The organism is Nocardia camponoti, from assembly GCF_014646135.1.
In the GTDB taxonomy this organism is placed as follows: domain Bacteria; phylum Actinomycetota; class Actinomycetes; order Mycobacteriales; family Mycobacteriaceae; genus Nocardia; species Nocardia camponoti.
The window spans coordinates 114,479-170,367 of sequence record NZ_BMMW01000006.1 but is presented as its reverse complement, the minus strand read 5'-3'; the positions used below and the strand labels follow the sequence as shown (position 1 = coordinate 170,367).

Genomic DNA, 55,889 nt, shown 5'->3' with positions numbered 1-55,889 from the left:
GTCGTCGGGAAATAGTGGGCGCACGCCTGTTCAACCCGCGCTTCGGTCGCGGCCAAGACCGGCAGTAAATCGGTGGGCGCGTCGGCGACGGTTGCCGCTGTTGCCTTCGCCAGGTGCTCGCCGATGCGGGTGGCGTATGCGGTGAGGAACGCCTTGCGGTAGTCGCGGGAGCGCGCGTGGCCGGGGGTCGCGTCGCCGCTCGCGATCATCGCGCGGGTTGCCTGGACCAGCAGGGACGTGGTGAGCAATTCGACGGCGTCGAGGTCGGGGTCGTCGCCGACGATGGTCACGAAACCCCAATCCGCGAGGAACACCGCGCGCACGCGATTGGCGCTGGCAACTCGGTCGACGAGCAGGGCTTTCGCGTCCGTGTAGGGCGTGTCGAGCCAGATGCGGCGGGCCGCGGGGAGATGGAGTGGATGGGTTCCCGCTAGGAGCGCGCGGTCGATGGCGTACTTCGTCATCAACTCCTGCGCTTTCGCTGACAGGGTTTCTGCCTCGTCGGGGAATTCCGTCGACTCGGCTTTGGCGAGCAAACCGCGAACGCGCCCAAGGGTTTTCGCGTCGACGTGCTCGTGGGCGACGGTGCTCACCCGCGTGCCCGGGAGCGGAACGATCGGTTCCAGTCTTGGCAGCGAAATCAGCAGCGCGAGTGCCGACAGGATCGCGGTGAGCGCTTCGTCGCTGGTTAGCAGGTCGCGGGCGGCCCAGGCGACCGGATGCGAGCCGGTCCACCAGACCTCGGCTTCGAGGTCGTCAAGTTGGGCTTGCCAGCGTTCGTCGACGGTTTCGGCGGGGAAGTCCGCGCGATGTTCGGCCATGAGGTCGATGAGGTAGCCGACCGCGAAGTCATTGGTGCGTCGGCGCGCGGCTTCGGTGATGTCGGCAGGCAGCCAGCCAAAATCGAAGGCCCGGTTGATGATTCGCTGAGCGGCGAGCGTCACGCCGGCGCTGAGGTCGCCCAGGTCGACCTCGTCAACGAAGCGGTCAACGATCGTTTTGTCGCCCTGGGCGGCGGTGAACGCGACGGTGGCGACCGCGTCAGCGACCCGATTCGCGTCCCCCGAACGGGCGTCGTCGAGCGGCAGTTGCGCCCCGGTCGCTTTGCGCCCGGTGCGCTTGCGTCGATTCTGCTTGCCCATGTGCGCGGTGCCTCCGATCAGCGTGGACGCCCATTGTCGCCGATCCGGACGTGAGCCGAACCCGACGCCACCGCGCGAACCCTAACTGGCGGCATCGCGCACACGCGCGCCGCGAGGTGTCACTTGAGCATTGGCGAGTCAAGCTCGTCGACAAGCCAACGACCCCATTCGTTTTTCAGGAAGACATTGATCACCAGGTGCTGGTCGCTTGGGCCGCTGTGGTTCGTGCGGCGCTGCGTATACGTGACGAGGATTTCCGCGGAGAGGAAGTCGCCGCGCACGGAGCCGCAGGTGAGACCGTCGACCCACGACGTCGACTGCGCCGCGGTCATCGCGTCTTTCAACGCGGTGCTCGCATCGGCGAACTCCTGTCGGAACTTGCCGGTACTGCGGTCGAGCACGCGCTGAAAGTAGCCGTCGAGGTCGTCGCGGTAATCGTAGGTACCGACTTCGTGCCCGAAATCGCAGGCCGCGATGCGCGCCGCTTCGGGAGCGGCCGCAGCCGCGTGCGGGGCTGCGACGGTGACGGCCACCGCGACGGAGCCGAGCAGGCTGCTCAGCAGGACAGAACGAGACATTGTTTTCCCCTCGAATTCACGAAATCAGGCGTCAGTGCAAACCCTATCGACGCGACTCATCGGTCTGAAATCTGTTTCCGCTCAACGGGATTGCGGCACTGTCCGCCCAGGACGTAACTCAGCTAGATCGTCCTCTGCGAACGGTCCGCACTCGTGCTCGTCAGCGGTGACCAGACCTCACGGTTGCGCAGCGCGATGCCGTGGTTGCTCATGCGGTGAGCCTGTGTCGCGTGACACGGACCTCATCGCGCTCATGCGGTGACCGGGCGCGGCGAGCCGACCTACTAGTCTGGGCGGGTGAGTCTTGTGCTGCTGCCTGCCGTCGATGTCGTCAATGGGGAGGCTGTTCGCCTTGTTCAGGGCGAGGCCGGAAGTGAAACCGGGTACGGGTCGCCCCGCGACGCCGCGCTTTCCTGGCAGCACGCCGGGGCCGAATGGGTCCACCTTGTCGACCTCGACGCCGCCTTCGGGCGCGGCTCCAACCGCGAGCTGCTCGCTGGCGTGATCGGCGAACTTGACGTGAAGGTCGAACTGTCTGGCGGCATCCGCGACGACGAATCGCTCAAAGCCGCCCTCGCGACCGGCGCGGCGCGCGTGAACCTCGGCACCGCCGCGATCGAAAACCCGGAGTGGTGCGCGCGGGCGATCGGCGAATACGGCGACAAGATCGCCGTCGGCCTTGACGTGCGCAAGATCGACGGCGACTACCGACTGCGCGGGCGCGGCTGGGTCAGCGACGGCGGCGACCTGTGGGAGGTGCTTGAGCGCCTCGAACGCGACGGGTGTTCGCGCTACGTCGTCACCGACGTCAGCAAGGACGGCACCCTCACCGGTCCCAACCTTGAACTGCTCAGCGAAGTCGCCAACGCGACCGATTCGCCGGTCGTCGCCTCCGGCGGCATTTCCGCGCTGGATGACCTGATCGCGATCGCCGCGCTCGCCGAAGAAGGTGTCGAAGGCGCGATCATCGGCAAAGCGCTCTACGCGGGCCGCTTCACCTTGCCTGAAGCTTTGGCCGCGGTGCGCTGACCGTGAATAACGCGCCGACTTCCGCTGAACTCACCGATCTGCTCGCCATCGCGAGTGAAGTGCTCGACTCGGTTGTGCCCCGGTTCATCGCGGGAGTTGGCGCCCCAAGCGCGGTTGCCAAGGGCCGCAACGACTTCGCCACCGAACTCGATCTTGAGCTCGAACGCACCATCTCGGGGGAACTGCGTCAGCGCACCGGTATCCCCGTGCATGGCGAGGAATTCGGCGGCCCGGCGCTGACCACCGGCACCGCGTGGGTGCTCGACCCGATCGACGGCACCTTCAACTATTCCTCCGGTTCACCAATGGCGGGCATCCTGCTCGCGCTCGTGCACGACGGCGAACCGGTGATCGGGCTGACGTGGCTGCCCATGCTCGGGCTGCGGTATTCGGCGATCGTGAGCGGGCCCCTGCTCGTCGACGGCATCGCGGTGCCGCCGCTGCGTCCCGCCAAACTCGCCGACGCGCCGATCGGGTTCGGCGCGTTCAATGTCGATTCAACCGGCCGCATCCCCGGCCAGTTCCGCTTCGACCTGCTCGGTGCGCTGAGCCGCCTGTCGTCGCGGGTGCGCATGCATGGTGCGACCGGCATTGACCTGGGCTTTACCGCCGCTGGCGTGCTCGGCGGCGCTGTCGTTTTCGGGCATCATCCCTGGGACAACGCCGCTGGCGTCGCGCTTGTCCGCGCGGCAGGGGGAGTGGTGACCGACCTGGCTGGCCTGCCGTGGACCATCACGTCGGGGTCGGTGCTCGCCGCCGCCCCCGGCGTGCACGATGAATTGCTCGACATGATCAACGCGGTTAGTGATGAGGAACGAGGATGACCGAAATGTCTTCTGCGACAACGACCTTGGCTGTTCGCGTCATCCCGTGTCTCGACGTCGACGCCGGTCGTGTCGTGAAAGGCGTGAACTTCCAAAACCTGCGTGACGCGGGCGACCCGGTCGAACTCGCCGCGACCTACGACGCCCAAGGTGCCGACGAACTCACCTTCCTCGACGTGACCGCGTCGACCGGTGACCGAGGCACGATGCTCGACGTCGTCACGCGCACGGCCGAGCAGATTTTCATCCCGCTGACCGTGGGCGGCGGGGTGCGGACGGTCGAAGACGTCGACCGCCTGCTGCGTGCTGGCGCGGACAAGGTGTCGGTGAATACCGCCGCGATCGCACGGCCTGAGGTGCTGTCGGAGATGTCGCAGCGGTTCGGTTCGCAGTGCATCGTGTTGTCGGTCGACGCGCGGACCGTGCCGGAAGGGTCGCCCGCGACGCCGTCGGGCTGGGAGGTCACCACCCACGGCGGCAAGCGTGGCACCGGCATTGACGCGGTTGAGTGGGCCATTCGTGGCGCTGAACTGGGCGTAGGCGAGATTCTGTTGAATTCGATGGACGCTGACGGCACGAAAGCGGGCTTTGACTTGCGGATGATCGCGGCCGTGCGGGCAGCGGTCGGGGTTCCGGTCATCGCGAGCGGCGGCGCTGGCGCGGTCGAGCACTTCCCGCCCGCCGTGCAGGCCGGTGCTGACGCCGTGCTCGCGGCGAGTGTGTTCCACTTCGGCGATCTCACGATCGGCCAGGTCAAGGACGCGATGCGGGCTGACGGGATCACCGTCCGCTAAACACGACTAAAGCCGTGCGAGCGATTCGCACGGCTTTGTAGTCGGGGACTGCTGAGGTAGTCGGGTCAGTTGAGGCTTAGGCTGCCGTCAGTCGCAGGACAATCACGCCCGCGATGATCGCGCCGAACGACACCAGCTTGGCGACGGTGATGCGTTCGTGAAAGATCAACGCGCCCAAGATGACCGTGCCGATCGCGCCAAGGCCGGTCCAGATGGTGTAGCCAACCCCGACGTCGAGGGTGCGCAGGGCTAGCGAGAGCGTGAAGATGCCGCCCGCCGCGGCGAGCAAGGTGAACACTGACGGCCAAAGGCGAGTGAATCCGCGAGTGGCGTTGGTACCGAGGGCGAACGCGATTTCGAAGACGACGGCAATCGCGAGGTAGATCCATGCCATGACGAAACTCCTTGTGTGCGTATGGGTTTGAGCGGATGGGGTTTAAGCGGTCTGGGCCGCTGCGGTATGGGTATCCGGGGCGGAAACTTCGGCGGCGTGACCACTAACGGTGTCGGCCAGTTTCAGGCCAAGCACTCCGCCAATGATCAGCAGGAACGCGAGAACCTTTCCGGCGCTGAGGGACTCGCCGAAGAAGAGCGTTGCGAAAACGACGGTGCCAACCGAACCAATACCGGTCCACACCGTGTAACCGACGCCTACGTCGAGCGTGCGCAGCGCGAGGCTCAGGAAGAAAATGCCCGCGGCAGCTGCCGCCGCGGTGAGTAGCGACGGGCCGAGCACCGTGAAGCCTTCGCTGGCGTTAGTCGCGAGCGCGAAGACCACTTCGAAGACTGCGGCGATGAGGAGGTAAAGCCATGCCATGACGAACTCCTTTGAACTGCATGTAGTTAATTTGCATGTACCTGCAAGTATTTTGCGTGTTGAGAAGTATGCATGTACAACTAAGTGATGTCAACAAGTACCGCTGACCAGCAAATGTGGTCGCAACTAGCCGGACTCTACGGTCGGATCGAAGCGCGACTTGGCGTCGCAGTCCAGCGTGGTCACGGCATCGGGCTATCGGAATACCGTGCGCTAGAACAACTTTCGACCAACATGTATGGCGAGCTACGCATGCAGGAACTCGCCGATCGCATCGGGCTCAATCAGAGTTCGGTCACCCGCCTCGTCGGGCGACTCGCCTCGTCGGGCCTCGCGCTGCGCGACACCTGCCCCAACGACGGGCGCGGCGTCTACGCGGTGATTACCGCCGAAGGCCGCGCGAAGCTCAGAGCGGCTCGATCCGACTACGCCAAAGCGCTCGCCGAAGCGCTCGACGAGGCTGGCCCGCTCGCTGACGCCCTGCGAAGCGCCTTCGCCGCGACTGTTATAACGGACGAATGAGTCTCGATCCCGCCATCGCCACCCGCCTCAAGCGCAACGAAGCGGGCCTTGTCGCCGCGATCGCGCAGGAGAAGGCCACCGGCGACGTGCTGATGATGGCGTGGATGGACGACGAAGCGCTCGCCCGCACGCTGGAAACGCGCAAAGCCACGTACTATTCGCGCTCGCGCCAGCAGTACTGGGTGAAGGGTGAAACCTCGGGACACACGCAGTACGTGCACGAGGTGCGCCTGGACTGCGACGGCGACACGCTGCTGCTGATCGTCGATCAGGAAGGCGCGGCGTGCCATACGGGCACGCACACCTGCTTCGACACCGACGTCCTGCTCGCCGCGCCCGCGGACTCCGCCAGCGCCTAGCTCAACGTCTCATCCAGTCGCGCCGCCAGCGTCTCGCCTAATTCCGCAAGCATCTCCACCTGCGCCGGGGTAAGCCCGTCTAGCACCAGTGCCCGTGCCGCGGCGAGGTAGCCAGGAGTTGCCGCGACCACCTTCGCGTACCCGTCGTCGGTTAGCGTCGCGTACACCCCGCGCCGACCCGCGTTGGTTGTGCGGTGAACCCAACCGAGGCGTTCCAGCTTGGAAATCACATGCGAAAGACGTGATAGCGACGCGTTTGCCCTGGTCGCGAGGTCGCTGAGGACCAGCCGGTGACCAGCCTCTTCGGAAAGCAGGCTGAGCACGCGGTATTCGAAGTGCGTAAGCCCCGACTCGCGCTGGAGTCGGCTATCTAGCGCGCTTGGCACTCTGGTCATCAGGGCGACCATCGCCTGCCAAGCGCGCGCTTCGGCGGGATCGAGAGTCCGGTCGCGGGCCACGCACAAAGTTTGCCACGACGTCGCTGTGGCGTCCGCACGTTGTCGGGTGTCGTGAGGTCACTCACACGGTCGGTGGCGGCGTTTCGGCCGGTTGATCGGCCGATGTTGCTGCGGCTTTCGCGCGCTTTCGCCGGTTCAAATCGCGTTTGCCGACAAGTGCCGAGAGGGCGAGAAACACCAGCACACCGATGATCGCGCCGACCGCGCACGCACCTCGGAACGCGGGCGCGTCCACATTGAGCACCTGCTCGCCAGCGTGGGCCGCGCTGTTGCTGCCGAGCACAATCGTGAGCGTCATGAGGTTCGGCAGCGCGAGCACGATCGCGATAATCGCGGCAGCGCCAGCCATGAACCGACCACCCTTGCGTTTCCACACCCGCACCGCGAACACGATCAACAGCAGCGGCCCGAGCGTGAAAAGCAGCCCATAAACCAGTCCCCACCACACGCCCGCGGTGAAACTGCCATGCACGAGCGAACCGAGCCGTTGCGCCCACCAGCGCGGAATGAACGACGCGAGAATGAAGTAGGCGATCACCGCGCACACCGCGATCACGCCGCCGATGATCGCGCGATTACGCCAACTGATCGCGCGGGATGACTTCTGAGAATCCACTTCGCCGCTTGTCATCGTCCGAGCGTAGGGCCGGGCGACGTGGTCGCGCTTGGCGGCACGCTGGCGCGACCGGCGCTTCGCCTACTTGCTCGCGCGCTGACGCAGGAACGCGAGTGCCTCGTCAGCGTGCACATTCGCGCGGAGTTCGCCGGTGATCACTTTGCTGATCGTGCCGTCGGGCTCGATCACGTACGTGTGGCGCTTGACCGGGGCCAGCTTGCCGAGCAGTCCGCGTTTGACACCAAACGCGGCGGCAACCGCGCCATCGTTGTCGGAAAGCAGGGGATAGCCCAGGCGCTGTTTGGTCGCGAACCCCGCCTGCACGTCGACGCTGTCGGTGGAAATGCCAACGCAACTCGCGCCGAGCGCTTCGAACTCACTGCTCAGATCGCGGAAATGGCACGCTTCGGCCGTGCAAACCGGCGTGTTGGCACCGGGGTAGAAAAAGAGCACAAGCGGTCCCTTAGCGAGCAAGCCCGCGAGGGAGACGACGGTGCCGGACTGATCGGGAAGCTCAAACTGCGGAGCGTGCTGGCCTGCTTGCATGTCGCCGAGCCTAACGACGCGGTCAGCAACGCGGAAGGTCCCCGTTCGCGTATCGCGGAGCGGGGACCTTCGGCAAGCACGACGGTTCAGTGCGCGACAAGCGCGGCGATCTCTGGATTTCGAATCTCCATCACGTCGAGAATCCCGTGCGCGCGCAAACAGGGAACGAGCCCGCGAATGAGGTCGCTGTTGCGGGCGTATTCGGTGGGAAACGCCTTCTTATCGAGTCCTTCGATGGCTTTGGCGTAGGTGACGAACGAGCTGATCGCGCTCGATGGCGACAGGGGCTGAGAGGGGTACAACAATCGCTCCTTTCGAACAGGGAAAACCGCACACGACAGGGAACGTTGGGCGAGTGTAGTGACCTCGATCACCGGCGGATCGGGCGGCGGGGTCGGGTCAGCGTGGGGGCGTCGCGACCCGCCTGGGATGATGGGGCGATGCAGGGCGCGTCGACATCAACCACCACGACCCGCGACCAGTTCCGGCTGCTCGCCGCAGAGCACCGGGTGGTCCCGGTGACTCGAAAGGTCTTGGCGGACGCCGAAACTCCGCTTTCGGCGTACCGCAAGCTCGCCGACGATCGGCCGGGCACGTTCCTTTTCGAGTCGGCGGAGAACGGACAGTCGTGGTCGCGCTGGTCGTTCATCGGCGTCGGCAGCCCGTCGGCGCTCACCGTGATCGACGGGGAAGCGGCGTGGTTTGGCACCGTCCCCGCTGACGCGCCGTCGGGCGGCGATCCGCTGCGCGCGCTGCACGAGACGCTCGAACTGTTGCGCACCGAACGGCTGCCGGGCCTGCCGCCGCTCACTGGCGGCCTCGTCGGCTACCTCGGCTACGACGCCGTTCGCCGCATCGAACGCCTGCCCGAATTGGCGACCGACGACCTCAAGCTGCCCGAGCTGGTCTTGATGCTGGCCACCGACTTGGCCGCGTTCGACCATCACGAAGGCGCGATCACCCTCATTGCCAACGCGGTGAACTGGAACGGCACCGACGACGGTGTCGACGCCGCCTACGACGACGCCGTCGCCCGACTCGACGCGATGACCGCCGCGCTCGCCGCGTCCGCGCCGTCGACGGTCGCTGAATTCACAACGCCGGAGCCAGAATTCACGCGTCGCACGACGTCGGAAGAATTCGCCGCTGGCGTGCGACGGCTGATCAAGGAAATCGAAGTCGGCGAAGCGTTCCAGGTTGTGCTGTCGCAGCGCTTCGAAATGCCCTACACCGAATCGCCGCTCGCGGTGTATCGGATGCTGCGCAATTCGAACCCAAGCCCGTACATGTACTTGATGCACATCCCCGACGGCGACGGCGGCACCGCGTTTTCGATCGTCGGGTCGAGCCCGGAATCGCTGGTCACCGTCAAGGACGGACTCGCGACGACGCACCCGATCGCGGGCACGCGCTGGCGTGGACGCACCGACGAGGACGACACGCTGCTTGCCAAAGACCTGCTCGCTGACGAGAAGGAAAACGCCGAGCACCTGATGCTCGTCGACCTTGGTCGCAATGATCTTGGTCGGGTCTGTCGACCGGGCACCGTGCGCGTCACTCAGTACCGGCAGGTCGAGCGCTACAGCCACGTGATGCACCTCGTTTCGACGGTGTCCGGGCAGCTCGCCGACGGCAAAACCGCGCTCGACGCCGTGCAGGCGTGTTTCCCGGCAGGCACGCTTTCCGGCGCGCCGAAGGTCCGGGCGATGGAACTGATCGAAGAACTTGAGCCGACCCGTCGCGGGGTGTACGGCGGTGTTGTCGGCTACCTCGACTTCGCTGGCGACGCCGACACCGCGATCGCGATTCGCACCGCGCTCCTCAAAGACGGCACCGCGTATGTGCAGGCGGGCGCGGGCGTTGTCGCCGATTCGGATCCAACCTATGAAGACACCGAATCCAGGAACAAGGCGATGGCCGTGTTGAAGGCCGTCGCCGCCGCGCGGACGCTACGTGAGTTCGGCGAGCAAGCATGAGTTCGGAAGCACAGAAGTCGGCTAAGCCCGTCCTCGCCGTCGTTCTCCTCGCCCTCGCGGCAGCCGGGCTGTGGGCCTCATCGCGGATGACCTGGGTCACGGTGTCGTCGGAAGACGGCCTTACCGATGCCCGCGTTGACCAGGTCGACGGCAGCACCTGGTTCGGCGCGCTCACTCCGATCGCGCTGGTCCTGCTCGCGTCGATCGCCGCGGTTTTCGCGCTCAAAGGCGCGTTGCGACAACTGCTCGGTGTCGTGATCGCGGTACTTGCCGCTGTCGCGGCGGTGCCCGGTTTCGCGATCACGATCGGCGAGGGAAACCCGAGCGCCCGAGCCGGGCAACTCCTTGACCTGCGCGCGGGTGCCGTAATTACCAGCGCCGAAACGCACGTCTTCCCAGCCCTGCTGTCGCTGGTCGCGGCGGCATGCGCGCTCGCGGCCGGCATCGCGCTCACGCGCAGCGCGAAGAAGGCGACCGCCGACGAAGGGCTGTCGAGTAAATACGACAACCCGGCAGCACGCCGCGAAGAAGCGAAGGCGGCCGTCGAAGAAGGCGACGACACCGCGCCACTGTCGGACCGGGTGCTCTGGGACGCGCTCGACGCGGGCACCGACCCCACCGACCCGGACAACCACCAGCGTGGGTCTTGACAACGGCGTCGAACGTGACCCCCGCCGCACTCACGCACCTATCAGCCATTTATTCTTGACCAGCATCGGTGAGACAGCGCCTGGGGAGACTCTCGGGCGAGAAGTTCGTCTCCCCAGAAAGGATTCGAGCCAGATGACGGTACTCGACTCGATTCTCGACGGGGTCCGGGCGGACGTTGCCGCCCGCGAAGCCCTCCTCGATTTTCAAGCGATCAAGGCCGCGGCCGCCGCGACCAAAGCGCCGCTCGACGCGCGCGCCGCGCTGCACGAGGACGGGATCGCGGTGATCGCCGAAGTGAAGCGCGCGAGCCCGTCGAAGGGCGCGCTCGCCGACATTCCCGACCCGGCTGTCCTCGCGAGCGCCTACGAGGAAGGTGGCGCGCGCATCATCAGCGTGCTCACCGAGGAACGTCGCTTCGGTGGGTCGCTCGCCGATCTTGACGCGGTTCGCGCTGCCGTGAACATTCCGGTTTTGCGCAAGGATTTCGTCGTTGGTCCGTATCAGATTCATGAGGCCCGTGCCCACGGCGCCGACGTGATCCTGCTGATCGTCGCCGCGCTCGAACAAGACACCCTCGCCGCGCTCATTGATCGCACCGAGTCGCTTGGCATGACCGCGCTCGTCGAGGTGCACACCGAGGAAGAGGCCGATCGCGCGCTCGAAGCGGGCGCGTCGGTGATCGGTGTCAACGCGCGCAATCTCAAGACCCTTGAGGTCGACCCCGACGTGTTCGCGCGCATCGCGCCCGGTCTGCCGTCGGAAGTTATTCGCGTCGCCGAGTCTGGCATTCGCGGCACCGCCGACCTGCTCGCCTACGCGGGCGCTGGCGCCGACGCCGTTCTCGTTGGTGAATCGCTCGTGACCAGCGGCAACCCGCGTGCCGCTGTTTCGGAACTGGCGACGGCCGGTTCGCACCCGTCCTGCCCGAAGCCTGCCCGTCGGAGCGTGCGCTGACCATGACCCAGACTCCCAGCCTGCCGGAAGCCAGCATCGGCGTCGCGCAACGCAGCGACTACGAACCTGATGCGGGCGGCCACTTCGGCGTCTACGGCGGTCGGCATGTGCCGGAGGCGTTGATGGCCGTGATCGAGGAGGTCACCGCCGAATACGACAAGGTGCGCAGCGACCACACCTTCCTCGACGAGCTCGACCGCTTGCAGCGCGATTACACCGGCCGTCCGTCGCCGGTGTTCGAATGCGCGAATCTGGCTCAGCACGCGGGTGGCGCGCGGATCTTCCTCAAGCGCGAAGATCTCAACCACACCGGTTCGCACAAGATCAACAACGTGCTTGGTCAGGCGTTGCTTGCCAAGCGCATGGGCAAGACGCGCGTGATCGCCGAAACCGGCGCTGGCCAGCATGGCGTCGCCACCGCGACCGCGTGCGCGCTGCTTGGGCTCGATTGCGTGATCTACATGGGTGCCGTCGACACCGCGCGGCAGGCGTTGAACGTCGCGCGCATGCGTCTGCTTGGCGCTGAGGTTGTCTCGGTTACCACCGGTTCGCAGACGCTCAAAGACGCCATCAACGAGGCGCTGCGCGACTGGGTTTCCAACGCCGACGACACTTACTACTGCTTCGGCACCGCCGCTGGTCCGCACCCGTTCCCGCTGATGGTCCGCGATTTCCAGCGCATCATCGGCATCGAAGCGCGCGCGCAGATTCTTGACCGCGCTGGTCGCCTGCCCGACGCTGTGGTCGCGTGTGTTGGTGGTGGGTCGAACGCCATCGGCGCGTTCCACGCCTTCATCCCCGACGCCAACGTGCGCTTGATCGGCTACGAAGCCGCAGGTGACGGCGTCGAAACGGGCCGCCACGCCGCCACATTCACCGGTGGCACGCCCGGCGCGTTCCAGGGTGCGTACTCGTACCTGTTGCAGGACGAAGACGGCCAGACCATCGAATCGCATTCGATTTCGGCCGGTCTCGACTACCCCGGTGTCGGCCCCGAGCACGCGCACCTCAAGGACATCGGTCGCGCCGAGTACGCGCCGATCACCGACACCGAGGCCATGGACGCGCTGCTTCTGCTGTCGCGCACCGAGGGCATCATTCCGGCGATCGAGTCGGCACACGCGGTCGCGGGCGCGCTCAAGCTCGGCAAGGAACTGGGCGAGGGCGCGATCATCCTGTGCAACCTGTCCGGTCGTGGCGACAAAGACATGGACACGGCGGCTCGCTGGTTCGGGCTGTTCGACGCTTCCGAGGAGAACGAGCAGTGAGTCAGCAGTCCCGCCTGGCCAACACCTTCGCCACCGCGCGTGGCGAGAACCGGGCCGCGCTCATCGGCTACCTGCCCGCTGGCTACCCCGACCTCGCCGGGTCGATCGAAGTGTGTCGCACGATGGTCGAATCCGGTTGCGACATCATCGAAGTGGGCGTCGCCTACTCCGATCCGGTGATGGACGGCCCGACGATTCAGGCTGCCGCCGAGCAGGCGTTGCGTGGCGGCGTGCGGGTGCGCGACGTGTTCACCGTTGTTGAAGCCATCACCCAAGCCGGGGGTCAGGCCGTGGTCATGAGCTACTGGAACCCGGTGTTGCAGTACGGGATTGACTCGTTCTCCCGCGACCTCGCCGCGGCAGGCGGCGCGGGCATCATCACCCCGAACCTCATTCCCGACGAGGCCGACGACTGGTTCGTCGCGTCGTCGACGCACAACCTCGACCGCATCTTCCTCGTCGCGCCGTCGTCGACGGAAGAGCGGCTCGCGAAAACCCTTGAGGCGTCACGTGGATTCATCTACGCGGCGTCGACGATGGGTGTCACCGGCGCGCGCGACGCTGTCTCGTCGGCCGCGCCCGCGCTGTGCGCGCGGGTGCGCGCCCACAGCGACATCCCGATTGGCGTCGGTCTCGGCGTGCGTTCGGGTGCCCAGGCTGCGGAAATCGCGGCGTACGCCGACGGCGTGATCGTCGGTTCCGCGCTCGTTTCGGCCGCCGCTGAAGGTCTTGGCGCGGTCGCCGCGCTCACCGAAGAGCTCGCGCTTGGCGTGCGTTCGGCGACGGTCGCGTCCTAACTGTTTCCCAGGGTTTGGGTCGCGGCAACGTGGCCCTAACCGGGTCAACTAACGTGGGGACCGTGAACTCAGTCCTCGCCTATCTTCCAAGCCCGCCGCAGGGTGTCTGGCATGTCGGGCCGGTGCCGTTGCGCGCGTACGCGCTGTGCATCATCGTCGGCATCATCGTCGCCATTTGGTGGGGCGAGAAGCGGTGGGTCGCGCGTGGCGGCCAGCCCGGTGCGGTGCTTGATGTCGCGATGTTCGCGGTGCCCTTCGGTTTGGTTGGTGGTCGGCTTTACCACGTCGCGACCGACTGGCAGAAGTACTTCGGCGAGGGCAAGCACCCCATCGAGGCGCTCTACATTTGGCAAGGCGGACTTGGCATTTGGGGCGCGGTGCTGCTCGGCGGCATCGGCGCGTGGATCGGCTGCCGCGTCTACAAGATCCCGCTGCCCGCGTTCGGTGACGCGATCGCGCCCGCGGTGTTGCTCGCCCAAGCCATTGGCCGCCTTGGCAATTACTTCAATCAAGAGCTGTACGGTCGTACCACTGACCTGCCGTGGGGCCTGGAAATTTACCAGCGCTACGACCCGGCAACCGGCGCGCGCGACATGATGAATGGCGTTTCGACCGGCCAGGTGATCGAGGTCGTTCAGCCGACGTTCCTCTACGAACTGCTGTGGAACCTTGCCGTTGTCGTCGCACTTGTCTACGTGGACAAGCGGTTCAAGATCGGCCACGGTCGCCTTTTCGCGCTGTATGTCGCCGGGTACAGCTTCGGCCGTTTCTTCGTCGAACTGCTGCGTGACGACGAGGCGACCCACGTGCTCGGCTTGCGCATCAACCTCTTCACCGCCGCCGTCGTTTTCCTTTGCGCCATCGCCTATTTCGTGTTCGCGACGAAGGGCCGCGAGAACCCGGCGATGTTGCGGCCCGCGATGGTCCCCGGCCTGCGCCCGTGGCCGTGGCAGATCGGCAAACTGCGCGCCCTCGGCGCTGCGGAGAACGAGGTAGCCGATGAGCTGCAAGGAGATTCGACCAAAGAGGCGCAGACCGAAGTCGTCGAGGTCGCCAAGGCTGATGAGGCGGCAGAGGACGCCGAAAAAGCCGACGAGCCTACCAAAACCGGGCTCGAAAAAGGCTGATCGTCAACATCTTCGGGCGGATTCGCGATAACCCAACGCGACAGCGCCGGGCAACTATGACCACAATGGGCGCTGACGGTTAGGAAACGGGGGCCACGACATGGGGTGCCCGCACAATGATGGAGGCATGAGTGACCGACCCCTACAACCCCAATCCGCAATACGGCCCTGACCTGAGCAAGCCGCAGGACCAGGGTCAGCCCGCCGCTCCGCAGTATGGTGCGCCCGCATCCGACCCGTACGCCCAGCAGCCGGGCTACCCGGCGCAGCCGCAGTTCGGTCAGCCGCAATATGGCCAGCCCGCGCAGCCGCAGTACGGTCAGCCCGCCTACCCGTCGCAGCCGCAGTACGGCCAGCCGGTCGACGCGTACGGTCAGCCCGTCGACCCTTACGGTCAGCCGCAGCCCGCGTATGGTCAGCCCTTCGGCGCCCCGACCGGCTACAACCCGGCCGACCCGGAAGCTCCGTACGGCCGCGACATCTACGGCGTCCCGTTCTCGGACAAGCAGAAGCTCACCGCAGGCCTGCTTGAGATTTTCCTCGGCAGCTTCGGCGTTGGTCGTTTCTACCTCGGCTACACCGGCCTCGGCATCGCCCAGATCGCGGTCGTGTGGCTCACCTGTGGCATCGGTGCCATCTGGCCGCTCATCGACGGCATCATGATGCTCACCGGCAAGGTGCCCGATGTGGACGGTCGTCCACTGCGCGACTGAGCGCCAGCAACCCTCGCATGAACCGGGCGGCACACGCACAACGTGCCGTCCGGTTCGTCGTTTTTGTCGGGCATATTGCCCACGATCCCAGCGGATTTCGTGAATACCGGGCGAACACTACGCACTCAACTACCGGTGCGAAGAGGCCATCGCGGTCAAGTACTAGGCTGGGCTCGTGATGCGACGAACGAAGATTGTGTGCACACTCGGACCGGCCGTAGCCTCCGGGGACCGGATTCGGGAACTCGTCGAAAGCGGCATGGACGTAGCGCGGCTGAACTTCAGCCACGGCGACCACGCCGACCACGCCGACAACTACAAACTAGTGCGCGCTGCGGCGGAGGAAACCGGCCGCGCGGTAGGTATTCTCGCCGACCTCCAGGGCCCCAAAATTCGACTTGGCCGTTTCGTTGACGGCAAAACGGTCTGGGCTAACGGCGAGCAAGTGATCATTACCGTCGACGATGTCGAAGGAACGCACGACCGCGTTTCGACCACGTACAAGGAACTGGCCAAGGACGCCAAACCCGGCGACCGCCTGCTTGTCGACGACGGCAAGGTCGGCCTCACCGTTGAAGCCGTCGAAGGCAACGACGTTATCGCCCGCGTCACCGAGGGCGGTCCGGTCAGCAACAACAAGGGCCTTTCGCTGCCCGGCATGAACGTCTCGGTGCCCGCGCTGTCGGAAAAAGACGTCGCTGACCTGGAATTCGCGCTCAAACTCGGCGTCGACTTCATCGCGCTGTCGTTCGTGCGCTCGCCGTCGGATATCGAGCTGGTGCACGACATCATGGACCGCGTCGGCCGTCGCGTTCCGGTCATCGGCAAGCTCGAAAAGCCCGAGGCCATCGACAACCTCGAAGCCATCGTGCTCGCCTTCGACGCGGTCATGGTCGCGCGTGGCGACCTTGGTGTCGAACTGCCGCTCGAAGAGGTGCCGCTCGTGCAGAAGCGTGCCATCCAGATGGCACGCGAGAACGCCAAGCCGGTCATCGTCGCGACGCAGATGCTTGAGTCGATGATCGACAACTCGCGCCCCACCCGCGCGGAAGCCTCCGACGTCGCCAACGCCGTCCTCGACGGTGCCGACGCGGTGATGCTGTCGGGCGAAACTTCGGTCGGCAAGCACCCGATCGAAGCCGTGCGCACGATGGCGCGCATCGTCACCGCCGTTGAGTCGGAAACGTCGCGGGTCCCACCCTTGACCCACGTGCCGCGCACCAAGCGTGGCGTGATCTCCTACGCCGCGCGCGACATCGGCGAGCGCCTGAACGCGAAAGCGCTCGTCGCGTTCACCCAGTCGGGCGACACGGTCCGCCGCCTCGCGCGCCTGCACACGCCGCTGCCGTTGTTGGCTTTCACACCGTTGTCGGAAGTGCGTAATCAGCTCACTCTGAGTTGGGGCACCGAAACGTTTATCGTGCCGATGGTCGATTCAACGGATGCGATGATTCACCAGGTCGACCAGGCGTTGCTGTCAATGGGCCGCTATCGCAAGGGCGACCTTGTTGTCATCGTCGCCGGTTCCCCGCCGGGTACCGTCGGCTCGACCAACCTGATCCACGTGCATCGCATCGGCGAGGAGGACCACTAGCCGTGACCGCCCTACCCCACTCACCTGACCTGGACGTTTTGCTTGACGTCTTAGACCTTGATTCGGTCGGCGACGACGTCTTCATCGGCAAGCATCCGGAGAAGGTGTGGAGCAGGACGTTCGGCGGCCAGCTGGTCTCCCAGGCCATCGTCGCCGCCGGACGCACCGCGGGGGAGCGCCCGCTGCACGCGGTCAACGCGCATTTCGTGCGTGGTGGCGACGTGAAGAAGCCGATCGAATATCGGGTGCAGCGGCACCGCGACGGGCGTGCGCTAGCGAATCGCACGGTCACGGCGAGTCAAGACGGCCAAGAGCTCTTCGTCATGCTCGCGGCCTTCCAGGACTTCGGCAAGGGCCTCGAACATTCCCACGACGCGCCGGACGTGCCCGATCCCGAGGGCCTGCCGCGCATCGAGGAAAGCTTTGTCGGCTTTGAAGACAAGCTAGAAATGTTCATCAACGCGCCGCATCCGATCGACATGCGCTACACCAACGATCCGGCGTGGATTCTCAAGGGCACCGGCGAGAAGCTCAACCACAATCGCGTGTGGATGCGTACCGACGGCGCACTGCCTGACGACCCGCTGTTGCACGTTGCGGCGCTTGGCTATTCGTCGGACACCACGGTGCTCGACTCGATCATCACCACGCACGGGTTGTCGTGGGGTCTCGATCGGATTCTCGCTGCCACAGTGAATCATTCGATCTGGTTCCACCGCCCGTTCCGTTTCGACGAGTGGGTGCTTTACGCAACCGAGTCGCCGGTGGCCGCCGGCTCGCGTGGTCTCGCCACTGGCCGGTTCTATTCGCGCAGTGGTGAATTGATCGCGACGACGGTGCAGGAAGGCGTGATCCGGCACTTCCCGGCGCGCTAATCGGTGTGCCGCTCAGCGGTATTCGTGGTCCAGTTCGGTGCGTCGGTCGGCGCGGAGCGTGAACGGGCTCGTTGGCGCGGTGTGATGCACCGCTAACGCGAGCCCGTGTTCGAGCGAAGCGAGGTCGCCTTCGGTGAGTTCGTCGGGGTCCGAAACCAGGCTCACGGCGATCTCATAGGCGGCTAGCGCGCCCGGGTCGGCGTCGAAATGCGCACGCCGCCACCGACTTTCGAGGTCGAGGTAAGCCGGGTCGGTGGCCTCGATGGGGAGCGTGAACCGCCACGCGAAGATGTCGCGGTCGGTGACGTGGTCGTCGACCACCTCGCGTACCCCCGCGACAATTTGATCGAGAATCTCAGGGCTCACGAACACGTGGAGCGAAATATCGGAAACGCGTTTGCACAGCATGATTGCGTTCCTTCTCGGTGTCGAACCTGCACGAAACAAGCCACGGCGCTGCCGAGTGTAGCGGTGACCGTCGTTGTGGCGCGGGGCTTTTGCGGTCAGTGCCTGCGGTTGGCGGCAAGGAACGTCGAGAGCGGGGCGGCACCACGTGGCTCGATGACCAGCCCGGTCTGTTCGCGCACTTCGCTGAGCTTGGTTTGCGCGTGCGGTGCGAGCGCGGCAAGCAGGGGGAAGAGCAGTTCGGCGATGCGGTCAGCGACGTCGATGAAGGCCTCGGGGGACAGCCCGATGGGATCGGCGACGTTCTCGCGCGCGACATAAGCGAGGTCATTGCGCGCGTAATGCAGCGCGGCAATGGATTTCGCGCCAGTGACTTTGGCAATGCGATGCGCTTCGGCCAAGGTGAAAGTCCGCGGCCCGGCACCGAATGCGATTTCGCCAACCTGATCGCGTAAAGATTCAGTCATCGTGAGAATCAAATCCGCGCGATCGACCATGTCGGCCTTGAGTTTTCGCGCTTTGAATCCGGTGGCGTCGCCACCGAGTCCGGCGATGGCTTCTGCCGCGAGCGGTTCGGGCGGAAAGCCGACAAGCGCACGGGTTCCTGCGCTTTCGGCGGTGAGCGCGGTCATGCTGTTGTCGATGGCGTAGGCGCGAGTGAGTCGTTCGGCGATCACCGAGCGGCAGACATTGGAGTTGCAGACGAACAGCACGTGCATGGCATAACCGTAATGCGCGTGAATCTAGAGAAGTAGCCTCAGATGGCGACGATCATGCGATCAGTACCACCTATTCATCTTTAAGTCGGGTGTTGTACATAAATCACGATGCGCATATCCGTTGCCTGTGACCGTGATACCCGCGAGATAAGAATGGGAAACGTCAAGGCAACCTGTGGCATCGCTCACTTATCGAATACCGCAATTAATTCTATCCGGGAATAATAGGGTTCGTCGAGCTGGGACAGGCACCGGATCGCGGGAGGGTTAGCTGACCTGGGGATTCGGCGCCAGTTAGGTTTCTGGCGCTTCGGGGCGCTATAGTGGCCGCGGTGCGCCGGGTTGGCGGAACTGGCAGACGCGACGGTCTCAAAAACCGTTGTCCGAAAGGACGTGTGGGTTCGAGTCCCACACTCGGCACCAAAGGCGGGTGGCGCGACAGTGGTCGTGCCACCCGTGCTGTATCCGGGGAACTGGCTCGACGCGATTGACGCGAGCCGAAAGGTACTCTCTACATCACTGTTCGTAAATCCAGAGGGGTCGAGCCTATGAGCACCACTGCCGCGGCAAAGCGAGTCGTCGTCGCCGAGGACGAAGCCCTCATCCGCATGGACCTCGTCGAGATGCTCAAAGAAGAGGGCTATCAGGTCGTCGGCGAGGCGGGCGACGGTCAGCGCGCTGTCGAGCTTGCCGAAGAACTGCGTCCCGATCTTGTGATCATGGATGTCAAGATGCCGCGACGCGACGGCATCGACGCTGCCGCCGAGATCGCATCCAAACGTGTTGCGCCCGTTGTCATTTTGACCGCGTTCAGCCAGCGTGACCTGGTTGAGCGAGCACGCGACGCGGGCGCGATGGCCTATTTGGTTAAGCCGTTCACCAAATCTGATTTGGTGCCCGCGATTGAGTTGGCTGCCAGTCGATTCCACGAAATCACCGCGCTGGAAACCGAAGTCGCGAATCTGTCGGAGCGCCTCGAGACCCGTAAACTCGTCGAGCGCGCTAAGGGCGTTCTGATGGAAACGCAGGGCCTTTCGGAACCGCAGGCGTTCAAATGGATTCAGCGCACCGCGATGGATCGCCGCACCACGATGAAAGCCGTCGCTGAAGTGGTGTTGGAGAACCTCACTCCGCAGTAATGCGGGCAAAATCCCTAAAACTTTACCTAAGCGAAACACCCATGTGAACGGAAGCAAGACAACAGACTTCCAACATGATGCGAATGTGATGCGGATCTAACACAGCGGCGATATGTTCTCTCCGGGCTGAACGTGGTCGGCCCCCTCGGCGCATGCCGGGGAAGCACAGGACATAGAGGTGAGACGTGCTCAGTTCGACATGGCGCAGTCGTTCGACGCGAGGAGTGCTCGTTTTGGGCGCGGCCGCGGCTTTGGTGCTGACCGGGTGCAGCGACAAGTCCTCGGATGGTGGCGGCGGCGGTAGCTCGAATCTGTCGATTCAGCCGGTTGTTCAGCTCGACACCGAGGGCAAGGCGGTCGCCGCCGGTAGCACGGGAACCGCGGCCAATCCCGCGGGCGACGGACAGGCCAAGTGCGCGCCGGTCACGCTCGCGATGGCGGGCCCGCTGACCGGCGGCAACGCCGCGCTCGGCATCAACGTGCTCATGGGTGTCAAGCTCGCGCTTGACGAGCACAACAAGGCCAACCCCGGCTGTCAGGTCAGCGTCAAGTCCTTCGACACCGAGGGCAAGCCGCAGATCGCGACGCAGGTTATTCCGACCATCGTTTCCGACCCGAACATCGTTGGCCTCATTGGTCCGACGTTCTCGGGCGAAACCAAGGCCACCGGCCAGATCCTGTCGGAGAACAACATGCCGACGCTCACCGCGTCGGCAACCAACCCGACGCTCACCACCAACGGGTGGCGCACGTTCTTCCGTGGTCTTGGCAACGACAACTCCCAGGGCCCCGCCGTCGCCAACTACCTGGTGAAGGACAAGGGCGCGAAGAAGATCTGCGTCGTCGTCGACAACACCGACTACGGCACCGGCCTTGCCCAGGCGTTCACCACCGCTGGCGGTTCCGCCGTTGACCAGTCGTGCACGGTCAACGTCAAGGAAGGCGACAAGGACTTCTCGGCAGCGGTCTCGAAGCTGGCCGCGGCCAAGCCTGACGCCATCTTCTACTCGGGCTACTACGCCGAGTCCGCCCCGTTCGTGCAGCAGCTGCGTTCGGGTGGCGTGAACGCGATCTTCGCTTCCGCTGATGGCAGCAACGACCCCGAGTTCGTGCGTCAGGCTGGCGCGTCGTCGAAGGACGCGCTGCTTTCCTGCCCGTGCAGCCCGGCGCCGGAGAAGTTCGCGAGCGCGTACAAGGCGCTCAACGGTCAGGCGCCCGGCGTCTACTCCGTCGAGGGCTATGATCTCGCGACGATCCTGCTCAAGGGCATCGACTCGGGTAAGACCACCCGTGCCGACTTGGTCGAGTTCGTGCGCAACTACGACGGCACCGGCGTGGCCCGCCAGTACAAGTGGGGCCCCACCGGTGAGCTTGCCAACGTCCAGGTCTGGATGTACGAGGTCAAGTAACCCCGTCGAAGAACCCGCTGTGTAACGGTGCGCGTGGACATCCCACGCGCACCGTTCGCCTGACGCGAGAGTAATCATGACTTCAGCCGCATCACTCGGTGCGACCCTGTTGGCGAACGGGTCCATCGAATTCAACGTCGGAGGCGTCGTCGACCAGTTTTGGCGACTGACCGTCGACGGTCTCACCTACGGCTCGGTGTACGCGCTCGTCGCCGTTGGGTACACGCTTGTCTATGGCGTGTTGAGACTTATTAACTTCGCCCATTCCGAAGTCTTCATGCTCGGCATGTTCGGCACTTATGTTGGCCTTGAACTGCTCGGGTTCGCCCCTAGCGGCAATGTCTATTCCCAAGGCGTCCTGCTCACGATCACCTATCTCGGCTTGGCGATGCTGTTCGGCATGGCCGTCTCAGGTGTCGCTGCCGTCGGCTTGGAACGTGTCGCGTATCGCCCACTGCGACGGCGCGGCGCGAAACCCCTCGCGTTCTTGATCACCGCGATCGGTATGTCGTTCGTGATCCAGGAGTTCGTGCACTACATCCTGCCGAAGTTCAAGCCTGGCCTCGGTGGCACCAACGCCCAAACCGGCATTCGCCTCGTTGAGCCGAAGGTGCAGTTCACCGTGTTCGGCGCTGGCATCACCAACGTGGAGATCGTCATCGTCGCTTCGGCGATCGTGTTGGCGATCGGCACCGAGATTCTGATCAACCGGACAAAGTTCGGTCGCTCGATTCGCGCGGTCGCTCAGGACCCCGATACCGCGACGCTCATGGGCGTTTCGCGCGAACGGGTCATCGTGCTCACGTTCCTCATCGGCGGCCTGCTCGCTGGCGCTGCCGCCATGCTTTACACCCTGCGTGTGCCGACCGGCATCATTTATTCGGGCGGCTTCATTTTGGGCATTAAGGCGTTCGCCGCCGCTGTCCTCGGCGGTATCGGCAACCTGCGTGGCGCGCTGCTCGGCGGCCTGATTCTGGGTGTCGCCGAACAGTACGGGCAGATGCTTTTCGGTATTCAGTGGCGCGACGTCGTCGCGTTCGTGCTGCTTGTCGCGGTGCTGATGTTCCGACCCACTGGCATCCTGGGTGAGAGTCTCGGGAGGGCGCGCGCATGAGCACCAACCTCAACGACATCACCGACAAGCCGACACCGCCGCCGCGCCCGGATCGCACGCCCATCGGCGACGCGCTTCGCGGCTGGTGGAATGGCCTTTCGCGGCCCGCGCAGTGGGGCGTCGGCGTGCCCTTCATCATCGTGCTCGCGCTGCTGCCGATCTACACCCCGCCGCTGCTTGACACCCCCGGCGTCAGCTTCGGCGGCGTCATGGCCCAGTTCGCGATGTACGCGCTTATCGCCGTCGGGCTCAACGTTGTCGTCGGCCAAGCGGGTCTGCTCGACCTCGGTTACGTCGGCTTCTATGCCGTTGGCGCCTACACCGTCGGCCTGCTGACCAGCCCCAACAGCCCGTGGAACCAAACCGACGGCGGCTGGCTCAATCCGAGCTGGGCGTGGTTCGCCTGCGTGCCGATCGCGATCGCGCTCACCGCGCTGTCGGGCTTGCTGCTCGGCGCGCCGACGCTGCGCCTGCGTGGCGACTACCTCGCGATCGTCACGCTTGGCTTCGGCGAAATCGTCCGGCTCATGGCCGACAACCTCGGCGAACTCACCAACGGCAGCCTCGGCCTCTCCAAGATCGCCTACCCGCATGTTGGCGAGTCGAGTTCGCATCCCGGCGGCGTTTTCTCCCCGGGCAACCTCGGCGACAGCAGCAGCTGGAACCCGTTCACCCGCGCGAGCAACGGCACATGGTGGTTCTGGCTCGGCATGGTTTTGGTGATCATCGCGCTGCTCGTGATTGGCAACCTTGAGCGCAGCCGCGTTGGTCGCGCGTGGGTCGCGATCCGCGAAGACGAAGACGTCGCCGAGATCATGGGCGTGCCGACGTTCCGATTTAAGTTGTGGGCGTTCGTGATTGGCGCGTCCGTCGGTGGACTCTCCGGCGCGATGTATGCAGGCCAAGTCACCTACGTGAACCCGAAACAGTTCGACATCATCTTGTCGATGCTGTTCCTGTGCGCGGTTGTGCTCGGCGGTTCGGGCAACAAGCTCGGCGTGATCGTCGGCGCGTTCATCATCGCCTACCTGCCGATGCGGTTGCAGTCGGCCAAGCTCGTCTCCGACGAAACGACCGGTTACGTGCTGCTCGCCGTCGCTGTCGTGGTGTTCATCGGACTGCTGTGGGCATGGAAGTGGCGCATTCACGCCGCCGAGATATGGATTCAGCGCGTCACGATTTTCATCATCGTCTTCGCTGGCGTTATGGCGTTGCTGCTGCTTGGCACCGTGTTGCTGTTCCGTCCTGGCGGTGCGCAGTCACTTGGTGACTTGAAGTACCTGTACTTCGGCATCGCGCTCGTCGTGATGATGATCTTGCGTCCGCAGGGTCTGTTCCCGGTGCGGCAAAAGTTGCTCGCCTACGGCAGGCAGGTGTATCAGGCCGTGCGTAAGCCAGCGGCTCAACTGATCGGAGCTTCACGATGACCGGGCCGGGCGACGCGCTCTACGACAACGACGACCTCCAGGCTGGCTACGAGGCGGTTCCCCCCGCCGAAGACCCAGGCGTGGTCGACGTGACCGCGGTGCTGCCCGCACTGGGCGACCCCGACGTGGTCGCCGAACTGTCGGCACCGCATCGCGAAATTGAAACCGCCGTCGGCGAACCACTGCTGCGGACCGAGGGTCTGACCGTCAAGTTCGGTGGTCTCACCGCACTCGACAACGTGTCGTTCGAAATTCGCCGCGGCGAGATTCTCGGCCTGATCGGCCCGAACGGTGCCGGCAAGACCACGTGCTTCAACGCCATCACCGGCGTCTACAAGCCGTCGTCGGGCAGTGTCTTCTTCGACGGAAAACCGCTCACCGCGAAAACCAAGCGCTATGAAATCACGCGACTTGGCATCGCCCGCACCTTCCAGAACGTGCGGTTGTTTGGCGAGATGACCGCGCTGGAAAACGTGGTCGTCGGCACTGACGCGCGGCACCGCACCTCGGTACCGGGCGCGATTTTCCGCACGCCACGCATGCATCGCGAAGAACGCGACGCCATCGACCGTGGCATGGCGCTGCTGGAATTCGTCGGCATCGCACCGCGTGCGGTAGAGAAGGCGCGCAACCTTTCCTACGGTGACCAGCGTCGACTCGAAATCGCGCGTGCGCTCGCGACCGAGCCGAAACTGCTGTGCCTCGACGAACCGGCGGCCGGGTTCAACCCGAGCGAGAAGTCGGCGCTCATGGACCTGATCCGCAAGATCCGCGACGACGGTTACACCGTGCTGCTGATCGAACACGACATGCGACTGGTCATGGGCGTCACCGACCGGATCGTCGTGCTTGAGTTCGGTCGCAAGATCGCCGACGGCTTGCCCGCTCAGGTGCGCCAGGACCCGGCGGTCATCGCCGCGTATCTCGGTGTGCCCGACGCGGATTCGATCGAGGAAGTGCGTGAGGAAGCTGAGGTGTTGTCGGCCGAAGGCGCGACGCCGCCGGTGAATCGCGACCCGGTTGTCGTCTCGGAGAAGCTGTCGAAGGAGGCGGGCAAGCCCGTCGCCGATCCGCAGACGCCGTTGCTTGAGGTGCGCGACATGGTCGTGCATTACGGCCGCATCGAGGCGTTGCACGGGATCTCGCTTTCGGTTTCCGAAGGCGAACTCGTCACGCTGCTTGGGGCCAACGGCGCTGGCAAGACAACGACCATGCGTGCGCTGTCGGGATTGTTGCCGCTCACCTCGGGCAAGATTTTCTTCAAGGGTGAGGACATCACGCCGGTCAAGGCCCATGAACGCGTCCTGAGTGGGCTGATTCAGGCACCGGAAGGTCGCGGTGTTTTCCCCGGCATGACGGTGATGGAGAACCTGGATATGGGCTGCTACGGCCGCCCATTCAAGGACAAAAGCGAGTATGCCAAGACGCTCGACTGGGTCTTCGAACTGTTCCCGCGCTTGGCTGAGCGTCGCAAACAGGTCGGCGGCACGATGTCGGGTGGCGAACAGCAGATGCTCGCGATCGGTCGCGCGTTGATGGCCCGACCGAAGCTGCTGCTGCTCGATGAACCGTCAATGGGCTTGGCGCCCATGGTGATTCAGCAGATCTTCATGATCATCTCCGAGATCAACCGGCAGGGCACAACCGTGCTGCTTGTCGAGCAGAACGCCCAGCAGGCGCTCACGCGTAGCGATCGCGGCTACATCTTGGAGACCGGCGAGATCACCAAGTCGGGCAGCGGCCGTGAGCTGTTGGCCGATCCCGCGGTGAAGACGGCCTATCTCGGCGCCGATTAATTCGGCTGACGCAGCCCCCGGTTGTCGAGTTTCGACTCGATGCCGGGGGCTCTGTCGTGCCAGGAGGCAAAGTTGTCGGTGGGCTTCCCTAGACTCATCGACGTGAGTTCACCGACGAGCGCCCCGGCCACGCAAACCCCCGCAGTCGAGCGGCCAACCCTGATGCTGCTTGACGGGCACTCGCTTGCCTATCGAGCCTTCTTCGCGCTCCCTGCCGACAGTTTTAAGACCGCGACCGGCCAAACCACCAACGCTGTCTACGGCTTCACCTCGATGCTCATCAACATCCTGCGCGACGAAGCGCCGACGCACGTCGCCGCCGCCTTCGACGTGTCACGCAAGACCTTCCGCTCGGAGATGTATCCCGAGTACAAGGCCAATCGCAGTGCCACGCCCGATGAGTTTCGCGGTCAGGTTGATGTCACCAAGGATGTGCTCGGCGCGATGGGCATCCCGGTCATGGCTATCGATGGCTACGAGGCCGACGATGTGATCGCGACGATGACCACCAACGCCGTCGCTCAGGGGTACCGGGTGCTTGTCGTCACCGGCGACCGCGACTCGATCCAGCTCGTCACGCCCGATGTCACCGTGTTGTACCCGGTCAAGGGCGTTTCCGAACTCACGCGCTTTACTCCCGAATCGGTGGAGGCGAAGTACGGCCTCACGCCCGCCCAATACCCCGATTACGCGGCGCTGCGTGGCGACGCCAGCGACAACCTGCCCGGCATCCCAGGCGTTGGCGAGAAGACGGCGCAGCGCTGGATTCAGCAGTACGGCACGCTCGACGCGTTGGTCGACCAGGTCGACACCGTCAAGGGCCGTGGTGCCGACGCGCTGCGCGAGAACCTGTCAACGGTGATCATGAACCGCCGCCTCACCGAGATGGTGCGCGACGTTCCGCTGCCCTACACGCCCGATCAGCTCGCGAAAGCGCCGTGGGATCGCGACAAGATTCACCAGCTTTTCGACGACCTTGAGTTCCGCGTGCTGCGCGACCGCTTGTTTGAGTCGCTTGTTTCCGCCGAACCGGAAGCTGAGGGCGGATTCGACCTCAGCGGTGTGGTGCTTGAGCCGGGCACGGTAGGGGAGTGGCTCGCCGAGCACGCCAAAGCTGGTCAGCGCCACGGTCTTTCGATTGTCGGCACCGGTACCCCGGTTGGTGGCGACGCCCGCGCGCTCGCGCTCGCCTGTGCCGACGGTGAAGGCGCGTATATCGACCTCGCCGGACTCTCTGCTGAGGACGAGACCGCGCTGGCCGCCTGGTTGGCCGACGAATCGGTATTCAAGGCGCTCCACGAGGCCAAGTCGGCCGGGCATGCGTTGCGTGGCCGTGGGTTCACGCTCGCGGGGCTTACAACCGACACCGCGCTCGCCGCGTATTTGGTGCGGCCAGGCCAACGCAGCTTCAACCTCGACGATCTGTCGCTGCGGTATCTGAAGCGCGAATTGCGGGTGGAGACAGGCGAATCCGATACGCAGCTGTCGTTGCTTGACGATGAAGACTCCGCCGCTGAGGATTCCGCGCGCGAGGAGATGCTGCGCGCGCGTGCCGTTGCCGATTTGGCCGACGCGCTCGATGAAGAACTCACCAAAATCGAGTCGACCTCGTTGCTTACCGAGATGGAACTGCCGCTGCTCGGCGTGCTTGGGGAGTTGGAAGCCGCTGGCATCGCCGTCGACACGGAGCAGTTGGAAGCGTTGCAGCGCACCTTCGCCGATCGTGTTGGGGAAGCGGCTAATTCGGCCTACGAGGTCATCGGCAAGCAGATCAACCTCGGCTCGCCCAAGCAGTTGCAGGTCGTGTTGTTCGACGAGCTCGACATGCCAAAGACCAAGCGCACCAAGACCGGTTACACCACCGACGCCGACGCGCTTGAGGGCCTGTACGAGAAGAATCAACACCCGTTCCTCGAGCACCTGCTTTCCCATCGCGATGCGACGCGCCTCAAGGTCACTGTTGACGGGTTGTTGAAGTCTGTTGCCGACGACGGTCGCGTGCACACCACGTTCAACCAGACCATCGCAGCAACCGGGCGTTTGTCGTCGACCGAGCCGAACCTGCAAAACATTCCGATTCGCACCGACACCGGTCGCCAGATTCGCGACACGTTCGTCGTCGGCCCTGGGTTCACCGAACTGATGACCGCCGACTACAGCCAGATCGAAATGCGCATCATGGCTCACCTTTCCGGCGACGCTGGGCTCATCGAGGCATTCAATTCCGGCGAGGACCTGCACACCTTCGTCGCGTCGAAGGCGTTCGATATCCCGCTTGGCGAGGTCACGGCGGAAATGCGTCGCCGGATCAAGGCCATGTCGTATGGCTTGGCGTACGGCTTGAGCGCGTACGGCTTGTCTCAGCAGCTGAAGATCAGCACTGAGGAAGCTAAGCAGCAGATGGACACCTATTTCGACCGCTTCGGTGGCATCCGCGACTACCTGGGCGACGTGGTCGAAGAGGCACGCAAGGTTGGCTACACGCAAACCCTGTTCGGCCGTCGCCGCTACCTCCCCGACCTCGACTCAAGCAACCGCCAACGCCGTGAGGCCGCCGAACGCATGGCACTGAACGCCCCGATCCAGGGCACCGCGGCCGACATCATCAAGGTCGCGATGATCAACGTGGCCGACGCGATCCGCGAGGCGGGCTTGCGCTCGCGCATGCTGTTGCAGATTCACGACGAATTGGTTTTCGAAGTGGCTGAGGGCGAACGCGAGATTTTGGAGAAGCTGGCGCGCGAACGAATGGCGTCAGCCATCGATTTGTCGGTGCCCCTTGATGTTTCGGTCGGCACGGGCCGCAGCTGGGACGCGGCGGCACACTGACGAATTCGGCCGACCTCGTGCCCAAAGGGGGCACCAGCCCGGCATCTCGCGTGACGGGGCACTCACCTCGCGGTCGCGCACCCGGTGAAGGGTCCCTGAACTGCGGGAATCGTACCGGTGAGTAGACACTCCGACTGAGAAACGAGGTTGCGATTTCACGACGATCGCCCTACAGTCGAGTTGTGCCGAATCCCGCCGATCGCCTCGCCGCGCTGCTAGTCGCTGACCGCGACCTCGCGACGATCGCCCCTGCGCAGACCGCGCTGGTGGCCAAGCGGCAGATTCTTCTCGTAGTAACCCGCCGTAGCGGGGTCTGATTCGGACCAGCCCCCTCGCTGCGGGCTGATTTTCTTTGTTCTGCTGGTCCCACCTGCCAACGAAGACCATCTTCGGGAAGACCATTCGCCATGACCATGCTGACTGCTGACCATGCCCTCTTCGCCGCCGCGCCCAAGGGTGCCCGCGCCGACCTCACCTCGACCGAATTCCTCGATCGCTACGCCCACCGTGGCGGCCCCATCGCCCTTGGCGAGTGGACCTCATCGGGTGCCGACTTCACCGCGACGTTGGAACTCCCCAACCACCTGCGCACCGTGCTCTCGGCAGGCAGCCCTGTCGCCGCGATGACATCGGCGCTCTACGACGAGGGTTACCCCCTCGAGCTCCTGCAGTTCCACCAGCGTCCTACCGACGCCGGTATCGCGACCTTCGTCGAATGCGAATTCAATGGCCGTCGCGACTGGGCAGCGGCGATCGCGCCTACTAGCGCTGAGTCGACGATCCGCGCCATGATCGCGGGCGTCAACCTGCTCGCGGACTAACTAGGCAAAAACGAATGGCCCGTTCACGAAAGGTGAACGGGCCATTGACGTTTCAGTGACGTGTGGCCGATGCGGACTATTCGGCAGCGGGCGCGGCGGCACCCTGCTCGGCGATCTGCTTACGCACCTCGTCCATGTCGAGACCCTGCACCTGGGTGACGAGGTCTTCCAGCGCGGCTGGCGGCAGCGCGCCCGGCTGCGCGAAAACGAGCACGCCCTCGCGGAACGCCATCAGCGTGGGGATGGAGCGAATGTTGGCGGCGGCAGCGAGACCCTGTTCAGCCTCGGTGTCGACCTTGCCGTACACGATGTCGGGGTGAGCGTCCGATGATGCTTCGAAAGTAGGGGCGAAGCTGCGGCACGGACCGCACCACGAAGCCCAGAAATCGACGAGTACCACGTCGTTTCCGGTGACTACCTCGTCAAAGTTCTGCTGGGTCAGCGTCTGGGTGGCCATGACGTCCTCTCCTTGTCGGTATCCGTGGCATGCACAGTGGCTGGCGGGGCTTGCGGGGGCTTGCTAACAGGTCCTAACACCACGGCATCTCTCTATCTTCCACCAGCGCGGATATGTTGCCACCCTCCTTACGCACCCAATCGGGCAAATCCCCAGCTAGAACCCGATAAATCGGGAACAACACGATGGCGGCGTATCGTGTTGGCGCTCACTCACCGCGACGTGATCGCGCGATATTTGCTGTGTTGTGCCACACAGGCAACGATGTGGGAGTGAATGCGACTTTGCGCTTGGGTGTCATCGACGGCGACGGCATTGGGCCGGAGGTGGTCGCGGCGACGCGCGCGGTGGTCGACGAGGCAATCGCGGCGGCGGGCGGACCGTCGGTCGACTGGGTACCGCTGCTCATGGGCCACGACGCGATCGAGGCGTACGGCACCCCGCTGCCCGAGCAGACACTTGGCGCGTTGGCAGACCTCGACGCCTGGATCCTCGGGCCACACGATAATGCATCGTATCCTGCGGAAATGCGGGTCGCGCCGGGCGGCGCGATCCGCAAACGGCTTGGTCTGTATGCGAATATTCGCCCCGCCGCCGCCTTCGCTGGCGTTCGCGCCAAGGCTCCCGACATCGATGTGGTCATCGTGCGCGAGAACAGCGAGGGCTTTTACGCCGACCGGAATATGTTCGCCGGATCGGGCGAATTCCGGCCGACCGAAGACGTCGCGATGGCCGTCGCGGTGATCACCCGCGCGGCGACTGAGCGGATCGCGCATCAGGCGATGCGGATGGCGAGCACGCGCGGCAAGCACGTGACGATCGTGCACAAGGCGAATGTGTTGCCGATGACAACCGGCCTTTTTCGTGATGTGTGCTACGAAGTTGCCCAACACTATCCCGACGTGCGGGTAGCCGATGAACACGTCGATGCGATGGCCGCGCACCTTGTTCGTTCGCCCGCCGACTTCGATGTGATCGTCACCGAGAACCTTTTCGGCGACATTCTCTCGGATTTGGCGGGCGAATTGAGTGGCTCGCTTGGCATCGCGCCCTCGCTGAACTGCTCGGATACCAAAGCGATGGCACAGGCGGTTCACGGGGCCGCGCCCACGTTGGCTGGCCACAATCGCGCTAACCCCGCCGCGCTGCAACTCTCGGCGGCAATGTTGTTGCGCTGGTTGGCTGTTCGCGATGGTGACCCGATTCTCGCTAACGCGGCCGAACGCATCACGCGGGCCGTATCAGGTACTTTCGCCGCCGGAATCGCGACCGCTGACCTGGGCGGTTTAGCCTCTACCAGCGAATTCACCGAACAGGTTCGCGCACGGGTACATCGAAGGTAAAGCTACCCCTTTCACTTTCCTCGATTAATAATCGGTTACTGTCATCGCGCGCTGCGCCCGGTTCGCATACATTGCGAACAAGCGCTGACACGTGGCCGGCGATGAGGTGAAATGTGGAGGCTCTTTTGTCTGTTCGAACGGTTTTCGGCCGTGGTGCTGTGCGGTTGCTATGTTGTGCTGCCGGTGGTGCGCTCGTCCTGAGCGGCTGCGCGGAGAACACCGAAGGCGACACCACCGCCGTACCGACAGTGTCGGTGGAAAAGGTCGACGCGCTCGCGGCGACAGTGCCCGACAAGATCAAGCAGGCTGGCAAGCTCACCGTTGGCGTGAACGTGCCTTACCAGCCCAATGAGTACAAGGACCCGAGCGGCAAGATCATCGGCTTCGATGTCGACCTGCTCAATGCTGTCGCGGGCACGCTCGGCCTCAAGGTCGACTACGTCGAGTCGGCGTTCGAGAAGATCATTCCCGCGGTGCAGGCCAACACCTACGACCTTGGCATGTCGTCGATCACCGACTCCAAGGAACGCGAGAAGCAGGTCGACTTCACGACCTACTTCAACGCGGGCATCCAGTGGGCGCAGCAGAGCGGCAAGCCCGTCGATCCCAACAACGCGTGTGGCAAGAAGGTGGCCGTCCAGTCGACCACCGTTGAGCAGACCGACGAGATCCCGGCCAAGAGCGCCAAGTGCGTCGCCGAAGGCAAGCCGCCGATCGACATGAAGCAGTTCGACGAGCAGAGCGCCGCCGCTAACGCGCTGATGCTCGGCCAGGTCGACGCGATGTCGGCCGACTCGCCCGTCACCGCCTACGCGATCAAGCAGAGCGGCGGCAAGATCGAGTCCGCCGGTCCGCTTTTCGATTCGGCACCCTACGGCTGGGCCGTCGCGAAGGGTTCGCCACTCGCGGCGTCGTTGCAGAAGGCGCTGCAGTCGCTGATCGACAACGGCAAGTACGCCCAGATCACCCAGAACTGGGGTGTTCAGGAAGGTCAGATTAAGACCTCGGTGATCAATGGCGCAGTGAGCTGACGTGAGCACTACCGACACGTCGACATCTTCTGCTCCCGAAGCGATCAAAGCGGTCCCGCTGCGCAGGCCGGGCCGCTGGATTTCGGCAGCGATCATCTTGATCCTTGTCGCGCTGTTCATTTACGGCGCGGCAACCAACCCGGCTTATCACTGGGACACTTACGCCAAGTACCTGTTTGACAAGCGCATCACCTCTGGTGCGTTGGTGACAATCGAGCTGACCGTGCTTTCGATGGCACTCGCGGTCGCGCTGGGCACCGTGCTCGCGGTGATGCGGTTGTCGCCCAATCCGGTGCTGCGTACTACGGCGTGGGTCTACCTGTGGATCTTCCGTGGCACCCCGGTGTACGTGCAGTTGGTGTTCTGGGGTTTGGTGCCTTCGCTGTATCGGGTGATTGATGTCGGCGTGCCGGTGATCGGCCCGCAGTTCTTCCACATCGACGTTCAGCATTTGCAGGCGGCGTTCCTGTTCGCGGTGCTCGGTCTTGGCTTGAACGAGGCCGCGTACATGGCCGAGATCGTGCGTGCCGGCATCAACTCCGTTGGCGAAGGTCAGCGCGAGGCGTCGACCGCGCTTGGCATGTCGTGGTCGCAGACCATGCGTCGCACGGTGTTGCCGCAGGCGATGCGCGTGATCATTCCGCCGACCGGCAACGAGCTGATCGGCATGCTGAAAACCACGTCGCTGGTTACCGCGATTCCGCTCAGTACCGACCTGTTTGGTCGCGCGCGCGATATCTACGGCGTGAACTTCCAACCCGTCCCGCTGCTCTTGGTGTGTGCCACTTGGTATTTGGCGATCACCAGCGTGTTGATGGTTGGCCAGTACTACCTCGAGCGGTACTACTCGCGCGGACTCAGTAGGCAGCTCACCGGCAAGCAACTTGCCGAATTGGCAACGGCGCAGGCGGCGGTGAAGGCGAAATGACCGAAGCAGTGAAGGCTCCGATGGTGCGCGCTGACCGCGTGCACAAGAACTTCGGCGCGCTCGAAGTGCTCAAGGGCGTTTCGCTTGAGGTTGAGCACGGCAAGGTGTTGTGCCTGGTCGGGCCGTCGGGCTCGGGCAAGTCGACGTTCCTGCGGTGCATCAACCACCTCGAACAGGTCAACGCCGGTCGCCTGTACGTCGACGGCGACCTCGTCGGCTACCGCGAACGCAACGGCAAGCTCTACGAGCTGCACCCGAAGGAAGCCGCGCGTCAGCGTCGCGATATCGGCATGGTGTTCCAGCACTTCAACCTGTTTCCGCACCGCACGGTGTTGGAGAACGTGATCGAAGCGCCAACGCAGGTGCGCGGTATCCGCAAAGCCGATGCGGTGAAGCGGGCGGAAGAACTGCTCGATCGCGTCGGTTTGGGTGCGAAGCGCAACGCCTACCCCGCGCAACTGTCGGGCGGTCAGCAGCAGCGTGTCGCGATCGCACGCGCTCTCGCGATGGACCCGAAACTGATGCTCTTCGACGAGCCGACTTCGGCGCTCGACCCGGAGTTGGTAGGCGAGGTGCTCACGGTCATGCGCGAGCTGGCCAACGACGGCATGACGATGATCGTGGTGACCCACGAAATGGGCTTCGCCCGTGAGGTCGCCGACGAACTCGTTTTCATGGACGGGGGAGTTGTCGTCGAATCCGGCCCGCCGCGCGACGTGCTGAGCAACCCGAAGGAAGAGCGGACCAAGGCCTTCCTGTCACGCTTGCTCTGAGCGTGACATCCGTTCGAGAGTCACCTGTGCGTGGGCGATGCGGCGAATCGCGGACATCGCCGTATCGCCCAGCAGGGTGAGCACAACGACGGCGTCGACGATGCCGTCGCGATTCCCAGCACCGAGCGCATCGGTGACATCGGCTTCGGCGATCGTGCGCGCGCCGTCGAAATAGGCGGGCATCGTCGTTTCGGCCCAGTCGGTGTAGCCGAGTTGCGCTAGCCGCACGATGACCGACGTGAGCGTGTTGATCGCTTCCTCGCTCGGTTTGGTTTCCCAGTTACGACGTGCGAATTCGGCGAGCACCTTGCTGTGCGCGCGCTCCCATTCTGCTTCGGGCGCGTCGGGCGGGGGTGTCGACATCGCGCCCTGCACGATGCCAAGCAGGCTAAACAACGCGAGATCCGGCGTGTCGACGGCGGCGAGGACGTCACGGACGGTCGCGATCGGCAAGCCGCCAACCTCGATGAGCGCGCGCACCAGCCGCAGTCGGCGCAGGTGCTCGTCGCCGTAACTCGCCTGGTTGGGGCTCGTGCGCTCGCCCGCCTTGAGCAATCCCTCACGCAGGTAGTACTTGATCGTCGCGACGGCGACGCCGCTGCGTTCGCTCAGTTCTGAAATACGCACTGCGACCTTTCTTTTCGCTTAACCCTCTTGCCTGTTGTGTCGTGAGTGGATAGTCTAACTATCTATAACGGATAGTGGCACTATCTATCACCGTGGAGGCACGTCATGCCAGTCCGAAACCTTCCCCTGCACCGCCCGCTGCTGTACTTCGCTGGCGTCAACGCGGTGCTTTTCGTTGTCGCCCTCGTCGGTGTTGTCCTCGACGACAGGGTGATCGCTGGCTCGACCGCCTGGTTCAAGCCAGCCAAATTCGCCCTGTCCTTCGTGTTGTATAGCGTCGCGCTCGCGTGGCTAATGAGCTTGCGGCCCACCGCTTCTCGTCTGATGAACGTGATGGCGACGGTCATCGTCGTCGCGGGCGCGATTGAACAGGTGATCATCTTTGGTCAGGTCGCACGCGGCGTGCGCAGCCACTTCAACACGACCACAACCTTCAACAGCGTGATGTGGGTGACGATGGGGCTCACCATCGTCGTGCTGTTTCTCGCGACTTTCGTTGTGGCCGTTGTCCTTTCGTTCGCGCGGATCGGCGATGCCGCGACGACCTGGTCGATTCGCCTTGGTCTCGCGATCACGCTCGTTGGGCTTGGGCTGGGGAACCTCATGCCCGGTCGCGAATCTGGCGTCGAGGGCATCGCTGGCGCCCATACCGTCGGCGCGCCCGACGGTACTCCGGGCATGCCGCTGACGGGGTGGAGTACAACGGCCGGTGACCTGCGGATTCCGCACTTCGTTGGGATGCACGCGCTGCAGTTTTTGCCGCTCTTCGCGGCGCTGCTGGTGGTACTTGCCGCGCGGGTGCCGCTCTTGCGGGTGCATTCGGTTCGATTCGGGCTCGTCGTGACGTTCGCGGTCGGCTATGCGGCCGTCGTCGCGCTCGTCACCTGGCAGGCGTTGCGCGGTCAGCCGCTGATGCACCCCGACCAATCGACGCTGACGGCCGCGGCCGCGATCGGCGTTGTCGTTGTCCTTGGCGCGCTCGCCTCGATCGCGAGCGCCTTCGCTACTCGTCAGGAAGTTCTCGCATGAGCACGCTGTTTGACCTCGCGTTTTACGTCACGATCCCGTTCTGGGCGCTCATGATCTTCGCGCCGACATGGCGGTGGACGCGCACGGTCATCGGCTCCCCGCTGGTTGTGCTCGCGCCGCTTGCGGTGTGGGCGGTGGTCGCGGTGCCGGTGTTGGGTGCGATCTGGTCGCTGGTCACCGCGCCGACGCTCGCCGCGCTGACAACGTCGATCGAAGATCCCGCCGTGCTTACCGCGTTGTGGGCGCAGATCATCGCGTGGGATTTGTTCATCGGGCGCTGGATTTACCTCGACAGTCGCGAGCGCGGCTTTTCTCCGCTGCTGATGGGGCCGCTATTGGTTGGCACGATCCTGTTGTCGCCCGTCGCGGTGCCGATTTACTTCGTGCTGCGCGCGGTGCTGCCGGTCCGCTAACTCCTTGCTGGGGCGCCTCATTCGCGCTATCGTCGTGATATCACTCAGATATCGGGAGGATGTCATGGAGCTGCGGCAAGCGGTCCGGGTCAACGGGTTCATCGTGGTGGGGGTGTGGTTGCTCGTCACGCTCGGGTTTGGCACGATCGCCGTGCTCGCGTTCATTGACGCAACCAAGCATGCGGGGGTCAGCGGCAGTTTCGCGGTTGCGGCGGGGGCGATCGTCGTGATCGTGCTCGCCACCATCGCGGCGAGCGGGCTCACCGTCGTCAATCCCAACGAGTCCAAGGTCGTCACGTTCTTCGGTCGCTACATCGGGTCGGTGAGTACGGCTGGGTTTGTTGCCGTCGCGCCGCTTAGCCAGCGCAGGACCATCTCGCTGCGCGTGCGCAACTTCGAAACGCAGAAGCTCAAGGTCAACGATGCTGACGGCAATCCGGTCGTCATCGCCGCCGTCGTTGTTTACAAGGTGGTCGACAGTTTCAAAGCCGCCTTCGCCGTTGATGATTACGAGGAATACGTCGAGACGCAGTCCGAAGCGGCCGTCCGCCACCTTGCGACGACCTACCCCTACGACGCGCACCAGCCGGGCCGGGTCAGCTTGCGCGACGGTGCGTCGATTGGCGAGGAACTCACCGACGAACTGCGCGAACGTACCCAGACCGCGGGCGTTGAGGTGATCGAAGCCCGCATCACGCACCTGGCGTACGCGCCGGAAATCGCCCAGGTGATGCTCGTGCGTCAGCAGGCCGCCCAGGTGGTCGCGGCCCGCACGACGATCGTCGAAGGTGCCGTTGGGATGGTAGGGCTGGCTCTCGATCGGCTCGCTGAGCAGGGCACCGTCGAACTCGACGAGGAACGCAAGGCGGCGATGGTATCGAACCTGCTCGTCGTGTTGTGCGGCGACCGGTCGGTCCAGCCCGTGGTGAACACTGGTTCGCTGTACGCGTGAGCACGCCAAAGAGGGAGCCGAAAAAGGTTCTCGTCCGCCTAGACCCGGCGGTCCACGAAGCCATCGCGAAGTGGGCCGCCGACGACCTGCGCAGCGTGAACTCGCAGATCGAATACGCACTACGCATGGCACTGGACCAGGTTGGTCGCGCGCCGCGCAAGGGGTCGTCAGACGAGTGAAAAGTCCTGCGGGGCACCATGATTCGCGTGGATTGTTGCCCGCGACAACCTCGGTGCATCATCTATGTGTCCCAGGTAACGCACACCACCGGTAAATTGGAACAGTGCCCATTTCGTTCGACATTCGAGGAATGCAGCAGTTGGATGCCTCGACCTGGGGCGATCCGGCTACTCGCGACGTTGTCGCGCTCACCTATGTCGACGGTGTGCCCGACCTGCCAGCGCCGCTCGAAGATCTAAAACGCTTGCGGCGCAGGCTCGCTCATCATCACGGGCGCACCGGCTGCCTCATCGAAGCGTTCGTTGTGTGGGTCGACTCGCTGCCCGCACTGTTGAGGGTCGAGAAAACTCCGCTGCCGGGATCGCAAAGTGGCCTTGTCTTCGCCGCGTCGATCGTCGTTCCAAAAGATCGCTGTAGCGCGGTTTTTCAAATCCTCTGCCCCGAAACGGACGCACCCGGCGTGCGCGAGGCGGTGGTTGGCGCGCAGGTGGTCGACGACGAGATGTACCCCGAACACCCGTACGCGCCGGGCTTACGCGGTGCCCTGCCCTACGCGTACTCAGACGACATTCGCTTTGACGACGCGTTCCCCGACCACCCGCTGACCCGCGCCCGCCGCTGGATCGCCGACACCGTCCCGCACGTGCGCGTCGACCCAGGCTTCGCGACCTTGCCCCCGTTCGTACGAGGGATCTAACGCTTCTCCGCAACGAAAATCGCGGTGCCGGGGAAGATCTCCCCACGCAGCGGCGACCACTGGCCCCACTCGCGATCAAGCCACTCGGGCCAATCCGGTTCAACAATGTCGACCAGCGTGAGCCCCGCGGCCACGATCTCGCGCACCCGATCGCCAATCGTGCGGTGGTGCTCCGCGTAAGTGGGCGTCCCGTCGGCGTCGACCTCTATATATGGAGTGCGGTCGAAATACGACACCGTCGCCACCAGTCCGGCCTCGCCCGGATCGTCAAGGAAGATCCAGCGCATCGGGTGGTTCACCGAGAACACCCAGCGTCCACCCGGCTTCAACACCCGCGCCACCTCACGCATCACCAACGCCGAGTCAGCGACAAACGGCACCCCACCAAACGCCGAACAGGCAAGGTCAAAGGACTCATCGGCGAACGGCAACGCCTCCGCCCCGGCCTGCACAAGCGGCACCCGAGGACCACCACGGTCCATCGCGGCGACACCACGCGCGAGCATCCCCATCGAAATATCAAGCCCGACCGGATGCGCGCCAGCACCCGCTAACCAGCGCGAACAGGGCGCTGACCCGCACCCGATTTCCAACACCCGCTTCCCGACAACATCGCCGAGGAAGTGCATATCGCCCTCGTGCAAGCCCTCTGGACACCACACGAACTCACCGCCGGGCGAATCGACACCGAGAAAGTCGGCGTGGGTCTGGTGATACTGGTCAGCATCCGCGTCCCACCACCGGCGATTGGCCCGCTCACTATCGGCGGAACCCAGCTTGCCGCGCGCCGGGCCGGTGGTGCCAAGCAGCGCGTTAGCTTGGGCGTGACGATCAGCGGAATCAGAATCAGGCACGGCAGGTAGCGTATCGGCCATCGGCGAGGGGGTGGTTTGCCCGGTGCCCGCGACGTCGCGTAGGGTGATGCACGCGAGTGTCTTCGATGGTGGTGTGTGCCTCGGTACGTGCACAGTATCTGATTCCGAAGCGCCCGTGCTGGGTTTTGTGCAGCAGCGAGTTGGGCTTGTCGTGCGATACTTCTCGTATTCCTTGTTCGCCTTGCCGCGGTGATCACGCAGCGTACCGAAAGTTCCAATGTCCGCAACCGACCACAATCCGTCCGGAGCAAACCCACATATGCCCACCACCGTCACCTCGCCGCAGGTAGCCATCAACGACATTGGCTCCGCCGAGGATTTCCTGGCCGCAATCGACGCGACGATCAAGTACTTCAACGATGGTGACATCGTCGAAGGCACCATCGTCAAGGTCGATCGTGACGAGGTCCTGCTCGACATCGGTTACAAGACCGAAGGCGTCATCCCCTCCCGCGAGCTCTCCATCAAGCACGACGTCGACCCCAACGAGGTCGTTTCCGTGGGCGACGCGGTCGAGGCCCTGGTTCTCACCAAGGAGGACAAGGAAGGCCGCCTGATCCTGTCGAAGAAGCGGGCGCAGTACGAGCGCGCGTGGGGCACGATCGAGGAGCTCAAGGAGAAGGACGAGGCCGTCAAGGGCACCGTCATCGAGGTCGTCAAGGGCGGCCTGATCCTCGACATCGGCCTCCGTGGCTTCCTGCCCGCCTCGCTCGTCGAGATGCGTCGTGTTCGCGACCTCCAGCCGTACGTCGGCAAGGAGATCGAGGCCAAGATCATCGAGCTCGACAAGAACCGCAACAACGTGGTTCTGTCGCGTCGCGCCTGGCTTGAGCAGACCCAGTCCGAGGTCCGCAGCGAGTTCCTCCACCAGCTCCAGAAGGGCCAGGTCCGCAAGGGCGTCGTGTCCTCCATCGTCAACTTCGGCGCCTTCGTCGATCTTGGCGGCGTCGACGGCCTCGTGCACGTCTCCGAGCTGTCGTGGAAGCACATCGACCACCCGTCCGAGGTTGTCGAGGTTGGCAACGAGGTCACCGTCGAGGTTCTCGACGTCGATCTCGACCGCGAGCGCGTTTCGCTGTCGCTCAAGGCCACCCAGGAAGACCCGTGGCGTCAGTTCGCCCGCACCCACGCGATCGGTCAGATCGTGCCCGGTAAGGTCACCAAGCTCGTTCCGTTCGGTGCGTTCGTTCGCGTCGAAGAGGGCATCGAGGGCCTCGTGCACATCTCCGAGCTGGCCGAGCGCCACGTCGAGGTCCCGGACCAGGTTGTTGCCGTTGGCGACGACGCGATGGTCAAGGTCATCGACATCGACCTCGAGCGTCGTCGTATCTCGCTGTCGCTGAAGCAGGCGAACGAGGATTACCACGCCGAGTTCGACCCGTCGAAGTACGGCATGGCCGACAGCTACGACGAAGCGGGCAACTACATCTTCCCCGAGGGCTTCGATCCCGAGACCAACGAATGGCTTGAGGGTTCGGACAAGGTCCGCGAAGAGTGGGAAGGCCGCTACGCCGAGGCCGAGCGTCGCCACAAGATGCACACCGCTCAGATGGAGAAGATGGCGGCCGACGCCGCTGCCGAAGCTGCCGCTGGCGGCCCTGCTTCGGGCAACTACTCCTCGGAGTCGGGTGCCGCGCAGGCCACCTCCGGCCCTGCCGAGTCGGCTGGCGGTTCGCTCGCGTCCGACGCGCAGCTCGCCGCTCTGCGGGAGAAGCTCTCCGGCAACGCCTGATCTCAGGTAACGCGTTAACCGAAGGCCCTGGTCTCCTTGAGACCGGGGCCTTCGGCCTTTTCGCACTGCGGTAATCTCTGCGGCGATCGCTCCATCCCACTCTCGGGAAAGGTGCTATACCGCAATGAGTTCTGGTCCTTTCGCCGGTCTCAACCGGCGGCAATTCTTGGCTAAGGCGATGGCGGCGGGCGCGGTTGGCACGCTGGCGAGCTGGGCCAACCCGATCATCGACCGCGCGTTCGCCGCTGACCCTGCGGGCATGGGCGGCCTCGGCGACATCGAACACTTCGTTTTGCTGATGCAGGAGAACCGAAGTTTCGACCATTACTTCGGAACCTATTCTGGCGTAAGGGGTTTCGGCGAAGCATCGGCTTCGTGGCAGCAGTGGGGTTGGTCGCCGGGGGTGGGCCCGACCGCCGACGGATTCGTCGAACCGTTCCGTCTCGACACCACCGCTGGCGCGACGCTCGACGGCGAATGCATCAACGACCCCGACCATTCCTGGCCCGGAATGCACAAGGCGCTCAACGGCGGTCGCAATGACGGCTGGATGCCGATGTCGATCGCCTCAGTTGGGCCGGCGAACGCGCCCGCCGCGATGGGGTACTACCTGCCGCAAGACATTCCGATTCACACCACGCTCGCCGAAGCGTTCACGTTGTGCGACAACTACCACTGCTCGGTAATCGGGCCGACCGACCCGAACCGGCTCTACTGGATGAGCGCGACCATCGACCCCGACGGTCACCACGGCGGCCCACTCGTCGAAACCCCCACGCTCATCCCGAAAAACGTTTACAGCTGGCGCACCTACCCGGAAAACCTGTCCGAAGCGGGCGTGAGCTGGAAGATCTACTCCAACCGCGACGTTGGCCCGGTGTCATCGATGGTGCTCGACGGCATGATGGGCTGCTTCAAACAGGCATCTGACCCGAATTCCGAATTGGCAAGGCGCGGAATCGATCCGGTGTATCCGCAGGACTTCCAAACCGACGTCGCCAATGGCACGCTGCCCAAGGTGTCGTGGGTTGTCCCGTCGCTGTTCAACTGCGAACATCCCGCTCTCCCAGCGGCTTTCGGCGCACTCGGCATCGTCGGTTTACTCGACATTCTCACGTCGAATCCGGCGGTGTGGGAAAAGACCGCGCTGATCATTTCCTACGACGAGAACGGCGGATTCTTCGACCACGTCAGCCCGCCGGTCGCGCCGCCAGGGACGCCGGGGGAGTACCTGACCGTTCCGCTCAACACCGTGCCTGCCGCCGGCGGCATCGCTGGACCCATCGGGCTTGGGTATCGCGTTCCCGCGATTGTGGTTTCGCCGTATAGCCGGGGCGGGCTCGTCGCTTCGCAGACCTTCGATCACACGTCGCAGTTGCGCCTGCTCGAAACGCGGTTTGGGGTCGACGTGCCGAACCTGACGAAGTGGCGACGCGGCGTCACGGGCGACATGACGTCGACGTTCGATTTCGCCGCCCCGCCGAACGCCGCGAAACCGGTGCTTGGCGACCCGCAACCCAAGGTCGACGCGGCAATCGCACAGTGCGGCATCAATATCGCGGCGGGCAGTCTCGGCAATGGCGCGCCCTATCCGGTGCCGCCGAATTCGATGCCGACGCAGCAGCCGGGAACGCGGCGTGCGCCAAGCGGATTGGTCGGGGTTTAAGCGGCGTTAAGTGGCACGGGCGGGCGCCCAGCTGATCGTCGCCATCGACGGTCGCTTGCGCATGGTGGTGAGACTATGCCGAGCTGGGCGCAGCAACGTGGCGAACCAGAATCGCCTACGGGCGGCGAATACCGCTGCGACACCGGGCAATTCGCGGCAATGGACAAGACCGGCCGTGCCGACGCGGTGGCGAGCCGTAGTGCGCTGCGTCTTGCTCATGGTCGAATCCTTCGCCTCGCCGCCGGGATAATTCCCGGCCGACGTTACTTCACGTGACGCCGACCACAGCGGATTTGCTGTGGTCGGTGCACACGCGTGTCGGAAGGATGTTGGCGTGTCCGTGGATTAGCCTGAAATATTGCGAAATGACAACGACGCGGTCACGGGTGCGTCGCTAGGTGTCAGGCGGGGCGGGGTGCGAGACTGGGCCTCATGTTGCGGATCGGCCTCACCGGAGGCATGGGAGCGGGTAAGTCGACGGTGGCGCGAGTCCTGGTCGAACAGGGTGCGGTGCTGGTGGATTCGGATGCCATCGCCCGCGAGGTGGTCGCGCCGGGCACGCCCGGACTCGCCGCGCTCGTCGAAGCGTTCGGCGACGGAATTCTCGCCGACGACGGCAGCCTCGATCGACCGAAACTCGCGGCTATCGCCTTTTCCGACGACGCTCAACGCGCGAAACTCAACGCCATCACCCACCCGCTCGTCGGGGCGCGCACAGCCGAGCTGATCGCCGCCGCGCCCGCGAATGCGATTGTGGTGCAAGACATTCCGCTGCTCGTCGAGAACGGCCTCGCGCCGCTGATGCAGTTAGTGCTCGTGGTGAGTGCCGACGTCGAAACTCGCCTGAAGCGGCTCATCGAACACCGTGGCGTTGACGAAGCCGATGCCCGCGCGCGCATCGCCGCCCAAGCGACCGACGAGCAGCGGCACGCGGTCGCTGACGTGTGGCTCGACAACAACGGTGCACCCGAGGTCGTTGAGGAGCAGGTCCGCCAGCTGTGGACCGACCGACTCGTTCCCTTCGAACGCAATCTGCGCGAAGGGGTGCGCCCACCGCGCAGGAATCGGCTTGTCCTCGCCGACCCGGAATGGCCAGCTCAGGCGCGACGGATTATCGCTCGGCTGCACGTCGCCTGCGGTGCGTCGGCCCTGCGCATCGACCACATCGGGTCGACGGCGGTGCCCGGTCTCCCCGCGAAGAACATCATCGATATTCAGGTGACCGTCGCCGATATGGACACCGCCGAATCCCTGTCCGCCGCGCTCGCCGCAGCGGGTTTCCCGCTTGACGCATCGGTCACGCACGACAGTCCGAAGCCAACCCCCGGCGACCCCTCGGGTGCCGACTACTCGCGCTGGCGCAAACGACTCCATGTCAGCGCTGACCCGGGTCGTCCCGCGAATATCCATGTGCGCGTTCAGGATTCGCCCGGTCAGCGCTATGCCCTCGATATGCGCGACTGGTTGCGTGCCGACGAGAGCGCGCGTAACCAGTACCTGGCGCTCAAGTCCGAGGCCGAGGCGTCGACGGGTCAGGACCCCGACACCTACGCCGCGGTGAAGGAACCCTGGTTCGACGCGGTGTATCCGGTCGTCGCCGAATGGGCCGCTGCGCAGCGCGCGTAACCCCGAGACCATTCTGTTAAACATGAATGTTTCATTACCGCCTGCGCGATGGCCTGACCTGGGTACATTGTGGCGAGTCACGACCAGGTGACTCGATCACAGGGAAGTTATAGCGCGAATGGCAATGAATCTGCGTACGTTTGGCCGGGCTGGTTTTGGTGTTGGCACCGTTGGCGCGGTCGCGGTGAGCTTGGTGCTCGCGGCCCCGCAGGCGTCGGCTTGGGTTGGCAACCTCAATGTCGCCGGTAGCGACCACAAGGTTGGCTGCTCCTACAAGCTCACCGCGTCGGTCGAGGTCGACCGCCTGACCTCGGTGAAGTTCACCGACAACGGCGTCGACATCCCGGGCAGCCCGGTTTCGCCGTCGCTGCTGTCGGGCACCGTCTCGATTACGTGGAAGCCGACCACCGCGGGCTCGCACAAGCTGGAAGCGCGTCAGCTGCTGATCGGAGACTCGATCAACGTCACCGTCGGCGAAGCGGCTGCCACCGGCAGCGCGGGGTGCGGCGGCGGCCTCGGCGGGCTGCTTTCGGGTTCGGCATAACGGCTTAGGCCTTCATCCGGCCGTCTAGCCGCTTCGGCTAGGCGGTCGTTTGTCGTTTATCGCCAGGTCAGCGTCATGTTTTTGGACGCGAGCCACGCGTCGATGGAGTAGCCGTTCGCCGCGATGCCATCGATGGCGTTCGTCGCTGTTTCGATGGCCGCCTGTACTTCGGTGGCGTCGAGCAAGCCGGTTGAGTGCGCGACGAGCAGCTCGTCGATATCGATAAGCCGCACATCACGGCCGGTGCGTTCGAGCACGTCAAGGTAATGATCGACCGCGCGCCACAGCGTTGGCGTTTCGCGAGTGAAGGTACCGATGTCGATGTAGATGTCTTGCAGCCGCTCGACGCCGGGGTTGAAGTAGAGCTTCGACGCCCGCAACGACAGGTCGGGCAGCAGCCACGACTCGATGTAGTGGAAGTGGGGATGGTCGGAATGGCGGCCCATGTACAGCCCCCACGGCTCTTCCCGATACACCTCGACTTCGCGCACGAACCCCTTGGGGTCGGTGTTGGTCATCGCCGCGGTGTCGAAAAGCTCGACCTTGGGTGGGTGAATGTGCACGGCTGATGCGGGCTGCGTCATGGTCGCAGAATCTACCGTCATGCGGGGGCGTCGCGCTCGGCACCGAAACTTGTCGGTGGTCGCGCCTAAGCTTGTTTCCATGGCATTCGCAACCGAAATCCCGGCGGAAGGGTTTGAGGATCGGGGGCACCCGATCGCCCATTCCGAGCACCGACCCGTCGGTGATATCGAACGCGGCGGCGTCCCGTTCGAGGTCATCAGCGAGCACAAACCAGCTGGCGACCAGCCTGCTGCCATCGCCGAGCTTGAGCGGCGCATCAACGCGGGCGAGAAAGATGTGGTCCTGCTTGGTGCCACCGGTACCGGCAAGTCGGCAACAACCGCGTGGCTCATCGAGCGGCTGCAACGGCCCACTCTCGTGCTCGCGCCGAATAAGACGCTGGCCGCGCAGTTGGCCAACGAGCTGCGCGAGATGCTGCCCAACAACGCCGTCGAGTACTTCGTCTCGTACTACGACTACTACCAGCCTGAGGCCTACGTCGCCCAGACTGATACTTATATCGAGAAAGACAGCTCGATCAACGACGATGTCGAGCGGCTTCGGCATGCGGCAACGTCGTCGCTGCTGTCGCGTCGCGATGTGGTTGTTGTCGCGTCGGTGTCGTGCATCTTCGGTCTCGGCACGCCGCAGTCGTATTTGGATCGCTCGATTCGCCTTGATGTGGGCAGCGAGGTCGACCGCGACGCGTTCCTTCGCCTGCTCGTCGACGTGCAATACACCCGCAACGACGTCGCGTTCACGCGCGGCTCATTCCGGGTGCGCGGCGATACGGTCGAGATCATTCCGTCTTATGAGGAACTCGCGCTCCGCATCGAGTTCTTCGGCGACGAGATCGAGGCGCTGTATTACCTGCACCCGCTCACCGGCGATGTCATCCGCAAGGTCGACAATCTGCGCATCTTCCCGGCCACGCATTACGTTGCCGACGCTGAGCGCATGGAACGCGCGGTCGCCGATATCCAAACCGAGCTTGCTGAGCGCCTTGAAGAACTTGAGGGGCAGGGCAAACTGCTTGAGGCGCAACGACTTCGGATGCGCACCGAGTACGACCTTGAGATGATTCGTCAGGTTGGGTTCTGCTCGGGCATCGAGAACTATTCGCGCCACATCGACGGGCGGGCCGCCGGGTCGGCACCGGCCACGCTCATCGACTACTTCCCCGAAGACTTCCTGCTCGTTGTCGACGAGTCGCATGTCACCGTTCCCCAGATCGGGGGCATGTACGAGGGCGATATGTCGCGCAAGCGCAACCTGGTCGAGTACGGGTTCCGGTTGCCGTCGGCGGTCGATAACCGGCCGCTCACCTGGGAAGAGTTCGCCGAGCGCATCGGTCAGGCGGTGTACCTGTCGGCAACGCCGGGGCCGTATGAGCTTGGCCAGGTCGGCGGTGAGGTGGTTGAGCAGGTCATTCGCCCGACCGGTCTGGTCGACCCGAAGGTGGTCGTGAAGCCGACGAAGGGTCAGATCGACGACCTCGTCCATGAGATCCGCGAGCGCAGCGAGAAGGACGAGCGCGTCCTTGTCACCACGCTCACGAAGAAGATGGCCGAGGATCTCACCGATTACCTGCTCGGCCTTGGCATCAAGGTGCGCTATCTGCACTCCGAAATCGACACGCTGCGTCGCGTTGAGTTGTTGCGCCAGCTGCGCGCCGGCGAGTACGACGTCCTCGTCGGCATCAACCTGCTGCGTGAGGGCCTCGACCTGCCAGAGGTATCGCTTGTCGCGATTCTCGACGCCGACAAGGAAGGCTTCCTGCGGTCAAGCACCAGTTTGATCCAGACCATCGGCCGCGCGGCCCGCAACGTGTCCGGCGAAGTGCATATGTACGCCGACAAGATCACCGACTCGATGCGTCACGCTATTGACGAGACCGATCGTCGTCGCGCGAAACAGGTTGCCTACAACGAAGAGCGCGGCATCGACCCGCAGCCGTTGCGTAAGAAGATCGCCGACATCCTCGACACGGTGTACCGCGAAGCCGAAGATGCTGTCGCCGTTGGTGGTTCGGGCCGCAACACCAGTCGCGGTCGGCGTGCGCAAGGCGAGCCGGGTGGTCGTTCGGTCAGCATGGGCCTGCACGAAGCCGACCGCGACGTGAAGGCCATGCCGCGCGCCGAATTGGCCGACCTCGTCGCCAAACTCACCGAACAAATGATGAACGCCGCCCGCGAATTGCAGTTCGAACTGGCGGGCCGTTTGCGCGACGAGATCGCCGACCTCAAGAAGGAGCTACGCGGAATGGACGCGGCTGGCGTCGAGTAGGCGGGCTAGCTCTGCTCGGCCATCCATGCCTGGACGCGTCGGTCGGCCTCTTCGCGCGAGATGTCTTCGACGCGGGTGAGGACGGCCCAGCGATGCCCGAACGGGTCGATCACCACGCCGAAGCGGTCGCCGGTTACAAACGTGGCCGGTTCTTCGGCAGTGCGTGCGCCGTTGGCCTTCGCGCGGGCGATCACGGCGTCGGCATCAGGGCAGTAGTGCACGATCGAGGTATGCAGGGTTTCGCCTGGCGCGGCGAGGTTGTTGGCGGGGATCGGCATGCCGAGCTGCACGGTCGAGTCGCCAATCAACAGTTCGGCGTGGGCGGGTTGGCCGTCAGGCAGGTCGGCCCGGCTCAGCACTTTCGCGCCAAAAACCTCGGTGTAGAAGTCGATGGCGGCGTTGCCGTCGGGTACGACGAGAAAACACGTGATGGAGTGGTAGCCGTCGGGAATCGGGGAGAGGGTTTCGCTCATGTGTTCGATCCTGCTAGTGCCGAGATGGCCCGTCTTGGAAGAAAGCGACAGCGGTGAGATTTGATCCGGCCAGCGACAAAGGCATCCTGCATGCGCGGGTGCAGGCCGAGCATCGCTCGCTCGCACGATTGCCAGTTGGGGAAGCGCTCGCCGACGTCGTGAGCTGGTATTGGATCGTGCGCTGGGACTTGCGTGGGCGGCCCGCTTATCACGCCGAAGTGCTTTCCTATCCGTGCGTGAACATCACCTTCGAGCAAACATCAACGCGCACAGGGGCTTTCGTCAATGGCGTCACGACGCGGAAGTATGTGCGTGAGCTCAGCGACGTGGGGGAGACGTTCGGCATCCTGTTCCGACCCGGTGGTTTTGGCGCGTTCACCGGCGTCGATGTGGGGTCGTTGCGTGACACCCACGCGCCGCTTGCCGATGTCGTGCCGGGCGCTGAAAGACTGGCGGAAGCGGTTGCGGCCGAATCCGACGACGGCCGTAGGTGCGACCTCGTTGAAGAATTTTTCGCCGGACGGTCTCGGGTCGTCGATCCGCACTACGCGCTTGTTTCGGCGATCGTCCGCGCGATGGCCGACGATCCCGAGCTCACCCGCGTCGACCAAGTCACCGAAGCGTTCGACGTGCCCGTGCGCACGATGCAGCGCCTGTTTCGGCGGTACGTTGGGGCCGGGCCGAAATGGGTGCTGCGCCGGTTTCGACTCCAAGACGCGACCGACCGCCTCGCGCGCGACGCGACGCCCGACTTAGCCGCGCTCGCCTTCGACCTCGGCTACTTCGACCAAGCGCACTTCACGCGTGAGTTCACGAGGGAAATCGGGTGTGCGCCTGCCGAGTACGCGCGAAGGGCGCGCGGCTGAGGCGATGCGGCCACCGTCCGCCAGTAGATGTGAGTCAGATCCCAACGCGGCGAACGCATCTCTAATGTTGTGATCGGCCACAGTTTGTCGGCCGCGAGGTGGGATTGCCCCAGTACCAGGGCGTTCGGGTGCTTCGCTCACCTCAACACTCACGATGTGATCTGTTGCAATTTCTGATAAATCCGCCGGTTTTGCCGCTAGGGTCGAGCCAATTGCCGCGTTGACGCTCGATTCCCGGGTGCTCGATGCCGCACCGACTAGTTGGAGGAGAGATGACCGCCTACCGGACCATTGTCGTCGGTACCGACGGCTCGGATTCGTCGTACGTCGCGGTGGAGAAGGCCGCGGCGCTCGCCGGGGACGCGGACGCAACCCTCGTGTTGGCGTGCGCGTACTACCCGACCGATGATCGCGATGTCGCTGCCGCCGCCGATGTGCTCAAGGACGAGGCCTACCAGGTGCGTGGCTCCGCGCCAACCACCGAGATCCTGCACACCGCGAAGGAGCGGGCGATCGCCGCTGGCGCGAAGAACATCGTGGAGCGCCCGATCGTTGGCGAGCCGGTCGAGTCGCTGTTGCAGCTCGTCGTTGACGTCGACGCCGACCTGCTCGTCGTCGGTAACCGTGGGCTCAACACGCTCACCGGCCGTCTGCTCGGCTCGGTGCCGTCGGACGTGGCGCGCAAGTCGCGTTCGGACGTGCTGATCGTGCACACGGTGCGCTAACACCGCACTCGCGAAAAGACCTCGGAGCCACCAGGTTCCGAGGTCTTTTCCGTCCTATGCCAGTGCCGACAGCACCTCAGGCAGCGGCTCGCTGTGGACCACAGCGAGGTGCTGGGTCGCACGCGTGAGCGCCACGTACAGGTCGTTGAGGCCACGCGGCGATTCGGCGATAACCTCTTGCGGCTCAACGAGATACACGCGGTCGAATTCCAGGCCCTTGGCATCGTGGGTCGTGAGCACGCTCACCGACTCACCCGCCAGCGGCGTGAGCTGTTCAATGAGGGCGGCGGGCGCGAGTACCGCGCTCGTACCGGGGCCCTGCTGTTCTTCGACCAGTTTGGCGACTTCATCGCGCAGCTTGTCGGCCGAAACCTGGTGTGCTCGTGGCACATTCCCGGTTTCCCGCACTGAACGCGGCGCTTCCGCCGACGGGTCGATCGCCTTGAGTACGTCGGCGGCGATGGCCATGATCTCGGCGGGCGTGCGGTAGTTCACCGACAGCTCGGTGCGCTTCCACCGCTTCGCGACATACGGCTCGAGCACGTCCTGCCACGACGACGTGCCCGCCGGGTCGCCCGTCTGGGCGACGTCGCCAACAACGGTGATCCAGCGATTCGGGATGCGCCGCATCACCATTCGCCATGCCATCTCCGAAAGTTCTTGCGCCTCATCGATAATCACGTGCCCGTAGGTCCACGTGCGGTCGCCTGCCGCGCGTTCCGCAGTGGTCTGGCGGGTGCCGAACTGCTGACGTTGCGCGAGTTGCGACGCGTCAATGAGGTCGTATGCCATCAGGATTTCCGGGTCGAGTTCGTCCTCGATGTCCTGTGGCGCTGAGCCGGTGAGGATGTCGAGGGCATCCTGGGCTTCGGCGAGTTGCGCACGCCACCGGCGACGGGCCCGCTCGCGTTCCTCGGAATCGTCAACGCCGAGCAGTTCGGCGAGCTCATCGAGCAGGGGAGCGTCGGCGGCGGAGAAGGTGCCGTCGTCGGAACGGACAAGTTCGGCGCGTTCTTCGGCACTCAGCGAACTCGCCGCCCGATCGAGAGCGGCCGGGTCGGCGAGGAGGTCAGCGAGTACGTCCTGCGGCGACAGGATCGGCCACAGGTTGCTGATCGCGGCCTGGACGTGCGGGTCGGCGCGCATCTCATCGCTGATTTCGGTGAGGTCGGCTTGGGAGAGCAGGCTTTTGCCGCCCGACAGGTCGGCACCCATTGTCGCCGCGATCTGTTCGGTGAGCGCTTCGATCACCGACGACGCGAAGATCGGTCGCGCGAGGTTATGCGGACGCCGCGACGAGCGCGCCCGCCCACGCGCACGGGTCGCGATTTTGCGATCGAGGCGCATCGGATAACCGTCGAAGGTGAGCTCGACCGGCGTCGACGGGACCGCTTGCCGGTCGCGCACCGCCTGCTTGAGCACCTCGATCATCCGCAGCGAACCCTTGACCTCGCCCGCGCGCAGGGTGTCTTCGCGGACCGCTTTCACGCCGGGGTAGAGGTCGCCGATGGTCGACAGCAGCACGCCCGTCTCGCCGAGCGACGGCAAAACCTGGCCGATGTAGTCGAGGAACGTGGCGTTCGGGCCAATGATGAGCACACCGCTCTTGGCGAGTTGTTGGCGATAGGTGTAGAGCAGGTAGGCCGCGCGATGCAGTGCCACGGCCGTTTTGCCCGTGCCCGGCCCCCCTTGGACGACGAGGACGCTCTTGTGTTCGGAGCGAATGATCGCGTCCTGCTCGCTTTGAATCGTCTCGACGATGTCGTTCATGTGCCCGGTGCGGGCGGCATTGAGCGCGGTGAGCAGCGCGGATTCGCCGCCAACGCCGTCGTCGGACCCGGTCGCGCCTTCGCGTCGCGCGGTGTCGAGGTCGAGGAATTCGTCGTTGATCGCGGTGACCGCCCGATTGCGCGAGCGGATGTGGCGCCGACGGGTCACGTCTTCGGGGTTCGCGGTGGTCGCGAGGTAGAACGGGCGCGCGAGCGGCGCTCGCCAGTCGAGCAACAGCGGCTCGTAGTCGTTGTCCTCGTCGAGGATGCCGAGGCGACCGATGTAGCGCGTCTCTGGAGTCTCGCCGTCAAGATCGATGCGACCGAAGCACAGGCCGTGTTCGGCGGCGTCGTATTTCGACAGGTCCTCGCTGTAAAGCTGAGTGAACGACTCGCGCTCAGACCGGGCCTGCGGGGTGCCGCCGGTGTCGAGCAGCACCGTTTTGAGCCGATTCCGCGCGTAATCGCGCATCCCGTCGAGCCGGTCGTACAGCAGCGACAGGCGCTCTTGCTCGGTTTCGATCTCGCGGCTACGCGCGTGAGCGAGGCGGTCGGGCAAAACAGGACTCCTTGTCACCGCGGTGAGAACTCAAGTTGTCGAGTCTACTCGTCAGCGAACACGGGCTGGAAATGTTCACGGCCGATTACGGCGTCGCAGCTCGGCGGATGCCGCCCTCGCGGTGCTGCGGTTTGTTGCGGTACATCGCCAGGTCGGCGGCGTGTAGGACCGCTTCGGCCGAACGGTCTTCGCCTGGGCCCAATTCGGCGACGCCGATCGAGCCCGTGACTTCCAAGCGGTGGCCGTGGGCGAAAACCGGTTCGCCGATCGTCGCGCGCAAGCGTTCGACGACAGCGGGCACGTCTTCGACATCGGGGTGACCAGCGAGCAGCACGAGAAATTCGTCGCCGCCGAGGCGGCCAACGAGGTCCTCAGTGCGTAGTGACTCTTGTAGGCGCTTCGCGATTTCGCGCAGAACCAGGTCGCCAACCGCGTGGCCGAGGGTGTCGTTGATGATCTTGAAACCGTCGAGGTCGATGAATAGGACCGTCGCGATGCCGCGCCCACCATCGTCGGCCAGCGCCGCGTCCAATTCCGACAGGACGAGCGACCGGTTCGCCAACCCCGTCAGGGCGTCGTGGGTCGCCTGATATTCCAACTGCTTGCGGTTCGACCGATGCTCAGTGACGTCAGCGAACGACGAAACGCCCGCCGAACTGCCGCTGTCGGGGTGCAGCAATCGGCAATTGCACGCCAGCCACGCGATGGACTCATCCGGGCGAACCACGCCGAAAACGTAACTGGTGACTGGCTCGCCGCTCGCGAGCGTATGAGCCATCGGATGCTGTCCGGCGCGCAGCGGTTCACCGTCGAGGTTGACCATCGTGACGGGCAGGTCGTCCATGTGGCGGCCAAGCACCTGCCCCGCGTCCGTGAGCCCAAGAATCCGCACGCCGGCCGGGTTCAGCGACTCAAGTCGCCCCGACTGATCGACGACAAGCACGCCCTCTTCAAGCTGGTCAACGACCGAGCTGAAGAACGCTTCCGCCCGCGTGACCGCCGCCTCGGCCGCCCGCTGCGCGGAAAGATCACGGAGAACAACCTGGTAGGCGAACTCGCCTTGCCATTCGGTGAGCACCGAAACCGACTCGACCGGCACAGTTCGGCCGTCGAGCCCAACCAGGTCCATCTCGGTTGGCTTGGTCGCGATGCCGCTCTGGGTCAGTCCGGCGATGCGTTCCACCATCGCGTCGACCGAGCCGGGGTGCACGAATGTCGTGATACTGAGGCCGAGCAGGTCGCGCTCGGAGCGCGCACCGAGTAAACGAACGAGCGCGGGGTTGGCTAAGACGATCGTGCCGCCCACATGCACACAGATCGCGTCGGGCGAGTGCTCGATGAGTAACCGATAGCGTCGCGCCAGCTGCTCGGCGGTCGCCTCGTCGTCGCGTCTCGCGCTCACCGCACTACCCCCGATCTCGGCCTGGCAGGGACATCTGCTCGGGATTCTGGTGGCCAACGGGAGTCGGCACCGTTTCGATTCTAGGTGCCAGCCCGGCTCAGTCGCTCTCGCCCGAATCCAGCGGGCCGCCGGCTAGGGCATATCCGCTGCCGAGGGCGATCGATGGCGCGGCTGGCTCGCGCGGCGGACAGCCCAGGTCATACGGCGTTGTCGACACGACCGGGATTGCTCCCGTCGCGCTCGCGACGTCGGGGGGGAGCGGCACCGCCCAGCGCAAGCAGGTGCCTGGATGGTCTTCGTCGTCGGCGCGTTCGGCGGGGCCGATGAAAAATGACCCGCCCAACTCCTGGGCGCGCTGCTCCAAGTTGTTCAGCCCGCTGCGAATGACGTGGTTGGGGATGCCCCAGCCGTTGTCGCACACCGAAATCACCAGGTCGTTGGCGACTTCGACCATAATCGCGACATTGTCGGCACCGGAGTGCCGCACCGCGTTCGAAACCGCTTCGCGGACGACGGCTTCCGCGTGGTCGGCCAGCGCGGCATCGACCACCGAAAGTGGGCCGGAGACCTGAATGGTCGCCCGTAACGCGATATCGGCGGTCTGGCGACGAATCGCCAGCTCAAGGCGTTGCTGCAGCCCGACATCGCTACCCGCGCCGCTGGCGTGCAGGTCGAAAATCGAGCCGCGGATCTCTTGGACCACCTCTTGCAGGTCCATGATCGTTGTCGAAAGTCGTTGCCGCACTTCGGGCACCACCGCTTTAGGCAGTGTGGCCTGAACAGTGAGACCGATCGCGAACAGGCGTTGAATCACGTGGTCGTGCAGGTCGCGGGCGATGCGGTCGCGGTCGGCGACGATGTCGAGTTCTCGCACGCGACGTTGCGCGTCGGCGAGGCGGACCGCGAGCGCGGCCTGGTCGCAAAACGCGGCGGTGAGGTCGAGCATCTCGTCGGAATAGGGCGCGAAACCGGGCGGCCGAATGGTGACGAGCACGCCAAGCGTGGCGTCGGGGGTGCAGAGTGGAAGCACCAAAGCTGGCCCAGCACCGGGCAATTCGTCGGTGGTCGGCAAATCGACGCCAAGGTCGATCTTGGACGCGTCGTCGAAACGTAGGGGAGTACGACGGCTAAACGCGTCGCCCAACGCGGTGCCCGCGATCGGGACCGTCTGCCAATCCTGGCCAGCATCCGGGCCCGTCCACTGCGTGATGACGAGTTCGCTGACCTCGCCCGGCGCCTCGTCGGGAACCGGCACCGAAGCGAGAAACGCCTGGTAGGAGCCGGTAAGCCCGCGTGCGTGGTCGACCACATGCGCGAGCACGCGATCGGATTCGGTGCCCGCCAAGAACTCCGTCGCGATATCGCGCGTCGCCTCGATCCACGCCTGCCGCGTGCGTGCCTGCTCATAGAGAATCGCGTTGTCGACGGCGATGCCAGCGGCGGCGGCGAGCGCCATGACCAGCGCCTCATCTTCTTCGCTGAACGGTTGCCCGTCGGATTTCTCGGTGAGATAGAGGCTGCCAAAAACTGTGTCGCGGATACGAACCGGCACCCCGAGGAAGCTGTGCATCGGCGGATGACCGGGCGGGAACCCTTCGAAGGTGGCGTGGGCGGTGAGATCGTCAAGGCGTAGCGCCGCGCCCTTATCCGAAATCACCGCGCCCAAAACGCCATGTCCCTCAGGATCGCCCAAAATTTGCGCGCGCTCTTGCTCGGACAGGCCCTCGTCAATGAGCTGTCCGACATGCTGATTGTGCCCGCGCACCGCGAGCGCCCCATACCGCGCGTTGACCAGATCCATCCCGGTGCGCACGATGGTGCGCAGCGTCTCGTCAAGGTCTAGACCTGCGGTAATGGTGAGCATGGCCTCAACAAGACCGTCCATGCGCGCACGCGAACCGATGATCGATTCCACCCGATCCGACACTTCCCCCAGCAGCGAACGCAACTGGTGCTGCGAACGCGCATGGGCCACCGGATGCCTGGCGTCGGCCGCCTCTCGCATCTGTTCGCCCACCGCAAAGTCCTTCTCGCCGTTCCGCCTTGGGACCTGACCTTAGAAAGTCTAGTCCGCACTGAGGACTTTCGGCCCTTCACTGCCAGACCGTTGAGTGGTGGCATAGGGCACCAGGAAAAGGGATCGAGAAGTGGGGCAAGAGATGAATTCGTTGTCGATGACCCAACACTGGACGACCGCGGCCGACCCTGAGCTGGCCGTGACGACCCGTGGCGAAGTGCCTGCCCAAGACGTCACCCGCGCCGTACGCGCGATTACTCGCGTCATGCGCCGCCATCACCTCGACAGTCCAGCTCGGGTGCGCGTCACCGCGCCGTACGGTCACGACGAACCCACGTTGGTACAGGCCAACATTCGTACCCACGACACCCTGACCCGCGTCCAGGTCACCGGCCCGGGCGGCTTCGCGGTCACCTTCGCCGCCGAGCGGCTAGACCGCCAGCTCGCCCGTCGCGCTGGCAAGGAATCGCGTGGCGCGTGGCCCGATCCGGCCCGTCGTCCGCTCGCGCGCGTCACCGAGACTCGCTCGATCATTCGCCGCAAAGACTGCTCGCTGATGACCGGAACGCCGCTGGAAGCGTCGACCGTGCTCGACGCGATGGATTACGACGCGTACCTGTTCATCGACGCCGACACCGGCGAAGACGCCATCGTCACCTGGGCCGACCCGCACGGCGTCAACCTGGCTCGTCAGCGCCACACGCGCGCGGCTGGCGGCACCGCCGACCTGCCGTTGACCGCCAGCGCGATGCCGGTGAGCGTGGTTCAAGACGCCGCGCCGGTGCTCGCCGAAGATGAGGCATCCGACCTGCTGTGCAAGGGCGGGCTGGCCTACCTGTTCTTCACCGATTCCCACACCGGGCGCGGCAACCTGCTCTACCGCCGCTACGACGGCGACCTCACGATCGTCGTCCCCAGCTGAATCACCTTACGGCTCAAGCAGTTTCGAGGCCATGACCGCCGCCTGCGTGCGGCGTTCCACCCCCAGTTTCGCCAGCAGGCGCGACACGTAGTTCTTCACCGTCTTCTCCGCGAGGAACATGCGCGCGGCGATTT

The 55,889-nt window shown here is 64.6% G+C and carries 59 protein-coding genes, 1 tRNA gene and 1 pseudogene (2 of these 61 running past the window's edge); 41 read left to right on the top strand and 20 right to left on the bottom strand.

What is annotated here, in order from left to right; all coding sequences use genetic code 11:
• On the bottom strand, positions 1–1,142 hold the 5' portion of the coding sequence (locus IEX78_RS22785; RefSeq protein WP_188831101.1) for a DUF2786 domain-containing protein. The gene continues 85 nt to the left of window position 1, outside the view; 1,142 of the gene's 1,227 nt are visible here — the first part of the coding sequence; its start codon is at positions 1,140–1,142; its stop codon lies off the left edge, out of view.
• A gap of 119 nt (positions 1,143–1,261) precedes the next feature.
• A complete protein-coding gene (locus tag IEX78_RS22780) occupies positions 1,262–1,720 on the bottom strand; it encodes a hypothetical protein (protein ID WP_188831100.1) in 459 nt (152 codons plus the stop codon).
• Positions 1,721–2,017: 297 nt separating this feature from the next.
• Between IEX78_RS22780 and priA the strand changes: the two genes are divergently transcribed.
• The 3 genes from priA to hisF are packed head-to-tail and all read left to right on the top strand — an operon-like array spanning position 2,018 to position 4,367.
• Complete coding sequence (gene priA / locus IEX78_RS22775; RefSeq protein ID WP_188831099.1) at positions 2,018–2,749, top strand: bifunctional 1-(5-phosphoribosyl)-5-((5-phosphoribosylamino)methylideneamino)imidazole-4-carboxamide isomerase/phosphoribosylanthranilate isomerase PriA; 732 nt, start codon at positions 2,018–2,020, stop codon at positions 2,747–2,749.
• 2 nt (positions 2,750–2,751) lie between these two features.
• Positions 2,752–3,573, top strand: coding sequence for an inositol monophosphatase family protein (locus IEX78_RS22770; RefSeq protein ID WP_188831098.1), 822 nt, complete (start codon positions 2,752–2,754; stop codon positions 3,571–3,573).
• 5 nt (positions 3,574–3,578) lie between these two features.
• On the top strand, positions 3,579–4,367 hold the full coding sequence (gene hisF, locus IEX78_RS22765; protein ID WP_188831142.1) for an imidazole glycerol phosphate synthase subunit HisF: 789 nt from the start codon (positions 3,579–3,581) through the stop codon (positions 4,365–4,367).
• 76 nt (positions 4,368–4,443) lie between these two features.
• On the opposite strand, the gene IEX78_RS22760 is transcribed toward hisF, so the two are convergent.
• Positions 4,444–4,761, bottom strand: coding sequence for a DMT family transporter (locus tag IEX78_RS22760; RefSeq protein WP_188831097.1), 318 nt, complete (start codon positions 4,759–4,761; stop codon positions 4,444–4,446).
• A gap of 42 nt (positions 4,762–4,803) precedes the next feature.
• Positions 4,804–5,184: a DMT family transporter gene (locus IEX78_RS22755; RefSeq protein WP_188831096.1), complete on the bottom strand. Its 381-nt coding sequence runs from the start codon at positions 5,182–5,184 to the stop codon at positions 4,804–4,806.
• Positions 5,185–5,271: 87 nt separating this feature from the next.
• On the opposite strand from IEX78_RS22755, the gene IEX78_RS22750 reads away from it, so the two are divergent.
• Positions 5,272–5,706: a MarR family winged helix-turn-helix transcriptional regulator gene (locus IEX78_RS22750; RefSeq protein WP_188831095.1), complete on the top strand. Its 435-nt coding sequence runs from the start codon at positions 5,272–5,274 to the stop codon at positions 5,704–5,706.
• Positions 5,703–6,065 carry a phosphoribosyl-AMP cyclohydrolase gene (gene hisI, locus IEX78_RS22745; protein ID WP_188831094.1) on the top strand — a complete coding sequence of 121 codons (363 nt, stop codon included), beginning with the start codon at positions 5,703–5,705 and terminating at the stop codon, positions 6,063–6,065. Before IEX78_RS22750 ends, hisI begins: the two co-directional genes overlap by 4 nt.
• Here hisI and IEX78_RS22740 read toward each other — a convergent pair.
• From IEX78_RS22740 to IEX78_RS22725, 4 genes are all read right to left on the bottom strand, one after another.
• Entirely contained in the window at positions 6,062–6,472 is a 411-nt protein-coding gene (locus IEX78_RS22740) for a MarR family winged helix-turn-helix transcriptional regulator (protein ID WP_188831141.1), read from the bottom strand. The genes hisI and IEX78_RS22740 overlap by 4 nt on opposite strands.
• Positions 6,473–6,584: 112 nt before the next feature.
• Positions 6,585–7,154 carry a permease gene (locus IEX78_RS22735; protein ID WP_188831093.1) on the bottom strand — a complete coding sequence of 190 codons (570 nt, stop codon included), beginning with the start codon at positions 7,152–7,154 and terminating at the stop codon, positions 6,585–6,587.
• Positions 7,155–7,220: 66 nt separating this feature from the next.
• Positions 7,221–7,685 carry a peroxiredoxin gene (locus IEX78_RS22730; protein WP_188831092.1) on the bottom strand — a complete coding sequence of 155 codons (465 nt, stop codon included), beginning with the start codon at positions 7,683–7,685 and terminating at the stop codon, positions 7,221–7,223.
• A gap of 86 nt (positions 7,686–7,771) precedes the next feature.
• On the bottom strand, positions 7,772–7,987 hold the full coding sequence (locus tag IEX78_RS22725) for a hypothetical protein (protein WP_188831091.1): 216 nt from the start codon (positions 7,985–7,987) through the stop codon (positions 7,772–7,774).
• A 138-nt stretch (positions 7,988–8,125) separates the two neighbouring features.
• Between IEX78_RS22725 and IEX78_RS22720 the strand changes: the two genes are divergently transcribed.
• The 9 genes from IEX78_RS22720 to IEX78_RS22680 all read left to right on the top strand — a co-directional run bounded on the left by IEX78_RS22720 (position 8,126) and on the right by IEX78_RS22680 (position 17,640).
• A complete protein-coding gene (locus IEX78_RS22720; RefSeq protein WP_188831090.1) occupies positions 8,126–9,661 on the top strand; it encodes an anthranilate synthase component I in 1,536 nt (511 codons plus the stop codon).
• Positions 9,658–10,311, top strand: coding sequence for a TIGR02234 family membrane protein (locus IEX78_RS22715; RefSeq protein ID WP_188831089.1), 654 nt, complete (start codon positions 9,658–9,660; stop codon positions 10,309–10,311). Before IEX78_RS22720 ends, IEX78_RS22715 begins: the two co-directional genes overlap by 4 nt.
• A 133-nt stretch (positions 10,312–10,444) precedes the next feature.
• Entirely contained in the window at positions 10,445–11,266 is an 822-nt protein-coding gene (trpC, locus tag IEX78_RS22710) for an indole-3-glycerol phosphate synthase TrpC (protein ID WP_188831088.1), read from the top strand.
• A gap of 2 nt (positions 11,267–11,268) precedes the next feature.
• Entirely contained in the window at positions 11,269–12,534 is a 1,266-nt protein-coding gene (trpB, locus tag IEX78_RS22705; protein WP_188831087.1) for a tryptophan synthase subunit beta, read from the top strand.
• On the top strand, positions 12,531–13,331 hold the full coding sequence (gene trpA / locus IEX78_RS22700; protein ID WP_188831086.1) for a tryptophan synthase subunit alpha: 801 nt from the start codon (positions 12,531–12,533) through the stop codon (positions 13,329–13,331). Before trpB ends, trpA begins: the two co-directional genes overlap by 4 nt.
• 53 nt (positions 13,332–13,384) lie before the next feature.
• The gene (lgt, locus tag IEX78_RS22695) at positions 13,385–14,458 is read left to right on the top strand and encodes a prolipoprotein diacylglyceryl transferase (RefSeq protein WP_188831085.1); all 1,074 of its coding nucleotides are present in this window, start codon (positions 13,385–13,387) and stop codon (positions 14,456–14,458) included.
• Between the two features lie 131 nt (positions 14,459–14,589).
• Positions 14,590–15,171, top strand: coding sequence for a TM2 domain-containing protein (locus IEX78_RS24580; protein WP_188831084.1), 582 nt, complete (start codon positions 14,590–14,592; stop codon positions 15,169–15,171).
• A gap of 175 nt (positions 15,172–15,346) precedes the next feature.
• Positions 15,347–16,765, top strand: a complete 1,419-nt coding sequence (gene pyk, locus IEX78_RS22685; protein WP_188831083.1) for a pyruvate kinase — start codon at positions 15,347–15,349, stop codon at positions 16,763–16,765.
• A 2-nt stretch (positions 16,766–16,767) separates the two neighbouring features.
• A complete protein-coding gene (locus IEX78_RS22680; RefSeq protein WP_188831082.1) occupies positions 16,768–17,640 on the top strand; it encodes an acyl-CoA thioesterase in 873 nt (290 codons plus the stop codon).
• 12 nt (positions 17,641–17,652) lie between these two features.
• Here IEX78_RS22680 and IEX78_RS22675 read toward each other — a convergent pair whose 3' ends face one another.
• The gene (locus IEX78_RS22675; RefSeq protein WP_229684256.1) at positions 17,653–18,048 is read right to left on the bottom strand and encodes a hypothetical protein; all 396 of its coding nucleotides are present in this window, start codon (positions 18,046–18,048) and stop codon (positions 17,653–17,655) included.
• 95 nt (positions 18,049–18,143) lie between these two features.
• Entirely contained in the window at positions 18,144–18,764 is a 621-nt protein-coding gene (locus tag IEX78_RS22670; protein ID WP_188831081.1) for an arsenate reductase/protein-tyrosine-phosphatase family protein, read from the bottom strand.
• A 336-nt stretch (positions 18,765–19,100) separates the two neighbouring features.
• Here IEX78_RS22670 and IEX78_RS22665 point away from each other — a divergent pair.
• The 10 genes and pseudogenes from IEX78_RS22665 to IEX78_RS22630 all read left to right on the top strand — a co-directional run bounded on the left by IEX78_RS22665 (position 19,101) and on the right by IEX78_RS22630 (position 29,299).
• Positions 19,101–19,187 (top strand) — tRNA-Leu (locus tag IEX78_RS22665).
• Between the two features lie 125 nt (positions 19,188–19,312).
• Positions 19,313–19,903: an ANTAR domain-containing response regulator gene (locus tag IEX78_RS22660; protein ID WP_188831080.1), complete on the top strand. Its 591-nt coding sequence runs from the start codon at positions 19,313–19,315 to the stop codon at positions 19,901–19,903.
• 185 nt (positions 19,904–20,088) lie between these two features.
• Positions 20,089–21,312 carry a branched-chain amino acid ABC transporter substrate-binding protein gene (locus IEX78_RS22655; protein ID WP_373291645.1) on the top strand — a complete coding sequence of 408 codons (1,224 nt, stop codon included), beginning with the start codon at positions 20,089–20,091 and terminating at the stop codon, positions 21,310–21,312.
• 76 nt (positions 21,313–21,388) lie between these two features.
• On the top strand, positions 21,389–22,426 hold the full coding sequence (locus IEX78_RS22650; protein WP_188831079.1) for a branched-chain amino acid ABC transporter permease: 1,038 nt from the start codon (positions 21,389–21,391) through the stop codon (positions 22,424–22,426).
• Entirely contained in the window at positions 22,423–23,853 is a 1,431-nt protein-coding gene (locus IEX78_RS22645; protein ID WP_188831078.1) for a branched-chain amino acid ABC transporter permease, read from the top strand. The genes IEX78_RS22650 and IEX78_RS22645 overlap by 4 nt, the downstream gene beginning before the upstream one ends.
• Positions 23,850–24,797 (top strand): annotated as a pseudogene (locus IEX78_RS24440) (ABC transporter ATP-binding protein); the annotation flags it as partial. The gene IEX78_RS22645 and the pseudogene IEX78_RS24440, both read left to right, overlap by 4 nt.
• A 156-nt stretch (positions 24,798–24,953) precedes the next feature.
• Complete coding sequence (locus IEX78_RS24435; RefSeq protein WP_229684264.1) at positions 24,954–25,649, top strand: ABC transporter ATP-binding protein; 696 nt, start codon at positions 24,954–24,956, stop codon at positions 25,647–25,649.
• 162 nt (positions 25,650–25,811) lie between these two features.
• On the top strand, positions 25,812–28,478 hold the full coding sequence (polA, locus tag IEX78_RS22635; RefSeq protein WP_229684263.1) for a DNA polymerase I: 2,667 nt from the start codon (positions 25,812–25,814) through the stop codon (positions 28,476–28,478).
• A 182-nt stretch (positions 28,479–28,660) separates the two neighbouring features.
• Entirely contained in the window at positions 28,661–28,795 is a 135-nt protein-coding gene (locus IEX78_RS24575) for a hypothetical protein (protein WP_268240926.1), read from the top strand.
• 90 nt (positions 28,796–28,885) lie between these two features.
• Positions 28,886–29,299, top strand: coding sequence for a 2-keto-3-deoxygluconate kinase (locus tag IEX78_RS22630; protein WP_188831075.1), 414 nt, complete (start codon positions 28,886–28,888; stop codon positions 29,297–29,299).
• Positions 29,300–29,375: 76 nt separating this feature from the next.
• Here the strand turns inward: IEX78_RS22630 and trxA are convergent, their stop codons facing one another.
• Positions 29,376–29,756 (bottom strand): thioredoxin, encoded by a 381-nt coding sequence (gene trxA, locus IEX78_RS22625; RefSeq protein ID WP_188831074.1) that lies wholly within the window; start codon positions 29,754–29,756, stop codon positions 29,376–29,378.
• Positions 29,757–30,028: 272 nt separating this feature from the next.
• On the opposite strand from trxA, the gene IEX78_RS22620 reads away from it, so the two are divergent.
• The 4 genes from IEX78_RS22620 (at position 30,029) to IEX78_RS22605 (ending at position 33,831) form a co-directional block, all read left to right on the top strand.
• Entirely contained in the window at positions 30,029–31,099 is a 1,071-nt protein-coding gene (locus IEX78_RS22620; RefSeq protein WP_229684254.1) for an isocitrate/isopropylmalate dehydrogenase family protein, read from the top strand.
• Between the two features lie 125 nt (positions 31,100–31,224).
• Complete coding sequence (locus tag IEX78_RS22615; RefSeq protein WP_229684253.1) at positions 31,225–32,130, top strand: ABC transporter substrate-binding protein; 906 nt, start codon at positions 31,225–31,227, stop codon at positions 32,128–32,130.
• A gap of 1 nt (position 32,131) precedes the next feature.
• Positions 32,132–33,058, top strand: coding sequence for an amino acid ABC transporter permease (locus tag IEX78_RS22610; RefSeq protein WP_188831072.1), 927 nt, complete (start codon positions 32,132–32,134; stop codon positions 33,056–33,058).
• A gap of 20 nt (positions 33,059–33,078) precedes the next feature.
• Positions 33,079–33,831, top strand: a complete 753-nt coding sequence (locus IEX78_RS22605; protein ID WP_188831137.1) for an amino acid ABC transporter ATP-binding protein — start codon at positions 33,079–33,081, stop codon at positions 33,829–33,831.
• Here the strand turns inward: IEX78_RS22605 and IEX78_RS22600 are convergent.
• Entirely contained in the window at positions 33,817–34,458 is a 642-nt protein-coding gene (locus tag IEX78_RS22600) for a MerR family transcriptional regulator (RefSeq protein WP_188831071.1), read from the bottom strand. The genes IEX78_RS22605 and IEX78_RS22600 overlap by 15 nt on opposite strands.
• A 105-nt stretch (positions 34,459–34,563) precedes the next feature.
• Here IEX78_RS22600 and IEX78_RS22595 point away from each other — a divergent pair, with 105 nt between their 5' ends.
• From IEX78_RS22595 to IEX78_RS22575, 5 genes are all read left to right on the top strand, one after another.
• The gene (locus tag IEX78_RS22595; RefSeq protein ID WP_188831070.1) at positions 34,564–35,487 is read left to right on the top strand and encodes a hypothetical protein; all 924 of its coding nucleotides are present in this window, start codon (positions 34,564–34,566) and stop codon (positions 35,485–35,487) included.
• Positions 35,484–35,900: an ABA4-like family protein gene (locus IEX78_RS22590; RefSeq protein ID WP_188831069.1), complete on the top strand. Its 417-nt coding sequence runs from the start codon at positions 35,484–35,486 to the stop codon at positions 35,898–35,900. Before IEX78_RS22595 ends, IEX78_RS22590 begins: the two co-directional genes overlap by 4 nt.
• 64 nt (positions 35,901–35,964) lie before the next feature.
• Positions 35,965–36,852, top strand: coding sequence for an SPFH domain-containing protein (locus IEX78_RS22585; RefSeq protein WP_188831068.1), 888 nt, complete (start codon positions 35,965–35,967; stop codon positions 36,850–36,852).
• Positions 36,849–37,031: a type II toxin-antitoxin system antitoxin gene (locus IEX78_RS22580; protein WP_188831067.1), complete on the top strand. Its 183-nt coding sequence runs from the start codon at positions 36,849–36,851 to the stop codon at positions 37,029–37,031. Before IEX78_RS22585 ends, IEX78_RS22580 begins: the two co-directional genes overlap by 4 nt.
• 104 nt (positions 37,032–37,135) lie before the next feature.
• Positions 37,136–37,729, top strand: a complete 594-nt coding sequence (locus IEX78_RS22575; RefSeq protein ID WP_229684250.1) for a hypothetical protein — start codon at positions 37,136–37,138, stop codon at positions 37,727–37,729.
• On the opposite strand, the gene IEX78_RS22570 is transcribed toward IEX78_RS22575, so the two are convergent.
• Positions 37,726–38,604: a methyltransferase domain-containing protein gene (locus IEX78_RS22570; RefSeq protein ID WP_188831066.1), complete on the bottom strand. Its 879-nt coding sequence runs from the start codon at positions 38,602–38,604 to the stop codon at positions 37,726–37,728. The two genes, IEX78_RS22575 and IEX78_RS22570, sit on opposite strands and share 4 nt — an antisense overlap.
• 259 nt (positions 38,605–38,863) lie before the next feature.
• On the opposite strand from IEX78_RS22570, the gene rpsA reads away from it, so the two are divergent.
• Positions 38,864–40,336 (top strand): 30S ribosomal protein S1, encoded by a 1,473-nt coding sequence (gene rpsA, locus IEX78_RS22565; RefSeq protein WP_188831065.1) that lies wholly within the window; start codon positions 38,864–38,866, stop codon positions 40,334–40,336.
• Between the two features lie 124 nt (positions 40,337–40,460).
• Positions 40,461–42,002 (top strand): phospholipase C, encoded by a 1,542-nt coding sequence (locus tag IEX78_RS22560; RefSeq protein ID WP_188831064.1) that lies wholly within the window; start codon positions 40,461–40,463, stop codon positions 42,000–42,002.
• A gap of 6 nt (positions 42,003–42,008) precedes the next feature.
• Here the strand turns inward: IEX78_RS22560 and IEX78_RS22555 are convergent, their stop codons facing one another.
• Positions 42,009–42,221: a hypothetical protein gene (locus tag IEX78_RS22555; protein ID WP_188831063.1), complete on the bottom strand. Its 213-nt coding sequence runs from the start codon at positions 42,219–42,221 to the stop codon at positions 42,009–42,011.
• 213 nt (positions 42,222–42,434) lie between these two features.
• Here IEX78_RS22555 and coaE point away from each other — a divergent pair, with 213 nt between their 5' ends.
• A complete protein-coding gene (gene coaE, locus IEX78_RS22550; RefSeq protein ID WP_188831062.1) occupies positions 42,435–43,628 on the top strand; it encodes a dephospho-CoA kinase in 1,194 nt (397 codons plus the stop codon).
• A gap of 124 nt (positions 43,629–43,752) precedes the next feature.
• Positions 43,753–44,172, top strand: coding sequence for a hypothetical protein (locus tag IEX78_RS22545; RefSeq protein WP_229684246.1), 420 nt, complete (start codon positions 43,753–43,755; stop codon positions 44,170–44,172).
• Positions 44,173–44,228: 56 nt separating this feature from the next.
• Here IEX78_RS22545 and IEX78_RS22540 read toward each other — a convergent pair whose 3' ends face one another.
• On the bottom strand, positions 44,229–44,756 hold the full coding sequence (locus IEX78_RS22540; protein ID WP_188831060.1) for a ribonuclease FAU-1 family protein: 528 nt from the start codon (positions 44,754–44,756) through the stop codon (positions 44,229–44,231).
• A gap of 79 nt (positions 44,757–44,835) precedes the next feature.
• Here IEX78_RS22540 and uvrB point away from each other — a divergent pair, with 79 nt between their 5' ends.
• A complete protein-coding gene (uvrB, locus tag IEX78_RS22535; RefSeq protein ID WP_188831059.1) occupies positions 44,836–47,022 on the top strand; it encodes an excinuclease ABC subunit UvrB in 2,187 nt (728 codons plus the stop codon).
• A gap of 5 nt (positions 47,023–47,027) precedes the next feature.
• Here the strand turns inward: uvrB and IEX78_RS22530 are convergent, their stop codons facing one another.
• The gene (locus IEX78_RS22530) at positions 47,028–47,495 is read right to left on the bottom strand and encodes a VOC family protein (protein WP_188831058.1); all 468 of its coding nucleotides are present in this window, start codon (positions 47,493–47,495) and stop codon (positions 47,028–47,030) included.
• A 53-nt stretch (positions 47,496–47,548) separates the two neighbouring features.
• Between IEX78_RS22530 and IEX78_RS22525 the strand changes: the two genes are divergently transcribed.
• Complete coding sequence (locus IEX78_RS22525; protein ID WP_188831057.1) at positions 47,549–48,361, top strand: AraC family transcriptional regulator; 813 nt, start codon at positions 47,549–47,551, stop codon at positions 48,359–48,361.
• A 272-nt stretch (positions 48,362–48,633) separates the two neighbouring features.
• A complete protein-coding gene (locus IEX78_RS22520) occupies positions 48,634–49,086 on the top strand; it encodes a universal stress protein (protein ID WP_188831056.1) in 453 nt (150 codons plus the stop codon).
• Positions 49,087–49,140: 54 nt separating this feature from the next.
• On the opposite strand, the gene IEX78_RS22515 is transcribed toward IEX78_RS22520, so the two are convergent.
• The 3 genes from IEX78_RS22515 to IEX78_RS22505 all read right to left on the bottom strand — a co-directional run bounded on the left by IEX78_RS22515 (position 49,141) and on the right by IEX78_RS22505 (position 54,821).
• Positions 49,141–51,414, bottom strand: coding sequence for a HelD family protein (locus IEX78_RS22515; RefSeq protein ID WP_229684245.1), 2,274 nt, complete (start codon positions 51,412–51,414; stop codon positions 49,141–49,143).
• An 85-nt stretch (positions 51,415–51,499) separates the two neighbouring features.
• A complete protein-coding gene (locus IEX78_RS22510; RefSeq protein WP_188831055.1) occupies positions 51,500–52,816 on the bottom strand; it encodes a sensor domain-containing diguanylate cyclase in 1,317 nt (438 codons plus the stop codon).
• 97 nt (positions 52,817–52,913) lie between these two features.
• On the bottom strand, positions 52,914–54,821 hold the full coding sequence (locus tag IEX78_RS22505) for a sensor histidine kinase (protein WP_188831134.1): 1,908 nt from the start codon (positions 54,819–54,821) through the stop codon (positions 52,914–52,916).
• Positions 54,822–54,975: 154 nt separating this feature from the next.
• Here IEX78_RS22505 and IEX78_RS22500 point away from each other — a divergent pair, with 154 nt between their 5' ends.
• A complete protein-coding gene (locus tag IEX78_RS22500; RefSeq protein ID WP_188831054.1) occupies positions 54,976–55,755 on the top strand; it encodes a sigma 54 modulation/S30EA ribosomal C-terminal domain-containing protein in 780 nt (259 codons plus the stop codon).
• Between the two features lie 6 nt (positions 55,756–55,761).
• Here the strand turns inward: IEX78_RS22500 and IEX78_RS22495 are convergent, their stop codons facing one another.
• A protein-coding gene (locus IEX78_RS22495) for a response regulator transcription factor (RefSeq protein WP_188831053.1) crosses the window boundary here: on the bottom strand, positions 55,762–55,889 show its final stretch. 505 nt of this gene lie beyond the right edge of the window; the window shows 128 of its 633 coding nt (coding positions 506–633); the start codon falls outside the window, past its right edge — the gene reads right to left on this strand; the stop codon is at positions 55,762–55,764.

Bases quoted from the DNA above. Each gene is read 5' to 3' on its own strand.
- IEX78_RS22780 (WP_188831100.1), bottom strand. From the start codon at position 1,720: ATGTCTCGTTCTGTCCTGCTGAGCAGCCTGCTCGGCTCCGTCGCGGTG.
- hisF (WP_188831142.1), top strand. From the start codon at position 3,579: ATGTCTTCTGCGACAACGACCTTGGCTGTTCGCGTCATCCCGTGTCTC.
- IEX78_RS22760 (WP_188831097.1), bottom strand. From the start codon at position 4,761: ATGGCATGGATCTACCTCGCGATTGCCGTCGTCTTCGAAATCGCGTTC.
- IEX78_RS22755 (WP_188831096.1), bottom strand. From the start codon at position 5,184: ATGGCATGGCTTTACCTCCTCATCGCCGCAGTCTTCGAAGTGGTCTTC.
- IEX78_RS22750 (WP_188831095.1), top strand. From the start codon at position 5,272: ATGTCAACAAGTACCGCTGACCAGCAAATGTGGTCGCAACTAGCCGGA.
- hisI (WP_188831094.1), top strand. From the start codon at position 5,703: ATGAGTCTCGATCCCGCCATCGCCACCCGCCTCAAGCGCAACGAAGCG.
- IEX78_RS22740 (WP_188831141.1), bottom strand. From the start codon at position 6,472: ATGGTCGCCCTGATGACCAGAGTGCCAAGCGCGCTAGATAGCCGACTC.
- IEX78_RS22735 (WP_188831093.1), bottom strand. From the start codon at position 7,154: ATGACAAGCGGCGAAGTGGATTCTCAGAAGTCATCCCGCGCGATCAGT.
- IEX78_RS22730 (WP_188831092.1), bottom strand. From the start codon at position 7,685: ATGCAAGCAGGCCAGCACGCTCCGCAGTTTGAGCTTCCCGATCAGTCC.
- IEX78_RS22720 (WP_188831090.1), top strand. From the start codon at position 8,126: ATGCAGGGCGCGTCGACATCAACCACCACGACCCGCGACCAGTTCCGG.
- IEX78_RS22715 (WP_188831089.1), top strand. From the start codon at position 9,658: ATGAGTTCGGAAGCACAGAAGTCGGCTAAGCCCGTCCTCGCCGTCGTT.
- trpC (WP_188831088.1), top strand. From the start codon at position 10,445: ATGACGGTACTCGACTCGATTCTCGACGGGGTCCGGGCGGACGTTGCC.
- trpB (WP_188831087.1), top strand. From the start codon at position 11,269: ATGACCCAGACTCCCAGCCTGCCGGAAGCCAGCATCGGCGTCGCGCAA.
- IEX78_RS22675 (WP_229684256.1), bottom strand. From the start codon at position 18,048: ATGCTGTGCAAACGCGTTTCCGATATTTCGCTCCACGTGTTCGTGAGC.
- IEX78_RS22670 (WP_188831081.1), bottom strand. From the start codon at position 18,764: ATGCACGTGCTGTTCGTCTGCAACTCCAATGTCTGCCGCTCGGTGATC.
- IEX78_RS22660 (WP_188831080.1), top strand. From the start codon at position 19,313: ATGAGCACCACTGCCGCGGCAAAGCGAGTCGTCGTCGCCGAGGACGAA.
- IEX78_RS22650 (WP_188831079.1), top strand. From the start codon at position 21,389: ATGACTTCAGCCGCATCACTCGGTGCGACCCTGTTGGCGAACGGGTCC.
- IEX78_RS22645 (WP_188831078.1), top strand. From the start codon at position 22,423: ATGAGCACCAACCTCAACGACATCACCGACAAGCCGACACCGCCGCCG.
- IEX78_RS24435 (WP_229684264.1), top strand. From the start codon at position 24,954: ATGGTCGTGCATTACGGCCGCATCGAGGCGTTGCACGGGATCTCGCTT.
- polA (WP_229684263.1), top strand. From the start codon at position 25,812: ATGCTGCTTGACGGGCACTCGCTTGCCTATCGAGCCTTCTTCGCGCTC.
- IEX78_RS22630 (WP_188831075.1), top strand. From the start codon at position 28,886: ATGACCATGCTGACTGCTGACCATGCCCTCTTCGCCGCCGCGCCCAAG.
- trxA (WP_188831074.1), bottom strand. From the start codon at position 29,756: ATGGCCACCCAGACGCTGACCCAGCAGAACTTTGACGAGGTAGTCACC.
- IEX78_RS22605 (WP_188831137.1), top strand. From the start codon at position 33,079: ATGGTGCGCGCTGACCGCGTGCACAAGAACTTCGGCGCGCTCGAAGTG.
- IEX78_RS22595 (WP_188831070.1), top strand. From the start codon at position 34,564: ATGCCAGTCCGAAACCTTCCCCTGCACCGCCCGCTGCTGTACTTCGCT.
- IEX78_RS22590 (WP_188831069.1), top strand. From the start codon at position 35,484: ATGAGCACGCTGTTTGACCTCGCGTTTTACGTCACGATCCCGTTCTGG.
- IEX78_RS22585 (WP_188831068.1), top strand. From the start codon at position 35,965: ATGGAGCTGCGGCAAGCGGTCCGGGTCAACGGGTTCATCGTGGTGGGG.
- IEX78_RS22570 (WP_188831066.1), bottom strand. From the start codon at position 38,604: ATGGCCGATACGCTACCTGCCGTGCCTGATTCTGATTCCGCTGATCGT.
- rpsA (WP_188831065.1), top strand. From the start codon at position 38,864: ATGCCCACCACCGTCACCTCGCCGCAGGTAGCCATCAACGACATTGGC.
- IEX78_RS22560 (WP_188831064.1), top strand. From the start codon at position 40,461: ATGAGTTCTGGTCCTTTCGCCGGTCTCAACCGGCGGCAATTCTTGGCT.
- IEX78_RS22555 (WP_188831063.1), bottom strand. From the start codon at position 42,221: ATGAGCAAGACGCAGCGCACTACGGCTCGCCACCGCGTCGGCACGGCC.
- coaE (WP_188831062.1), top strand. From the start codon at position 42,435: ATGTTGCGGATCGGCCTCACCGGAGGCATGGGAGCGGGTAAGTCGACG.
- IEX78_RS22545 (WP_229684246.1), top strand. From the start codon at position 43,753: ATGAATCTGCGTACGTTTGGCCGGGCTGGTTTTGGTGTTGGCACCGTT.
- IEX78_RS22540 (WP_188831060.1), bottom strand. From the start codon at position 44,756: ATGACGCAGCCCGCATCAGCCGTGCACATTCACCCACCCAAGGTCGAG.
- uvrB (WP_188831059.1), top strand. From the start codon at position 44,836: ATGGCATTCGCAACCGAAATCCCGGCGGAAGGGTTTGAGGATCGGGGG.
- IEX78_RS22530 (WP_188831058.1), bottom strand. From the start codon at position 47,495: ATGAGCGAAACCCTCTCCCCGATTCCCGACGGCTACCACTCCATCACG.
- IEX78_RS22520 (WP_188831056.1), top strand. From the start codon at position 48,634: ATGACCGCCTACCGGACCATTGTCGTCGGTACCGACGGCTCGGATTCG.
- IEX78_RS22505 (WP_188831134.1), bottom strand. From the start codon at position 54,821: ATGCGAGAGGCGGCCGACGCCAGGCATCCGGTGGCCCATGCGCGTTCG.
- IEX78_RS22500 (WP_188831054.1), top strand. From the start codon at position 54,976: ATGAATTCGTTGTCGATGACCCAACACTGGACGACCGCGGCCGACCCT.